The organism is Halobacterium hubeiense, assembly GCF_001488575.1.
Classification (GTDB): domain Archaea; phylum Halobacteriota; class Halobacteria; order Halobacteriales; family Halobacteriaceae; genus Halobacterium; species Halobacterium hubeiense.
In genome coordinates, this window is record NZ_LN831302.1 from 552,444 (window position 1) to 604,454 (window position 52,011).

Sequence of the window (52,011 nt, forward strand, 5' to 3'; positions counted from 1 at the left end):
GCCATGCCACGACCTCCGCTCGGGCCGGCGATAGCGCTTCTGGTCGCGGAACCGGGACGCAGCGCGGGCGAACCCGCCGCCCGTTTTATGCTCATCGGCGCTACACGTCCGCCCGTGACCGAACCGACCGGTGAGTCCGAACACCCTGACACGACGTACGCCTTCGTCGTCGGCCTCTACGCCGGCGTGGTCGGCGGCCCGGCCGCCGTGCTCGCGGTCTCTCCGTGGCTGCGCGGCGCCGGCGCGCTCTACGTCGCGCTGCTCGTCGCCGTGACGGGGCTCGCGACCGCGGTCGGCTGGGCGGCCGCTCGGGCGCCCGGGCTCGGCGTGCGACTCGGCGGCCGGACGGCGGTCTGGCTGTTCGCCGTCGCGCCGTTCGCGTGGGTCGCGGGCGTCGCCGGCGCGGAGGCGGTCGGCGTCGAAGTGCCGTCCGTCGCGGCGGTGTTCGCGATGCTCGCGACGGCCGGCGGCGGCCTGCTCGGACTTGCGGTCGTCGCGATGAGCCACACCCGGTACGCGGACTGGACCACTCGGGACGCCGTCGAACTCGCGGCGTGGGAGGCGCGCTGGCCGAAGCGGTGGCGGCAGGCCGCGATTGCGGTCGTCCTCGTCTCCTTCGTCGCCGGCGCGGGCGGCGTCGGCGCGGAAGCCCTGTTCGGCGTCGAGGACGCCGGCACCGCCTACCTCCTCGCGCTGTTCGCCGTGCCGCTGGCCTCCCTGACGACCGCGCCGCGGACGCTCCGCGCGACCGACGCCGGCCTCGTCGTCGAACGCCCCCACCAGCGGCGGTTCCGACCGTGGTCGGCGTTCTCGGGGTACGACGCGACCGCGGACGCGCTCGTCCTGCGGTCGGCGGCGTGGTGGCGCGTCGACGTCCGCTGCGACCGCGGGGACGTCGGCGACGTCGAAGCGGCGACGGCCGCCCTCGACGACGCGCTCGGGAGCGCGCGCCAGTAGGGAACAGAACCGTTTTTACCGGCGTACCGCGTCCCGGCGAGTATGCGCGTGGCGTTCGTCTCGGAGACGACCGCCCACCACGTCGATGCGGACGACGTCGACCGCCTGCGCCTGCTCGCGGACCTGCTCGCGGCGCGCGGCCACGACGTCCACGTCTGCTGTGCGCAGTGGTGGGAGGGACACCCGGACACGTTCGAGCACGAGGACCTGACGTACCACGCCGTCACTGCCGAGCGCGGCCGGCGCTGGTTCTCGCCGAAGGCGGCCGCCACCCTCCGCGACCTCGACCCGGACGTCGTCCACGCCACGAGTCGGACGCCCGGCCACGTCTACGGCGCGCGCTGGGGCGCGCTGCTGGCGGGCGCGCCGCTACTCGTGGACTGGTACGACCCCCACGACGCCACCGACGGCCTGCGCGGCCGCGCGTACCGCTACGCCGCGCGGAAACCGAGCACGGTCGTCACGCCGTCCCGGACGGTGAAGACGAGCGCCCGCGAGTGCGGCGCGAGCGGCGACGACGTCGAAGTCGTCCCCACCGGCATCGACATGCACGGGATTCGGAGCGTCGAGCCCGCCGACGCCGGCGACATCGTGTTCAGCCGCCGCCTCGACGAGGACGCCAACCTCGAATCGCTGTTCCTCGCGCTGGCGGAGTTCCGCGAGTACGGCTGGAACTGCACCGTCGTCGGCGACGGCCCGGCTCGCGCGGGCTACGAGCGGCAGGCACGGGACCTCCGCATCGACGACCGCGTGGAGTTCGTCGGCGAGAAGAGCGTCGAGGAGCGCGTGCGGCTGTTCAAGGACGCCCACGTCTACGTCCACACGGCCGAACGCACCTCCTTCGGCCTCGATTTGCTTCGCGCGCTCGCCTGCGGCTGCGTCGGCATCGTCGAGTACCACGCCGAGTCCAGCGCCCACGAGCTCGTCGAGACCTACGACCGGGGGTTCCGCGCGACCAACGACGAGGAGATTACGGAGTGTCTGGTGCGCGCTGGCGACCTCGAACGCAAGGACGTCGACGAGACGTTCGCGAAGTACGACCACGACCACTTCCTCGACGCGTACCTCGACGCCTACCGGCGAGCGCAGGAACAGGCGGGCTTGCTCTGAGCGGCGAACCGGTCGGGCCGTCGATTCTACGCCTTCGAGCGCCGAAGCTCGGGAAACGACTATGTATACAGCGGCGTATACGGTGGCGTATGAGCAAGAGCATCCGCGTCGACGAGGAGACGCACGCGGCGCTCGCGGCACTGAAGGGCGACGACGAGTCCTTCGACGAGCTCCTCTCGCGGCTGCTCCGCGAGCGCCGAGAGACCATCGACGCCGGCGCTGGCCTGTGGTCGGGCACCGATGCCGCCGAGGGAGCGCGTGCGGCACGGGAGGAGATGAAAGAGGACGTCGGCACGCGATGACCCTGTACGACAGCAGCGTCCTCATCGACTACCTCGACGGACGGAAGGACGCCGTCGAGTACGTCCGCGACCACCACGGCGACCGCGCGCTCGCGCCGCCGCTCGTGCTCTACGAGGTCTACCAGGGCGAGGTGTTCAAAACCGGGCCGACGGACTTCGACGCCGTCGACGCCGCGCTCGAGTGGCTGGTGGTCGTCGACGAGACGCGCGAGTTCGCTCGCGCCGCCGCGGAACTACAGGACGCCGTCGCAGCCGACGGGTCGCCGCTCGCTGCCAGAGACGCGTTCGTCGCCGGCGCCGCGCGTGCGCTCGACGAGCGACTCGCCGTCGCCGACCGGGACTTCGACGTCGACGGCATCCGAGACGAACTCGACGTCGACTTCCTCTGAGCGCTACTCGTCGTCCGTGCCGCGGCGCGTCCGTTCGGCGACCTTCACGGCGGCGACGTTCTCCTCGACGTCGTGGACGCGCACGATGTCGGCGCCGCGTTCGGCCGCCAGCGCCGTGCCCGCGACCGTCGCGTAGCCGCCATCGTCGGGGTACGAGTCGGCGGCGCCGAACATCGACTTGTGGCTGTGCCCGATGAGCACGGGGCAGCCGAGCGCGTGGAACTCGTCGGTGCGGTCCAGCACCTCGAAGCTCTCCGCGGCGGACTTCCCGAAGCCCAGTCCCGGGTCAACGACGATTTTCTCCCGCGGGAGGCCCGCCTTCTCCGCGAGCAGCACGCGCTCGGTGAGCTCGTCGATGACGTCGTCCACGACGTCGTCGTAGTGGACGTCCTCGCCGGGTTCGACGGGCGCGTTGATGGAGTGCATCACCACGAGCGGCGCGCCGTACTCGGCGGCGACGAATCGCATCTCGGGATCCTCCAAGCCGGTCACGTCGTTGAGGATGTCCGCGCCCGCTTCGAGGGCCTGCCGGCCGACCTCGGCCTTGCGCGTGTCCACGGAAATCATGGCGTCGAGGTCGCTGATGCGCTCGACGACGGGGACGACGCGGTCCAGTTCCTCTTCGAGCGGGACGGGCTCGGCTCCGGGTCGCGTGGACTCGCCGCCCACGTCGATGATGTCCGCGCCCGCTTCGACCATCTCCTCGGCGCGCGCGACGGCGTCCTCGACTGCCTCGTACTCGCCGCCGTCGTGGAAGCTGTCCGGCGTGACGTTCAGGATGCCCATGACGGCGGTGCCGTCCTCCCACGGGTAGCCGTGCTCGACGGGCTCGGTCTGGATGCCCAGCGTCTCCCGGAGTTCATCGGCGTACACGGAGAGCCCGTAGGGCTGGCCGTCGAGCTTCTCGGCGAGGCGCTTGAACTGCGCGAGCGTCCCCATCAGCACGGCGTCGAGGTACCCCCGCGGCTGGGCGTTCAATCCGGACAGAGAGCACTCCCCACCGAGGCTCAACATTTCCTCTTTGAGGTACTGGGCCTGCCGTTTCTGGACGCGCGTCCGGACGACGCGGTGGACGCCCTTCGCGCGCATCCGCCAGACGCCCGGCGGCGTGACGTGCGCGCCCTCCAGCGCGTCCCGGGAGTCGTCCAGACTGTCCACGTCCGTCTGGACGTTCGTGCGCGTCCAGCGCTTGCGCGCTTCCGCGACCGCGAACAGCGACCCCGTGACGAGCACGAGGTCGTCCTCGCCGGCGGCGTCGAGCGCGTCGTCGAGGGCTGCTTCGACCGAGCGCGTGACCGTCGCGTCCGCGCCCGCCTCGTCGAACACCGTCGCGAGCACGTCCGCGTCCTCGGCGCGCTCGGAGTCGGGTTCGCACGCCCACACGCGGTCGGGCGTCGGCAGCGCGTCGGCCATCCCGCGGTGGTCCTTGTCGTGCATCGCGCCGAACACGCAGTGGAGGTTCTCGTAGTCGAACTCCGCCAGCGTCCCCGCCAGCGCCTCGCAGGCCGCCGGATTGTGCGCGCCGTCCAGCACCGTCACCGGGTCCGCGCTCATCACCTCGAAGCGCCCCGGCCAGTACGCCTTCCGCAGGCCGCGTTCGAGCGTGGCCTCGTCCACGTCCGCGACCTGTCGCGCGAGCGTCGCCGCGACGCCCGCGTTCTCCGCCTGGAACGAGCCGAGCAACGGAATCTGGGCGTCCACGGCCCAGTCCGAGCCGGCCAGCGAGACGGCGCTCTCGGTGTGGTTCGTGCGCCCCTCGTAGGTCGCGCGCACGTCTCCATCGCCGCCGACGGTCACCACGTCGCCCGCGTGGTCCCGCACCGCTTCGAGCGCGTCGCCCGTGGTCGCCGTCACCAGCGGGTTCGATTCGGGCGCGACGTGGGCCTTGTCGCGGGCGATTTCCTCGACGGTGTCCCCGAGGACGCTCGTGTGTTCGAGGCTCACCGACGTCACCGCGCTCGCGGCCGGGTCCACGACGCTCGTGGCGTCGTAGCGCCCGCCGATGCCGACTTCCAGCACCGCGACGTCGACGTCCTCGCGGCCGAACTGCCACAGCGCCATCGCCGTCACCACCTCGAAGAACGTCGGCGCGTCCCCGTCGGCGGCGCGCTCGTTGACGTGCGGCCGAACCGCCTCGACGAACTCCGTCAGCGCCGCCTCCGACAGCCGGCGGCCGTCCACGGTGACGCGCTCGCGCACGTCGTCGAGGTGCGGGGACGTGTACAGGCCGACGGTGAGTCCGGCCTCCCGGAGCACGGATTCGAGCAGGCGCGCGGTCGAACCCTTCCCGTTCGACCCCGCGACCTGCACGTACCGCGGGCCCTCGTGGGGGTCGCCGAGCGCGGCCAGCAGGTCCGCCGTCGAGTCCGTCCCGGGCTTGGGCCGGTAGCGGCGGAGGTCCAGCAGGAAGTTCGCCGCCTCGTCGTATCGCATACCAGTTCCGAGCGCTGCGCCCCGCTTTAGGCTGTCGGACGCGCACGCGCGCCGCCGCGACCCCTGTCAGTCGCACAGAATTTGGGGGACGGCACCGGGTTTCGTGAAACGCGGCTTTGTCCTAACGCAACCCACTTTCCCGTGCGGGGGAAAACGCGGACATGCAGCGACGACAGTTCATCGCAGGTATCGCGGCCGGCGCCCCGCTGGGACTCGCCGGCTGTCTCGGCGCGCCCAGTACGAGCGACGACGCCGCGGCGACAGACACGACGACCGACGCGGGGACGCTTTCGGTCGGCGACTCCGTCTCCCTCGCGGACGGCGGGTCGCTGTCGGTCGCCGACGTCGGCGCGGCCGCGTTCGTCGCGACGCGCGGCGAGGGCGACAACCAGGTCCACTCGGAGGCCGACGGCCGCTACGTCACCGTGAAGTTCGCGCCCGACGGCATCGACGACTACCGCTCGTTCGTCTCGGAGCACGTCACGCTCACGCTCAACGGCGACCACGAGTTCGGCGACCCGCTGTTCCCCATCGGCGGCGGCCCCTCGCGGTTCGACGCGGCGTTCGCCGTCCCGTCGGACGTCACGCCGTACGGCGCGACCGTCGAACTCGACGCGGAGGAGACGACGGCGACGTGGGAGCTGGACGCCCGCGACATCGAGGCCATCACGCAGAGCGTCGACTACGAGGTGACGGGGCTGACCGCGCCCGACTCGGTCGCGCCGGGCGCGAGCTTCACGGCCGAACTGGAGGTCGTCAACGACGGCGACGCGGTGACGTTCCGCGGCGTCGTCGAGGGCACCGCCGGCGCGCCGTCCCGGTTCGCGCGCGACGTCGCCGCCGGCGCGACCGAGACGCTGACCTTCGACGTCACCGCGCCGCCCGCCGACGGCGAGACGTTCGACGTGGCAATCGACTACGGCCACGCCGACGCCGCCGCGACCGTCGCCTACGAGTAGGGCGGTAACTCAAACGGCAGTTTGTGTTTCCCCAATCGACTTGATACGTCCCGCCGTCACGTCCTCGTGGAGCGCCACCGGTCCCCGACCCCACACCCCATCACTGCCCCCTCACCTGTGTCAGCCCGCTGGCGCTCCACTGCCCCTTCTCCCCCTCCGGCGAGCGCGTAAGACGCGCATAACGAAGCGCGGCGGGAGCGACGCGTCGGTATGGTTCAGCGAACCACGAGCGCCGAGACGCTCGACAGAGACGCCGTAGCCGCTCGGCTCGAAGGCATCGCGGCGTCGCTGCGCTCCGACGACGAGTTCACCGTCCGCGTCGAGAACAAGGACATCACGCTCCGGCCCACGGACAGTATCACGTTCGAGGTGGACGTCGTCGAGAAGCAGGCGGTGTTCCGCGGCGACCGCGAGACCATCAAACTCGAACTCGACTGGCGGCCCGAGTAACCCGGTCGCCGACCGCGAGCCGGGTCAGTCGTGGCGGAACGTGCGGTGGCCGGTGAACACCATCGCCATCCCGTGCTCGTCGGCTTTCTCGACGACGTCGTCGTCGTTCACCGAGCCGCCGGGCTGGATGACGGCTTCGACGCCCGCCTCCGCGGCGGCTTCGATGCCGTCCGGGAACGGGAAGAACGCGTCGGAGGCCATCACGGCGCCCTCGGCGTTCTTGCCGTCGGCGTCGCGTTCGGCCTTCTTCGCGGCGAGTTCGACGGCGTCCACGCGGGAGACCTGTCCGACGCCGAGGCCGACGGTCTCCGTGCCGTCCGCGAACAGGATGCCGTTGGACTTGACGTGCTTGAGCACGCGCCACGCGAACAGCATCGTCTCGATTTCGTCCTCCGTGGGCTCGCGCTCCGTGACGACTTCGAGGTCCTCGCGCTCGGGCGCCCAGAGGTCCCGCTCCTGCACGAGACGGCCGCCGACCAGCGGCTTCTCCGTGAGCGTCTCCGAGATCTCGCCGAGCGGGCCGGTTTCGAGCACGCGGAGGTTGTCCTTCGCGGTGAGCACGTCCAGCGCGGCGTCCGTGTAGCCGGGCGCGACGACGACCTCCTTGAACGAGTCCGCGACGAGTTCGGCGGTCTCCTCGTCGCACTCGCGGTTGAGCGCGACGATGCCGCCGAACGCGCTCTTGGCGTCCGTCGCGAGCGCGTCGGCGTAGGCCTCGGCGAGCGTGTCAGCGACCGCGGCGCCCGCGGGGTTGGTGTGCTTGATGACGGCGGCGGCGGGCTCGTCGAACTCCTTGATGAGGTTGAGCGCGGCGTCGGCGTCGTTGTAGTTGTTGTACGAGAGCGCCTTCGCGCCCTCGTTGAGCTGGTCGGCGTGGACGACGCTGGCCTCCTCGCAAGTGTCGTCGCGGTAGAGCGCGGCGTCCTGGTGAGGGTTCTCGCCGTACCGCAGGTCGCTGTCGCGGTCGTTGCTCACGAACCGCCGCACCGGGAAGTCGCCGCCCTCGTCGGCCTCGACGGTGACGCCGTCGTCGGTGACGTCGAGGTCGCCGTTCGCCGCCCAGCGGACGGCGCGCGGGTACGCCTCGAACTCCGCGTCGTAGAGCACGCGCTCCTTGAGGTCGCTCTCGTCGTCGCCCTCGTAGACGGGCACCGGCTCCTGCGTGACGACGGGGCCGGCGTCCACGGCCTCGGTGCGGACGCTGCCGTCCTCCGCGACGGCGTTCGTGACGACGTGGACCGTACAGCCCGTCACGGAGACGTCGGCGTCCAGCACTTGCTCGTGGGCGTCAGCGCCGGGGAACGACGGCAGGAGGCTCGGGTGGACGTTCAGCGTGAGCGGCGTCGCGTCGAGGAACACCTCCGAGAGCACGCGCATGTAGCCGTCGAGGCAGACGAGGTCCACGTCGTAGTCGGCGAGGGCGTCCACGACGCGCTGTTCGTGGTCGCGCCGGGACTCGTTCTCTCGGTGTTCGACGACTTCCGTGGGAATGCCCCGCGCCTCGGCCGCGTCGAGGATGGGCGCGTCCGGGTCGTCCGCGAGCACGACGGCGAGGTCGGCGCCGCCGGGCCGCAGGTCGTCGATGTGCAGGAGGTTTCGGCCGCGGTTGCTGGCCAGACCGGCTACGTTCGTCATGTCCCATCGACCGGCGCCCGCGGGCAAAGTGGTTGCGGTTCGCGCCCGGAAAGTATGCACGAACTGGCATAGAAATGTGTGACTACTGCCGGTATTGCCGCGAGTGTATGCACGCTCGTGGTTCGCTCGACCGGCAGGCTTTTGCCGCGAGCGCGGCCACTCCGAGGCATGACCGACACCCACGCCCTTCACGCCGTGACGCCGCTGGACGGCCGGTACGCGGGCCGCACCGAACCGCTCCGCGAGTACGCCAGCGAGGCGGCGCTAATGGGCGCTCGCGTCCGCGTCGAAGTCGAGTACCTGCTCGCGCTCGCGGATCTCGACGAAGTCGACCTCGATTTCACCGACGAGGAGCGCGAAACCCTACGCGCGGCCTACGAGGAGTTCGGCGACGAGGACGCGGCGCTCGTGAAGGCAATCGAGACGGAGGGCGCGCGGGGCTACGACGCCACCAACCACGACGTGAAGGCCGTCGAGTACTTCGTCCGCGAGCACGCCCCGGAGCGCGCGCACCCGTGGATTCACTTCGCGCTCACCAGCGAGGACGTCAACAACCTCGCGCACCGCCTGCTCGTCAAGCCAGCGGTCGAGGACGTACTCGTGCCGGAACTCCGCGAGGTCCGGGACGCGCTCGTGGAGTTCGCCTACGACTACGCCGACCTCCCGATGCTCGCGCGCACCCACGGCCAGCCCGCGACGCCGACGACGTTCGGCAAGGAGATGGCCGTCTACGCCGCCCGCCTCGGCCGCGCAATCGCGCGCGTCGAGGACGCCAGCGACGACCTCGCGGGGAAGCTCGCGGGCGCGTCCGGCACGTGGGCCGCCCACCACGCCGCGTTCCCCGAGATCGACTGGCGCGCGTTCTCCCGGGAGTTCGTGGAGGGACTGGGACTGGCGTACGTCGAACCCACCACGCAGGTGAACCCCAGCGACGACCTCGGCGCGCTGTTCGACGCGCTCACGGGCGTCAACGGCGCCCTCATCGACCTCTCGCGTGACGTCTGGCTGTACGTCTCCCAGCGCTACCTCGGGCAGGAGGCTGCCAAGTCCGAGACCGGCTCCTCGACGATGCCGCACAAGGTCAACCCCATCGACTTCGAGAACGCCGAGGGCAACCTCTCGAAGGCCAACAGCGACCTCGACTTCCTCTCGGAGTACCTCGCGACCAGCCGCCTCCAGCGCGACCTCTCCGATTCGACCGTGAAACGCAACGTCGGCGCGTCGCTGGCGTACTGTCTGCTCGCGTACTCGAAGCTCCAGAACGGGCTCGCGAAGGTCACGCCCAACGAGGTCGTCATGCGCGAGGACCTCGAAGCAAACCCCGAAGTCATCGGCGAGGCCGTCCAGACGATTCTGCGGCGCGAGGGCCACGGCGACGCCTACGAGCGCGTGAAGGACCTCACGCGCGGCGAGCGCGTCACCATCGAGGACTTCCACGACCTGTTCGCGGAGCTGGACGTCGAGGAGTCGGTCCGCGAGGAACTGCTCGCGCTCACGCCCGCGTCGTACACCGGCGTCGCCGGCGACGTCGCACGAGACGCCTGAGACGTTCCGGATTCCTGAAAGCTTATGCCGCGGCGCTCCCCAGCGCCACGCATGTCCCCGACTCCAGACGACCACGACGGCTGCCCGAAGTGCGGACACGACGAAGTCGACGTCGGCTCCATCTCGGCGACCGGCTCCGGGCTCTCCAAGCTGTTCGACATCCAGACGAACAACTTCCAGACGGTGACCTGCACGTCCTGCGGGTACACCGAACTGTACGCGGACGTCGCCTCCCGCGGCACCGACCTCGCGGACGTCTTCTTCGGTTAGACCAGCGCGTCCAGCGCGCCCGTGACGATTTCGGCGGCGCGCTCGACGTCCGAGCGCCGCACGTACTCGCGCTGGGCGTGCGCGACCGGTCCGTCGTCGTCGGCGAGCACGCCCGGCCCGAAGACGACCGTCGGCGCGTCGGCCGCGAAGTAAGAGGCTTCCGTAGCGGCGCCGAACGGCCGCGGACTGCCGGCGCCCACATCGACGAGCGCTTCGACGACGGCGCTGTCGTCGGGCGTGTCGAACGCTTCGAGGAACGGCGTCTCCCGCTCGGCCGGTTCGACCGCGACGCCGACGTGCTCGGGGACCGCGTCCCGGACGTGCGCCGCGAAGCCGTCGAAGAACTCCGTCTGCGTCTCCGGCGGGACGGTCCGGCGGTCGAACGTGATTGCGCACTCGTCGGGCACGCGGTTCGCGGCGTCCCCGCCTGCGATGCGCGTGGGCGTGAGCGTCGGCGGCCCGAGTTCGGGGTGCTCGGCGGCGCCCCGGGACGCGTCGTACGTCCGGACTGCTTCGAGCGCCTGCTCGGCCGCGGCGACCGCGTTCGCGCCCGTCTCGGGTTCGGCGGCGTGCGCGCCCTCGCCCGCGAGTTCGACCGTTCCCTGGAACCGACCGCGGGCGCTCGTGCACGCGTCGAGGTCCGTCGGCTCGCCGACGATGAAGCCGTCCGCGTCGAGGTCGAGCGCGGCCGCGCCCGTCGAGTCCGTCTCTTCGTCGGGTGTCACTGCCAGCGTCACCGTCCCGTCGTCGGCGTCCCCCGCGAAGAACGCCGCGAGCAGCGCCGCCAGCGGCCCCTTCGCGTCGCAGGCGCCCCGCCCCTCGACCGTGTCGCCGTCCCGCGAGAACTCGACGTGCGGCGGCACGGTGTCGATGTGCGTGTTTAGGACGTAGTGGGGTCGTCCAGTCCCCTTCGAGGCGAGGACGTTCCCGGCGTCGTCCACCTCGGGGTCTGCGCCGTGCTCGCGAAGCGTCTCGACGAGCAGCTCGCGCATCTCCGTGACGTCCTCGTGGGAGGGCGTGCGGACGGCGCGCTCGTGGAACTCCAGAACGGAGAACGAGTCAGGCATCGAGCTGGCGCGCGGAGACGGTCTCGGCTTCCCCGTCGAGCTCGTGCTCGGTCGGGCCGCGCAGCGTCGCGGTGGTGCCCGAGAGGTCGACGCGGAGTTCGCCGCCCGGCGGCCGGACCGCCACGCGGTCCCCGCAGCGACCCTCGCGGCGCGCGACGGCGGCGACCGCGACCGCGCCCGTTCCACAGGAGTCCGTCTCGCCCTCGACGCCGCGCTCGAACGTGCGCTGGCGGAACGCGTCCTCGCCGTCCGGGGACGCGAACGTGACGTTCGCGCCCTCGGGGAACGCCTCGTGGTGGCGAATCTCGGGCGCGTCCGCCTCGATGTCCACGTCGTCGACGTCGTCCACGAACGCGACCGCGTGGGGGACGCCCGTGTTCACGGCGGTGACCTCGTAGCCCGCCAGTTCCTCGCGCTCCATCGGCTCGTCGCGGAACGCCGGCACGTCGCGGGGCGCGAACGACGGCTCGCCCATCTCCACGGTCACTTCGGCGCCGTCGAGGTCCGCGCGCCGCGTCCCCGCCTGCGTGTCCAGCATCACGGCGTCCGCGCCGGTCTGCTCGGCGACCCAGCGGGCCGCACAGCGCGCGCCGTTCCCGCACATGTCGGCGGTGGAGCCGTCGGGCTGGCGCAGTGTCATCACCGCGCGCGGCGGCGTGTAGCGGTCCTCCAGCGCGAGGAAGAGGACGCCGTCGATGCCGAGGTCGGCGCAGAGCCGCTCGGCGAACGCCCCGCGGTCGGGGACGTAGTTCGACGCGTCGACGATTGCGAAGTCGTTGCCGGTGCCGTGGTATCGTTCGTAGGGAATCATCGGTGTAGAGGTACGGGAATCATCGTTCTGGGGTGGTGAGGTCGGCCAGCGAGTCGCGTTCGCGGGCGAGCCGGTGGTCGCCGCCCTCGACGGCGGCGACGGCGGGCCGCGGCCGGGAGTTGTACTGGGACGCCATCTCGACGCCGTAGGCGCCCGCGTTCCCGACCGCGAGCAGGTCGCCGCGCTCCGGTCGCGGGAGCTGTCGGCGCTCCGCGAGTACGTCTGTGCTCTCACAGATGGGCCCGACCACCGTAACTGTACGGTCCGGGCGGTCGTGGCCGTCGCGGGTGAGCGCGCGCACCTCGTGGTGGGCGTCGTAGAGCGCGGGCCGCAGTAGGGTCGTCATACCGGCGTCGACGCCGGTGAGCGTCGGGCCGTCGGTACGCTTGACCGTGTTCACTTCGGTGAGGAGGACGCCGGCGTCCGCGACGAGGAAGCGCCCGGGTTCGACGACCAGTTCGGCGTCCACGTCAGCGAGCGCGTCCCGGGTCGCGTCCGCCACCGCGTCGAGGTCCAGCGGCTCCTCCTCGGGGCGGTACGGGACGCCGAAGCCGCCGCCGACGTCCACGAACTCCAAATCGACGGGCGCCTCACGGGCGACCGCAGCGAGCCGTTCGACGACCTCGCGGTGGGCGTCCACGTCGCCCTCGGAGAGCATCCCGCTGCCGACGTGGGCGTGGATCCCGACCACGTCGAAGCCGCGAGCGTCAGCCTTTCGGAGCGCGTCCGCCGCGCGGTCGTGGGGTATGCCGAACTTGGCGTCGGCGCCGGTCGCCACCTCGTCGCTGTGGCCGGCGCCGACGCCGGGATGGACGCGGACCGCGAGCCGGCCGTCGAAGCCGCGCTCTTCGAGGCGGTCGATGGTGTCGCGGGCGCCCACGACGAACGTCGCGTCGGCCGCTTCGTCCAGCACGTAGTCGAGGTCGCGGGCGGGAGGATTGACGGCCGTGTAGTGAATTTCGCCGGGCTCGTAGCCGGCGTCGAGCGCGCGGTACACCTCGCCGGCGGACGCGCACTCCGCGCCCGCACCGGCCTCGCGGAGCGCGTCGAGGACCGCGCGGCCGGCGTTGGCCTTCACGGCGTAGTGGATATCGGCGTCCGGGAACGCGGCCGCGAGTTGGTCGTAGTTCTCGCGTACGCGGTCGAGGTCCTGCACGTACAGCGGCGTCCCGTACTCGGCGGCGAGGCCGCGGAGCTCACTCGCCGACCAGTCCGCGAGCCGCCGCACGGCGGGGGCCTCGACGCGCGTCACGACCGCAGGACCTCCTCGCGCTGGGTGGCGTCGAGCGTCTCCGCTTCGAGGTCCATCGCGACCACCGCGGGCTTGAACGCGCCGCCGTCGAAGAGGTCGTGGTCGCCGACGCTGGACTCCACGTAGCGCGTGAACGCGCGGCGCTCGGGCGGCAGCTCGCCGTACAGAATCTCCTCCTCGACGAGGTCGTAGACGGGGATGCGCGGCGTCAGCAGCGTGTTCTCGCCGACCACGGAGTCCTCGCCGACGACGAACCCGGAGGTGACCCGGCAGCCCGCGCCCAGCGAGACGCCGTCCTCGACGACGACGGGCGCGCTCTCGACGGGTTCGAGCACACCACCAATCAGGGTGTTCGCGCCGAGCTTCACGTCCTCGCCGATTTGCGCACAGGAGCCGACGGTGTCACAGGAGTCCACGAGTGTGCCGTCGCCGACGTGCGCGCCGATGTTCACGAACGCCGGGGACATCACGATGCAGTCCGAGCCGAGGTGCGCGCCGCGGCGGAGCACGGTGCCGTCGGGCGTGTTCCGCGTGCCGCGGTCGTAGAGGTCGTCGGTGTCCCGCAGCGGGAGCACGTCGTGGTAAGTGACGTCGCCGTACTCGCGGGGCTCGGTCTCGTGGAGTGCGAAGTTCAGGAGGACGCCGCGCTTGACCCACTCGACGGCCTCCCACTCGCCGCCGGACTTCTCGGCGGCGCGCACGTCCCCGGCTTCGAGCGCGTCGAGGAACGCTTCGAGCGTGTCCGCGTCGTCCGCGCTCGCGGTTTCGGCCGTCAGGTCGCCGTCTTCGTGTCGGTGCCACAGGTCTCGTACGTCAGATTCCAGACTCATAGTTCGGAAGCAACCTCCTCGAATCGGTAAAAGTCCGCAGGCTGGTCGGCGAGCCACGCGGCGGTGTCGAGCGCGCCCGCCGCGAACACCGACCGGTCGCCCGCGCGGTGGGTCAACTCCAGCACTTCGCCGTTCCCGGCGAGCAGCGCCTCGTGCTCGCCGGTGACGTCGCCGGCGCGGCGCGCGTGCACGCCGATTTCGCCCTCTTCGCGGGGCTGGTCGCCCACGCGGCCGTGGACGCGCTCGGAGTCGTCTCGCTCGTCCTCAATCCGGTCCAGCAGCACGTTCGCCGTGCCGCTGGGGGCGTCGCGCTTCCCGTTGTGGTGGGTCTCGGTGACCTCGACATCGTACTCGGGGAGCGACCCGACTGCCTGCTCGACCACGTCCAAGAGGGCCTGGATGCCCCGTGAGAAGTTCGCGCCGAGCAGGACGGGCGCGTCGCTGCCCGCGTCCCGGAGCGCGTCCAGTTGGTCGTCGTCGAAGCCCGTAGTGCCGACGACGATGGGGACGCCGGCGGCCGCGCAGGCGGTCACGTACTCCACGCTCGCCTCCGGCACGGTAAAGTCCACGACCGCGTCAGGATTCTCGGCCTCCACGAGCGACGCGAACTCGCCGGCGGGGTCGAGGTCGCTGCCGGGGTCGCGGGTCGTCGCGAACGCCACCTCGACGCCGCGCTCGGCGGCCTCCTCGCGGACCTCGCGCCCCATCCGCCCGGTCGCGCCGGTGACCCCGATTCTCATGCGGACACCTCCTGTTCGTCGAGGGCGTCCAGCGCCTCACGGAGCCGCTCGCGCGTCTCCTCGGTGGCGTCGGTCAGCGGCGAGCGGTAGTTCGCGGGACCGTGGCCCAGAATCTCCTGAGCGGCCTTCACGGGAATCGGGTTCGTCTCCGCGAACAGCGCGCGGTTCAGCGGCTCCAGCTCCTGGTGGCGCCGGCGCGCGGTCTCGTAGTCGCCGTCGCGGGCCGACCAGACGAGGTCGCTGACGCGCTCGGGCTCGACGTTCGCGGTGACGCTGATGGTCCCGGTGCCGCCCACGGAGAGCACGGGCAGCGTCAGGCCGTCGTCGCCGGAGAGCACGCCGAAGTCCTCCTCGCGGGTGCGCTCGACGACCTCGCTGACCCGCGAGAGGTCGCCGCTGGCGGCCTTGTAGCCGACGATATTCTCGTGGCTCGCGAGCGCCTCGGCGGTCTCCACGGCGATGTTGCGGCCGGTGCGCGAGGGCACGTTGTAGATGATTTGGGGCGCGTCCACGCGGTCCGCTATCTCCCGGTAGTGGGCTTCCATGCCCTCGGGCTCGGGCTTGTTGTAGTACGGTGAAATCAACAGGAGAGCGTCGGCGCCCGCGTCCACGGAGCGCTGGGAGAGCCCCAGCGCCTCGTGCGTAGAGTTCGAGCCCGCGCCCGCGATAATCGGCACCTCGTCGCCGGCCTCGGCGACGACTGCCTCCACGACCTTGACGTGCTCGTCGTGGGTGAGCGTCGCGCTCTCGCCGGTCGAACCAACGGGCACGAGGCCGTCGACGCCGCGGTCGACGAGGCGTCGCGCGTGTGCTCGGAGTCGGTCGAAGTCGATGCTGCCGTCGGCCGTGAACGGCGTCGTCATCGCCGGGAAGACGCCGTTCACGAATGTTGTGTGGTCCATCTGGGTCTGGGTGTCGCGTCGTCGGTGTGCGGGCCGTGCGTCCGTCGGCGGCCCGGCACGGGAGTGCTACGCCCGCAGCGAGCCGTGCGTGTCGGCTGTGCTGCGTTTGCGTTTACCCGAGAAGGAGCCGGCACTCTCGTCGGCGTCGAACCGCGTCCCGAGAGCGCCACTCATACGCACAAGTGTGGGTATCGGGGAACAAAGAGTTGTCGCCGCACGCAAGGACTGCCGAGCGACGCATCGAGAGCTTTTTGCCGCGTCTGACCGCAGGTCCGTGTAGATGCTAGTCCTCGGGGACGCACACGCGAGCACGCCCGACCGGCGGCAGTCGCTGTTCGCCGCGTACCGCGCGGCTGACGCCGACGTCGCGCTCCAGGCCGGGGACATCATGTACTACGACCTCCCGATTCCCACCTACTTCATCGGCGGCAACAACGAGGACTTCGACGTCGTCGAGGCGCTGCGTCACGGCCGCATCGAGAGCGACGACGTCTCGAACGCCTACCTCCTCCACAGCACCGCCGAGACCGTCGCCGGCCTGCGCGTCGCCGGCCTCTCCGGGAACTACGCGCCCACGCAGTTCGAGAAGTCCCGCGAGCAGCTCTACGACGACCGCCGCCGCCACTTCGTCCGCGAGGACGTCGAACGGGCCAAGCGGCTCGACGACGTGGACGTCTTCCTCGCCCACGAAGCCCCCCACGGCCTCCCGGTCACCGAGGACTACGAGGTCGGCTGCGAGCACATCGACGATATCCTCGACGCGCTCGAACCGGAGCTCTGTCTGGTCGGCCACCACCACGAGCACGCCGAGAGCGAGTTCGGTCCGACGCGCGTGGTCTCGCTCGCCCCCGCGTGGGAGTCGTACTACGAACTGGACCCCGACTCGCTGTCGCTGACGCGCCACGAGACGCCGCCCGCCTGACCGGCCGGTCGCGTACCTTCTTTACGGCGGCGGCGCGTACGGCGCGTATGGCTCCAATCCAACCGGGGCAGCGGGTCGCCGTGCTGGCCGACTCGCAGAACCTCTATCACTCCGCGCAGAGCGTCTACTCTCGGAACATCGACTACTCCTCGCTGCTCGAGAAGGCCGTGCAGGGACGGGAACTCACGCGCGCCATCGCGTACGTCATCCGCGCGCAGGCTGAAGACGAGGACAGCTTCTTCGACGCGCTCCGGGACATCGGCTTCGAGACGAAGATCAAGGACATCAAGACGTTCGGCGACGGCTCCAAGAAGGCCGACTGGGACGTCGGCATGAGCCTCGACGCGGTGACGCTCGCCGACCACGTCGACACCGTCGTGCTCTGCACGGGCGACGGCGACTTCTCGCGGCTCTGCAACCACCTCCGCCACGAGGGCGTGCGCGTGGAAGTGATGGCCTTCGGGGAGTCTACGGCCGAGGAACTCATCGAGGTCGCGGACGCGTTCGTCGACCTCAGCGAGCGAGAAGAGACGTTCCTGCTCTAGACCATCCGGCCGTCGGTGCCGGTCGAACCCATCAGCAGCGACCCGGCCGCCAGCAGCGTCGTCGCGACGCCCGCCACGGCGAGCAGCGTCGTCGTCCCCGACGGGTCGAGGCTCGCCCACACCAACATCGCGGTACCGACAGCGAGCAGCACCGCCGCAATCCCGATTTTCGCGGTCGTGTTCATGGCTCCGGGTTGCGTCCCACACCACATAAACGCATCCACTTCGCGGACGCGAACGAAGTGGCTTTACGCCCGCCAGCCGACCGTCGAGGTATGCAGGACGCGGACGTGCACTCGCTGCGGACCGTCGCCGACTACCAGTTCGGAGCCGGCGCGGGCGCGGCGCTGTTCCCGCCGGAGGAACGCTTCGAGGTGCAGCGCTCGACCACCGGCCGCCCCCAGCAGGTCGCCCGCGACGACGGCGCCCGGCTCGTCTCCGTCGGGATGGACGGCCGCTTCACGCTCGGCGCAGCCGGCGGCCGCCGGCTCGTCGACAACCTCGCACATCCCGCGGCCCGAGTGGTCGTCGGCGACGACAGCGAGCCGTTCGTCCGCGACGGGAAGAACGTCTTCGCGAAGTTCGTCCAGACCGTCGACCCGGACGTCCGCGCCGACGACGAAGTCGCGGTCGTCCACGAGCGCGGCGACCTGCTGGCGGTCGGCCGCGCGGAACTGGACGCCGGCTCGATGCTCGACTTCGACACCGGGATGGCAGTGATGGTGCGGGATAGCGTCCAGAAGTAGTCCCCGGACGAGCGAAGCGACCGAGTGCCACAAGGGGTCGTTCGTCACCCTTTTCACGCCGCGACGCGACGCTCCGGGCATGTTTGGCGGAGGCGGCATGAACCCCCAGAAGATGCAGCAGATGATGAAACAGATGGGCATCGACGTCGACGAGATCGATGCCACCGAGGTCGTCATCAAGCAGGCCGACGGCGACCAGCTCGTCTTCGACGATCCGGACGTCACGAAGATGGACGCCCGCGGCCAGGAGACCTACCAGATTATCGGCGAGCCCGAGACCGTCGAGAGCGCCGGCGAAATCGAGGCCGAGGCGGAGTCCGCGGAGTCCACGGAGTCCGACGAGGCGGGCATCCCGCAGGACGACGTCGAGCTGGTCGTCCAGCGCACCGGCGCCACCGAGGCCGACGCGCGAGCGGCGCTGGAGGCGACCGACGGCGACCTCGCCGCGGCCATCTCCCGGCTGGAGTGATTCTGCTCGTTCGGGAGGACCGGGAGTTCCTCGCTGCGCCGGGCGACGAAGTCCACACCGACCTCGGCGTCATCGACGTCCCGGAGAGCGTCGAAGCCGGCGACACGGTAGAGACGCACCTCGGCGAGCCGTTCACGGTCCGGGAGCTGCGCGGTCCGGACCTGTTCAACCACCTCGACCGGACGGGCGCGCCGATGATGCCCAAGGACATCGGGCTGGTCGTCGGCCACACGGGGGCGTCGCGGGGCGACCGCGTGCTCGACGCCGGCACCGGGACCGGCGTGCTCGCCGCCTACCTCGGCCGACTGGGCGCGGACGTCGTGACCTACGAGCGCGACTCCGAGTTCGCCGAGGTCGCGCGGGGGAATATGGAACTCGCCGAAGTCGCGGACGCGGTGGACGTCCGCACGGGCGACGTGACCGACCACCTCGACGACCTCGCGGAGTTCGACCTGCTGACGCTGGACACGGAGAACGCGCCGACGGTCGTCGAGCGCGCGGCCGACCTGCTGGTCTCGGGCGGCTACGCCGCCGTCTACTCGCCGTTCGTGGAGGACGCCCGCGAGGTCAACCTCGCCGCCGAGGACGCGGGCCTGGCGAACGTGGAGACTGTCGAGACGATTCAGCGGGAGATGGACCTCGACGAGCGTGGCTCGCGGCCGTCGACGGCGGGCGTCGGCCACACCGGCTACCTGACGTTCGCGCGGAACCCGTAGCTGTCCGGCGGCTCGGTTTCGGGGACGGCTCGCCGCCTCGCCGCATCCACCGTCCCGTACTCGATTACTGCATAGCCGGGGCTGGTCGCGTTCTCGTATTTGAATGTCCGCCCGCGTAGCGGCCGGTCAGGTGATGGCGTCCCCAAGCATCCGCGAGCGAAGCGAGCGGTTCACTGCGCGAACGAGCGTCGCAAGTGAGCGCAGGGAGTTTTTAGCGTAGCTTTTTGCGAGCCGAGCGGGACCGGAGGTCCCGCTGGCCGTGCGAACGGCGCAAAGCGCCGTGAGCAGACGGGGGTGCGCCTACGGCGCACCCCCCGCAGTAAAAAGGTCCTCTTAGTTGTCGTCTTCGCGCCAGCGGTGTTCGCACTCCGTGCAGATGAAAAAGCGCGTCTCGGATTCGTCGGCGGACCGAATCTGTTGCATGTACCAGTGGGCTCGGTCGTTCTCGCAGTTCGGGCAGACCACTTCCGTCGTCGGTAGCCCGCGGTCTTGGGCGTCGCTGACGTCGACGATTTCGGTCTCCTCCTGCCCTTCGGTGACGACGAACGAGGCGTCGGGGTCTTTCGGCTGTTTGTTCCCGCAGCTACCGCAGACCCAGAGGTCGTCCTCCGCTTTCATCATCGAGCCGCACTCGTCGCAGAACTCCATACCACGTGAACGCCGTCCTGTAAGTTAAGCCCCCTGTTTCAGCCGTCGCCCTCCGACTGGCCGGGCTCGCCGACGGCCTCGGTGGGGAGGTTGTTGTAGATGGCCGCTTCGAGGTCGTCGGGGTCGACGAACACGTCCTCGGTGACGCGCCCGACGACGTCCCGCAGCGACTCCTCGCCGTCGGCGTACCGGAGGACGACCTCGTCGTACTCCGCGAGGACGTCCTCGCGGGTGGCGGGGTAGGTGAGCGAGTCGAGTTCCGCGTGGAGTTCGTTGAGTTTGACTTCTCGTCCCATGGTGTGTGCTACCAGACCTACGGTCCTAACTGTTGCCCTCGGAACGGCCTACTCGAAGTCGGGCTCGCGGTCTTCGAGGAACGCCTGCATCCCCTCGCGCTGGTCGTGGCTGCCGAACAGGCTCGCCCACGTCCGGCGCTCGTACTCCAGTCCGGCGTCGAGCGGCGTCTCGTGGCTCTGATTGATGGCGTCCTTGGCGGCGCCGAGCGCGGTCTGTGACTTGCTCGCGAGGTCGGCGGCGAGGTCGGCGACGTGGTCGTCGAGTTCGTCGTGCGCGACGACCTCGCCGACGAGGCCCTCCTCGTAGGCGTCGGTGGCGTCGAGGCGGTCGCCGAAGTAAATCAGGCGGCGCGCGGTCTCGTCGCCCACCAGTTGGGGGAGCCGCTGGGTCGCTCCCCACCCCGGGACGATGCCGAGGTCGATTTCGGTCTGGCCCATGACGGCGGTCTCGCTGGCGACGCGGAGGTCGCAGGCCAGCGCCAGCTCCATCCCGCCGCCGAACGCGTAGCCGTTGATGGCCGCGATGACGGGCGCGGGGAACGACTCGATTGCGTCCGCGAGGTCGTGGCCGAGTTCGGCGTACTCGTGGGCCTCTTGGGTGTCCATCTCCGCCATGTGGGAGATGTCCGCGCCCGCGACGAACGCGTCGTCGCCGGCGCCCGTGAGCACGAGCACGCGGGTGCCCCGCCGTTCGGCCTCGTCGACGGCGTCGTGGAGCGCGTGCAGCGTCTCGACGTTGAGCGCGTTCAGGCTCTCGGGGCGGTCGATAGTGACGGTCGCGACGCCGTCGTCGAACTCGGAGCGGACTGTGTCTGCCATGTGCGCGTGGACGTGGACGGCGCAAATAATGCCCGGGGTCTTCGCAAGCCCGAAATACCGGCGCTGAGTACCGACTGGCATGACCCTCTCCGAGGAGGACCGCGAGCGGCTGGCGGACATCGTGGAACTCCAGCCGACGAAAAACGGCGTGCTCCAGGACCGCTGGGACATGGAAAGCGGCAGCGACGTCCACCAGTACCTCGAGTCGGAGCTGCGGGACTACTACTACCGCGACGAGAACAGCCTGATTCGCGCCACCGCGGAGGCGGCCGAACTCGTCGGGGAGGCGCCCGAGAGCGGCGAGGCGCCCGCCGTCCACATGTCCGAGAACGAGCGCCGCGTGTTCGCGGTCATCGCCGGCCCGGACGAGCGCGCGGAGAGCGTCGTCTCGGTGCTGCACGCGGTCCGCGACGAGTTCGACGTCCCCGACCTCGAATCCGCGGACGTCCGGCGCGCGCTCCAGACGCTCAAGCGCAAGGGCATCGTCACCGTCGAACACCGCACGGTCCCGACGTACAAGCTCGCGGTCGCACGCGAGGACGTGAACGTCGCGGAGCGCGACGGCGAGCAGTCCGCCTCGGAAGCGTAGCTATTCTCGCTGGCGCCGCCGGCGGTCGTCCATGACGCGCCGAATCGCGGCTCCCGGCCCGCCCTCGATTGGCCACTCGCCCTGCCGCCACGTCGGCGGCTCGGGCTCGTAGTCGGGACACGACCCCGAGCACTCCGCGGCCGTCTGTTCTCGCTCTTTCGCCGCGCAGTACGGCACGTAGCCGTGTTCGCCGCGCCGAACCGCGAAGTGCCGGCAGTCCGGCCGCATCGTGTCCAGATACGACCGCCAGCCGCGCTCGTACGCGCGCTCGGCGATTTCGAGGCGCTTCTGTGCCTTCCAGTCGGCGTCGACGTACTCGAAGCTCGCGGGCGAGTTGTCGAACTCGCTGTCCGACGGCCGCTCGGTGATTCTGGTGCCGACGGACGCGGGGGCCAGCGACCGCGGGTGCCACGCCACGGACGCCTCGCCGTCCGCGAACGTGAGGACGCCGGCTTCGACGGGCATCTCCGCGAACAGCGCGCGCTCGGCGCCGCGCTCGTCGCTGGACTCGGTCGCCAGCCACACCTCGTCGGCGAGCCCGAGCGCGACATCCCGCTGGAGTTGGTCGGCGAGCGCGTCCGCCGCCGACGCGTCGAGGTCCGGCTTGTTCTCGATGGCGACGATTCGCCGCACCCAGTCGGGGTACGGCCACTTCCGCTTGAGCTCTATCTTGTTCCCGTTCCGCCGCGTCTCCACGATGTCGCGATCGGCGGCCTCGTGAATCGCCTCGCGAACGTAGCGCCACGGGTAGCCCGGGTGCGGGAGCGCGTCCCGGTAGAACGCCCAGTCCGCGGGCGCGTTCCGGACGACGTGCAGGAGGTCCGAGTTCAGCCGCTCGGGGCCGAAGTTCGCGCGCGCTTCGAGCGCTTCGGGGTCCACTTCCACGACGACGGTGTCCCAGCGCCGCCGCTTCGTGCCCAGTTGGCGCGCGACGATGCAGGGGCGCTCGCCGTCGGGGTGCCAGTGTCGCTCCGCCCACGCGCAGACGCGCAGTTCGAACGCGAACTCGGAGTCGGCCACGCCGGACGTGGGGCCGCCGACCCACCTACGTCTTTCGCTGGCGCTCCGGAGAACCGGCGGAACCCGCGACGAGCAGCGCTCGGAAGTACCACACGAGAGTACGGACTAGTATGCGAGCTTACGAAGTCCAGGAGGGAGACCCGAACTACGAGGGCGTCGTGGAAGTCGAGCGCGAGCGCCCCGAACCCGCCGCCGACGAGGCGCTCGTCCGCGTGCGGGCGGCGTCGCTGAACTACCGCGACCTCGCCATCGCGAACAGCGAACTGACCTACCCCGGCGCGAGCCTCCCAGTCGTGCCGCTGTCGGACGGCGCTGGCGACGTCGTGGCGGTCGGCGAGGACGTCGAGCGGCTCTCGGAGGGCGACCGCGTGGCGACGCCGTTCGCGCCCGACTGGGTGGACGGCCCCGTCGAACCCGAGAAGGTCCAGCGCACCACGGGCGGGAACGTGGACGGCGCGCTCGCCGAGTACGCCACGTTCCCCGCGGACAGCCTCCCCGTCCTCCCCGACTACCTCTCCTACGAGCAGGGCGCGGCGCTGTCCTGCGCCGGCCTGACGGCGTGGCGCGAACTCGTCGAGAACGGCGACCTCGCCGCCGACGAGACGGTGCTGGCGCTCGGCACGGGCGGCGTCTCCACGTTCGCGACGCAGTTCGCGTCCGCCCGCGGCGCCGACGTCGTCGTCACTTCCTCCAGCGACAAGAAGCTCGACCGCGCGCGCGAACTCGGCGCGGACGTCACCATCAACTACGAGGAGACCCCTGAGTGGGGCGAAGTGGTCGCCGAGCAGACCGGCGGCGTCGAGCACGTCATCGAGGTCGGCGGCGCGGGCACGCTCGAACAGTCGCTTGAGGCCGCTGGCTTCGGCGGGCACGTCCACGTCATCGGCGTGCTCGCCGACCAGGAAGCGGTCGTCCACCCCGGCCCGATTCTCGGGAAGGCGTTGCGCGTCGAGGGGTCGATGGGCGTCGGCAGCCGCGCGATGTTCGACCGGATGCTCGCCGCGATGGCCGGCGACGAACTCCAGCCCGAAATCGACCGCGTGTTCGACTTCGACGAGGTACGGGAGGCCTACCGCTACGTCGAAGCCGGCGACCACCAGGGGAAGGTCGTCGTCTCCCTAGAGTAACGGCGTCGCTACACGGCGTAAAATAGCGACCGGTGGGAGGCCGGTCAGGCTTCTTCGAGCTGCTCGTCGATGAACTCGTGGGCGTCCCGGAGGATGTCCCGCGGGCCGTCCTGCGTGATCGTGTTGATGGCCTGCTCGTAGTCGCGCCACTGCAGGTCCGAGTGCTCGTTCGACAGTTCGGCGCTGGCCTCGAAGGACTTCGCGACGAACAGGTGGACCGTCTTGTGGATGCGAGTGCCGTTCGCTTCGAACACGTAGTCGTAGTCGTCTCGGAAGCCGTCCAAGAGCCGGAAGTCCTCGATGCCGGCTTCCTCCTGTACCTCTCTGATAGCCGTCTGCTGGAGCTCTTCGTCCCCCTCCACGCCGCCCTTCGGGAACTCCCAGTCCCCGGGCCGGCTCTTCAGGAGGAGGTATTCGCGCCGGTCCCGCGTGTCGCGGAACAAGATGGCTCCGGCGCTGGTCGCTTCGACCGTCATTAACACGGAGTAGTAGGCGACCAGTTAAGAGAATGTCGGAGTGGGTGGGTACCTGACACGCCCAGCCGCCCAAGCACACGCTTTTTCACGGTGGAGCGCGTGGAATCGCACAGCACCCCCAGCCATGACCTTCGTCACAAAACTCTCTCTGAAGAGCGGCGACCGAGCCGCCCTCGACGGCGTCGTCTCCGACATCAAGACGACGTGCCGTCGGAAGGGCGCGGAAATGAAAGGACCCCACTCCGATACGCCCGCCGAGCAGTCCGTCCCGCTGTACGACTCGCTGAACGGCCGCGACGACGGCAAACAGGGCGTGTGGACGTACACGGTCTACCGCCGCCGCATCGAACTGTACGGCCACGACGACCTCGCCCGCGACATCATGGAGCGGGACTTCCCGGACAGCGTCCACGTCGAAGCCGAACTGGAGCAAGTGAAGCCGCTGGGCTCCTCGTAGCTGGGTCTTCTCTCTCTGCGACTCTTCTGCGACCGACTCGAAACGCGACAGCGGCGCCGACGAGCTTAGAACGAGCTCTCGCCGACGGTTTCGAGGTACTCCGCCTGCCCGACGTGGGTGTCGTCGTTGAACCCCTCGACGCGCAGCCGGACGAGCGTGTCGACGGCGTCGTCGGGCGCGTTCGAGATGCGGAGCTTCGAGTCGCCGATGCGCGCGACGGCCGACCCGTCCTCGACGCCGGTGACGAACGCCGTAAGCTCCACGCCGGCCTCGAAGCTCGGCGTGTTCGTGCGGAAGCCGACGCCCGCGAGGAACGAGCCGAGCGTCATGCGCGACTCACCTCCTCGGACTCGCGGTCGCTAACGTACTCCAGCCCGTACCCCGTGACGGCGGCCGCCAGGAAGACGAAGAACAGCAGCCAGCCGTGGAAGACGAACGGCCAGACGTCGATGGGGTTGACGACGGGGATGGTGTCGCCGAGCGAGCGCATCGCCCCGTAGCCGGCGAGCACGCCGCCGCCCCACGGGAAGATGTATCCGAGCGCGCTGGTGTTGGCGTCGAGGATGTTCGCGCGCCGGTAGCCGTTGATGTTGAACCGCTCGCCGATGCGCGCGATGTACGGCGCGATGGCGATTTCGGCGGCGGTGTTGATGGTAATCATGGAGTTGACGAACGCGGTGCCGAGCACCATCGTGGTCTCGGCGCGGCGGACGTTCGTCGCGACGCGGTTCAGCAGGAACGACTGAATCGCCTCGAAGCCGCCGCCCTGAATCATGATGCGGGCGCCGGCGACGATGAGCAGCGTGAGCACGATGAGCGGGAAGAACCCGGACGCGCCGCTGTAGAGGCTGCCCGTGACGCCGGTGCCGTCCTCGACGACGAGGACGAACGGCAGCCACTCCAGCGACTGTGCCAGCCCGGAGCTGGCGGGCGCGCGGAACAGCAGCGCGGGCGCGCTCTGGAGCCCGCTCTCGATGACGCCCCGCGACGCGAGGACCGTCGAGCCGACGTTGAACACGAGCGCGAGGATGATGCCCCACGAAATCGCTTCGACGATGTGGCGGCCCGCGACCGCGAGGCCGATGACCAGTAGCATCGAGAGCACGTGGACGAGCCCGAGCGGCTGGCCGTCGAGAGAGGCGCTGGCGGTCGCGGCGACGTCCGACCCGGGCATCATCTGACCGGCGACGACGTAGCCGGCGAACGCCAGCACCGCGGCGAGGATGGCGTACTTGAACCGGGATGCGACGACGCCGCCGATGTCGGCGTCCTGGGTGACCGCGGAGACGATGGTGGTGTCGCTGACGGGCGCGAGGTTGTCCCCGAAGACGGCCCCGGAGAGGATGGCGCCGAACAGCAACACGGGGTTGGCGCCGAGCAGCACGCCCGCGGGGTAGAACAGAGAGGTGAACGCGATGGCCCCGCCGTAGCCGGTGCCGATACCGGTGGTGAACAGCGCGGCCAGCAGGAACGTGACCGCGGGGAACAGCGGGCCGGAGACGCTCGCCACGTCGGCGGCCCAGACGAGCCCCTGCACGAACCCGCCGTCCTGGAGCAGTTGCGCGAACATCCCCGCCCACAGCCACGCGACGATGGCGGTGGCGGCGACGCGCTGTGTCATTCCCTCGAAGATGGTGTTGGCGTACGTCGCCCACGACCCCTTCGTGAAGAACATGCCCACGACGAGCGCCGCGAGCATGCCGATGACCAGTCCAGTCGTGTCACTGACTTGCAGGACGCCGCTCTGGAAGATGGCCCACACGACGAAGAGCGCGAGCGGTATCGCGCTCGCGATGCGGCCACCGTAGAACTCGATGTCGTGGCCGCCGCCCTCGCCGGGCTCGTGTAGTTCGTCCGCCGCTTCGCTGTCGTCGGTTGCCATACGTGTTTCCCTCACTTCGCCGCACGTATTAAAAACCTACACCGTGAGCCCGCCGATACGTGACGGTTTATGTGACGGCCGCGCCTCCCCCGAGACATGAGCGCTGACGCGACCGAGCGGCTGGTGGCGCTGCGACGCGACCTCCACCGCCACCCGGAGCCGGCGTGGTGTGAGTTCTACACGACCGCGCGCATCGTCGAGGAGTGCCGGCGAATCGGGGTAGATGAACTCCACGTCGGCCGCGACGCAATCGACCCGGACGCGCGGATGGCGGTGCCCGACGGGGACGAGCTCGCGGAGTGGTTCGAGCGAGCGCGCGAGGACGGCGCCGACCCCGACATCCTCGAACAGCTGGAGGGCGGCCACACCGGCGCTATCGCGGTCCTCGAACGCGGCGAGGGGCCGACGGTCGCGCTGCGCGTGGACATCGACGCGCTCCACATCACCGAGTCCGAGGACGGCGACCACCACCCAGCCAGCGAGGGGTTCCGCTCCGAGCACGAGGGGCAGATGCACGCCTGCGGCCACGACGGCCACGCCGCCATCGGCGTCGGCGTCCTCGAAGCAGTCGCGAACAGCGACTTCGCGGGGACGTTCAAGGTCGTCTTCCAGCCCGCCGAGGAGCGCGTCGGCGGCGGGAAAGCACTCGCGGAGAGCGGCCACCTCGACGACGTGGACTACCTCTACGCGGTCCACCTCGGCCTCGACCACCCCACCGGGGAGGTCGTCGCGGGCATCGACGGCTTCCTCGCGGTGAGCCACCTGCTCGCGGAGTTCGAGGGCGAGCCCGCGCACGCCGGCGCCCACCCCGAGCAGGGCCGCAACGCCGTGCAGGCGATGGCCACCGCCATCCAGAACCTCTACGCGATTCCGCGCCACGACGGCGGCGCCACCCGCGTGAACGCCGGGCGCGCGGGCGGCGGCACCGCGACGAACATCATCCCCGAGGACGCGTTCGTCGAGGGCGAGGTGCGCGGCGAGACCACCGAGCTGATGCGCTACATGAAGGAGAAGGCCGACCGCGTGCTGCGCTCGGCCGCGGAGATGCACGACTGCGAGGTCGAACTCTCCACGGAGGGCGAAGCCCCCAGCGCCGAAAGCGACGACGAACTCCGGGAGGTGTTCGGCGCGGAAGCCGCCGACGTCGCGGGCGTGGAGACCGTCACCGAGCGCGACGACCTCGGCGGCAGCGAGGACGCCACGTTCCTCATGAACCGCGTGCAAGAACAGGGCGGGCTGGCGTGTTACGTCTGCGTCGGCACCGACCACCCCGGCGGCCACCACACGTCCACGTTCGACGTGGACGAGCGTTCCATCGGCATCGGCGTCGAGAGCCTCACGAACGCGATTCTGCGGGTCGGCGAAGAACAGCCGTAGTCAGTACTTCGGCTCGGCGCCGGTGACCTCGTAGACGTCGTCCATGATGTCGTCCCGCCGGGCCTGCCAGTCCGCGAGCGCGTCCGGGCTGGAGGGGTAGTCCTCATAGTGCTCCAGGAGGCGGTCGGCCTGCTGTTTGGTCTTGTAGAACTCCCAGATGTTCGACCAGTAGCCGAACGACTTCAGCGCGGTGACGACCTTCAGCCGGAGGCTGAACTCCGTGCTGCCGCCGTACAGCGCTTCCGCGAGCTTCTCGCCGGGGAGCGACGCGAGCAGTCCCATCAGGTCGTCGACGTCCACCGCCGTCGAGAGGATGTTGTAGACGTCGAGGGCGGCGTAGCGCGCGCCGTAGTGGTCCATCACGCGCTCGTTGTACGACCACAGCATCTCCTCGGAGACGTCGCCGGCCTCGATGGCGTCGATGGCGGCCTCGGCGGCGTACTTGCCGGCGTACGCCGCGCCCGCGATGCCGCCGCCCGTGGTCGGGTTGACGTGCGCGGCGGCGTCGCCGACCGCCATGTAGCCGGGCGCGGTCGCGGAGTCGTAGGGCCGCCGCGTCGGCAGCGCCGCGCCGAGCTTGTCCTCGACCTCGCCGCCCTCGAACTCCTCGCGCTGGCGGAGGTCCCGCTTGAGGTCGTCGACCAGCTCCATCGGCTCCTCGGTCATCTGGAAGCCCAGCCCCGCGTTGATTTCGGTGCTCGTCCGCGGGAAGTACCAGAGGTAGCCGGCGGCGCGCTCGGTGGGCTTGAACACGAGCGCGTCGTCCCACTCGACCTCCTCGGGCACCTCGATGATTTCGCGGTACGCCGAGCAGAACTGCGAGTACGAGACGTTCGTGTCGAAGGTCGCGTTCGAGAAGTCCGTCTTGTCCTGCAGGATGGAGAGCGCGCCCGCCGCGTCGATGACGACGTCCGCGTCGAACTCGTGGCTGGTGCCCTTCCGCGTGCCCTTCACGCCGGTGACGGTGCCGTCGTCTTCCTGCAGCACGTCTTGGACGACGACGTCGTAGTAGAAGTCCGCGCCCGCGTCCTCGGTCGCCGCGATGATCTGCCGGCCGTACTCCCAGCGGTCGATGACCGCCAGCTCGCCGGGGACGGGGATTTCGAGGACGGTGTCCTCCTGGGGAATCTCGAAGCGGCCGTGGTCGACGCCCGTGTTCGTGAACGCCGGCTCCAGTCGCTCCTTCGGGATGGCCTCGGGGAACGCGTCCGCGCCCTTCAGGGCGTCGCCGCAGGCGATGTGTCCGGCTTCCTCCTCGGACTTTCGCTCGACGACGGCGACGTCGTAGCCGGCGTTGGCGACGGTCGCGGCCGTGTAACAGCCCGCGGTGCCGGCGCCGACGACGGCGACGTCGTACTCGTGGGTGGTCATACTGTTCGGGTTCGCGCCCGCGAGGAAAACTCTTTACGTACAATCTGTCCTCGCCGCGCGGACACGGACGAATAAAGAGTTTTACCCGCTCTCGTGGTAGCGCCAGCCATGACCGAGTACACCGTCGAGTTCGTCGGGACCGGCGAGGAGATTCAGGTCTCCGACAAGGAGACGATTCTGTCGGCGTGCCTCGAAGAAGGCATCGCCCAGGAGTACTCCTGCCGCGTCGGGATGTGTCTGGCCTGCTCCGCGAAAATCGAAGCCGGCGACGTCACCCAGCCCGCCGCCCGCGGGCTCACCGAGGAGGAAGCCGAGAACTACGCGCTGACGTGCATGGCGCGCCCGCAGTCCGACCTCAAGCTCGACCGCGGGAAGTACCCGCCGAGCATCGAGGACGACGCCGCCGCGGCCGCGCCCGCGGCCGACGACGACTGACTCACGTCGAGGACACCGCGCAGTTGTTCGGCCCGCGCTCCAGTTCTAGCGTCCCCTCGTCTATCTCCCGCCGCCCGAGGTTCGTCGCGACGATTGCCTCGTAGTTCGCCGGCCGCGGCGGCAGGTCCGTCGTGAGCGCGTCCACGAACGCCTCGCGCGACAGGTCCGCGACGGCGAGCGACTCCCGAACTGCGCCGAGGTTGCGAGCGAACCCGTCGTCCGCGAGCGGCGTCGTCGCCTCGACGTGCCCGGGGAGCACGCGCTCGTCGTCCGGGTACGCGAAAATCGAGTCGTGGAGCGTGTCGTACTGCCGGCCCGCGAGTTCCCGGGCGCGGTCGGCGTCTTCGAGGTCCGGGCGGCCCACGCCGTCGAGGAACAGGCAGTCGGCGGTGAGCACCGCGTCGCCCCACTCGAAGACGACGAGTTCGGTGGTGTGGCCGGGCGCGTGCCGCGCCACGAGGTCACGCCCCCCAATCGAGAGCGCGTCGCCGTCCGCGAGCAGGGTCGCGTCGTAGTCGAGGCCGCGCTCGGTCGCGCCCGCCGGCAGCACGGGCTCGGCGTCCGTCTCCGCGGCGAGCGCACGGACGCCGGAGAAGTGGTCGGCGTGGACGTGCGTGTCCACGGCCCAGCGGACGTCGAGGCCGCGGTCGGCGGCGTCTTCGGCGTACCGCTCGCTCGCGGCCGCCAGCGGGTCCACGACCGCCGCCTCGTCGCCGTCCGCGAGCAGGTAGGAGAGACAGCCCGACGACGGGCGCTCGTACTGGACGACGCCGCCGAGGTCGTGCGCGACCACGAGGTCGCCCCACGCGTCCATCCCGCCGGCGAGGTTCACGGCGTCCACGCCCGCCTCGCGGAGCATCGCCGCGACCTCGTCGCTGGCCTCGCCGACCCCGCAGACAGCGACGATGGGTTCGTCCAGTTCGTCGGGGACGAGGGCGGCGGGGTCGCCGGCGACCTGCGCGGAGACGAACTGCATGTAGGGGACGTGAGCGGCGGTCACGCCCGGCCCGTCGACGTGCCACGCGTCGAACTCGTCGCGGTCGCGGACGTCCAGCACGGAGACGTCCCCGCTCCGGATGCGGTCGTAGAGGTCGCGCGGCGTGATGGCTGGCGAAGTCACGAGCGGACGTACGCTCTCGCGTGCCAAAAGCTCACGTGGACGGCGCGCGAACTCGGCGGCATGACCGACGACTTCCGCGACGGCGTCGCGGCCGCGGCGGAGACGGAGTTGGACCGCCTCGGCTCCTCGAAGCGCCTCGTCGCGCTCACGGACGCGACCCTCGACGACGAGACGGTGTTGCGCGCGGCCGCCGCCAGCGAGGCCGCCGCGGCCGACGTGTTCGCCGAGTGGGCGGCGGACGCGTCCGGCGACGCCGCCGAGACGTTCGCCGCGTTTGCGGAGCGCGAGCGCGACCACTACGAGCGCGTCGCCGGGGAACTCGGCGAGGACGTGGCCGCCGACCCGGGCGCCGTCCACGACTTCCTCCGCGGGCTGGACGACCCAATCGAGCAGGCCGGCGCGGTCGTCGGCCGCGGCCTCGTCGCCGAGCGCACGCTCGCGCAGTTCGTGAGCTACTTCGTGAATCAGGCCGACGAGGGCCGCGCGGACCTGTTCCGGGACCTGCGGCGCGACACGGAGGCCGACACCGAGACCGCAATCGCCCTGCTCGCGGACGTAGCGGAAGACGAGGCGGCCGTCGAGCGCGCGAGCGACGCGGCTATCGAGGTCGTGAGCGTCGCCTACGAGGAGTACGTCGCGGCGCTGGAGTCGATGGGCGTCAACGCCAAGTCCGTCTGCTAGGGGTTACTCGCCGTTGGAAATCGTGGTGTGCGCGCCGATGAGCGCGCCCGCGAAGTCGATGTCTTCGAGGTGGGTCTGCTCGTCGATGATGGAGTCGCGGACGTCGCAGTCGTGCAGGGTGGCGTTCGGGAAGATGACGGAGTTGTCCACGCTGGAGTTGCGGAGTTCGGCGTCGCCCATCACGTGGACGTTCTCGCCGATGGTGGTGTTCTCGACGACGGCGTCGTCGCTGACGAGGTTCTCGCCGTCGAGCTTCCAGCGCACGGCGTCGAGGTACGACTCCGGCGTGCCGATGTCGAACCACGCGCCCTCGAAGGTGAACGCGTGGACGGACTGGCGGTTCTGGAGCCACTGCATGAACCAGCCGGGCTCGTCGGGGTTCTCGCCCTCGTCGAGGTACCGGTCGAGGTCGGGCAGCGTCTCCCGCGGGAACGCGTAGCACGCGATGGAGACGAGCGTGCTCTTGGGGTGTTCGGGCTTCTCCTGGAAGTCCACGACCTCGTCGCCGTCGAGGTCCACGAGCCCGTAGGACTTCGCTCGTTCGAGGCTGCCGACGTCGTAGGCGGCCAGCGCGGGCGTCGCCTTCGCCTCGAAGAAGTCAACGAACTCCGCGATGTCGAAGCTGATGAGGTTGTCGCCGGCGACCACCACGAGGTCGTCGTCGACGTTCTCGCGGTCGACCAGCTGGGCGAGCGCGCCGACGACGCCGAACTTTTCGTCCTCCTCGGAGGTGTCTTCGACGGTCAGCGTCGGCTTCTGGAACTCGCTGTCGGCGAGGTACTCGCGGAAGTCCTCCGCGAAGCGCTCGTTCGTGGAGACGAACACATCCTCGATGCGGTCGTCGGCTTCGAGGTCGGCGAAGATTTCGTCGATGACTGTCGAGTCCCCGACGGGGAGGAACATCTTCGGTCGGTGTTTCGTGATGGGCCACAACCGGGTCGCGTACCCGCCGGCGAGGACGACGGCTTTCATACCCCGACGGTGCCGTGCGTCCGATAAGTCCTTTTTCATCCAGGTGTCCACTTGCGGGCATGGACGACCAGACCACCCGCGAACGCATCCTCGACACGCTCCGCGAGCGTCCGGACACGCCCAGCGCCCTCGCAGAGGAGTTCGGCGTCTCCCGCGGCACGGTGCTGACGCACGTCCGCCACCTCTCGAAGTCGCTGGAGGAGACCGACGAGGAACTGCTCGTGAAGCCCCCGGAGTGCCGCGAGTGCGGGTTCGACGGCTTCGACGACCCCGTGAACGTGCCGTCGCGGTGCCCCGAGTGCAAGAGCGAGAGCATCGAGGAGCCCGCGTTCGTCGTCGAAGCGGTCTAGAAGCCGAGGCGCGCGCCGGGGTCCGTCGAGAGGTCCGCGGGGTCGCCGTCCTCGACGCCCGTCCGCACGAACTCGTAGTCGTCGTCTGCGAGGTAGACGTCGCCGTCACGGGTCTCGACCGAGACGGGGTCCAGTTGCGCGCCCTCGCAGGGGCCGTGCGTGCAGACCCCCGTGTCCTTCTCGAAGGTCGCGGCGTGCTTCCGGCAGACCACGTCGCCGTTCCGCACGGGCGCGCCGTCGCCCGTGTCGAGTTTCACGTCCGTCCAGTGCATGCAGTAGTTCAGGAACGACGTGACCGAGCCGTCCGAGAGCTTCAACAGGATGGCCTCGCGCTCGTCGCCGCCGTCGGCGACCGTGTACAGTAGCGTCCCGTCGGCCGGCACCTCCTCGACCGCAGCGATGCGCTCGTCTCCCATCGGCCCCGGCTACCGGTTCGGCGGCTTTGAGCGTACCGGAATCTGCGCCTGTTCACTCACGAGCATCCGCGAGCGCCATACGGCGCTCGCGGTTCACCGAGCGCGAACGACGCGAGGCGCGAAGCGCCTCGGAACGTGCGAGCGGCGAGCGAAGCGAGCCGTGAGCAGTGAGCGCTCGGGCCGACGACTGAGCGGAGTGAAACGAAGCGAAGGAGGAGTGCTTTTTCCGCAAGTTTTTGCCGAGCGGGGTGCGCCGGAGGCGCACCCCCGCAGCGCAAAACGTGCGTTAGTAGTGCCGCGCTTCGACTTCTTCGGCGAGCGCGCGAGCGAGCCGCGCGCCGACCTTGCACGTGGTGTAGGTGGTGTCGTCGTAGGCGGCGACGGGTCGGACCTCCCACGTGGTGTTCGTGAGGAACACCTCGTCGGCGCTCCGCAGGTCTCGGGGCCGGTAGTGGCCTTCCTCCACCGGGACGCCGAGGTCGTCGGCGAGTTCGAGGACCGCCCAGCGCGTGATGCCGGGGTTGACCGGGAGGTCGAGGCTGGGCGTGTGGAGGGTGTCGTCGTCGACGAAGAAGACGTTGCTCGCGGCGCCACCGGTGACGCGGCCGTCGGCGTCGAGGAGGACGGCTTCGTCGGCGTCGCCGGCGTCGATGCGCGCGAGAACCCCGTTGAGGTAGTTGTGGGTCTTCGCGACCGAGGGGAGCGCGTCGTCGGCGACGCGCTCGACCGCGGCGGTCACGGCGGTCGCGGGCTCGCTCCAGACGCGTTCGCCGTCCACGCCGCCACGCGGCAGGGGGTCAGTGACGACGACGACCGTCGGGTCCGCGTCGCCGTCGGGCGTCAGCGACCCGGAGTGGGTGCCGCGGGAGACAGTGAGGCGGACGCGCGCGTCCGTGAGGTCGTTGGCGGCGAGCGTGGCGTGGACGCGGCCGCGGAGGTCGCGCTCGGAGAGCCCGTGGTCGATGCCGAGCGCGTTGCAGGTCGCCTGCAGGCGCTTGGCGTGGGCGGCCCACGCGAACACCTGGCCGCCGTACGCGCGCAGCGTCTCGACGGCGGCGTCGCCGTACTGGAACCCGCGGTCGCGGACGCTCACGGTGGCGTCCTCGGCGGCCACGAGCTCGCCGTCTACGTGCGAGTACACGTGTCGGCGCCGGCCGGGGCGGCTGCGGCCATCAGTCGTGGTCCTGGGCGGCGTCCACCCAGCGGCCGACGCGCTTCGCGGAGAGGTCCACGCGCTCGGCGAGGTCCTCCGGGTCGGCCGCCGCGAGGTCCGCGACGGTCTCGATGCCCGCGTCTTCGAGGCGGTCGGCGTACGCCGGGCCGATGCCCTTCAGGACGGTGACCGGCTCGCCCTCGACCGTCTCGGGCGCTTCCTCGTCGCCCGCGCTGGCGGCTTCCGCGGGTTCGGCGGCCCGCGTCGGGTCGTCGGTGTGCTCCTCGTCCACCAGCGACTCCGTGGAGGCGGCGGCATCCGTCTCCGTCGCAACCGGCTCGTCGACGCCGTCCGCGTCGGCGTCGGCTTCGGCCTCGGCCTCCGGTTCGGCCTCAGTGTCGGTTTCGCGCGCTGCGTCGGATTCCTTGACCGCCCGCTCGGACTCCGCCTCCGGCTCGTGTTCGACGGTGACGTCGACGCCGCTCCCGGCGGAGCGGCTCTCCTCCTCCATCCCGAGCAGCGATTTGAGTGTCGAGAGCAGTCCCATTGGCTGGCTATATCTCCCGACTGCACTTAAAGCCGTGCCCGTCAGTCAGAGTTGCGCGCGCAGTGCGTCGTTCATCGCGGCTATCGGCGCGTCTCGACCCGTCCACAGTTCGAACGCCGCGACGCCCTGGAAGAGGAGCATCCACGCGCCGTCTATCGTGGTCGCGCCCGCGGCGTCGGCGTCCCGGAGCAGCCGCGTCTCCAGCGGCGCGTACACCGCGTCCAGCACTGCGAGGTCGGCGTGGAGCGCGTCCGCCGGAACGGGCGACTCGTCCTCCTCCATCCCGACGCTCGTCGCGTTCACGAGCACGTCGGCGTCCGCGAGCAGTTCGGGGAGCGCGTCGAGGCCGTGTGCGGACGCCGCATCTCCGACGTCGTCGGCCAGCAGTTCCGCCGTTTCGACGGTTCGGTTGGCGATGCTGACCGCCGCTCCCGCGTCGGCGAGCGCGAACGCCGCCGCGCGGCCCGCGCCGCCCGCCCCAACGACGACCGCGTCGCGGCCGTCCAGTTCGACGCCGTGGTGGGCGAACGACCGCCGCACGCCCTCCGCGTCCGTGTTGTGGCCGGTGACTGTGTCCCCGGAGAAGTCGATAGTGTTGACCGCGCCGATGCGGGCTGCGAGGTCGTCCGGCTCGACGGCGTCGAGGACTGCCTGCTTGAACGGGATGGTGACGTTCAGGCCAGCGACGCCGAGCGCGTCCGCGCCCTCGACGGCGGCCGCGATGTCCTCGCGCGCCGGCTCGAAGGTGACGTACCGGGCGTCGATGCCGAGTTCGTCGTAGGCGGCCTCGTGCATCGGCGGCGACAGCGAGTGCTCGACCGGGTTCCCGACGAGTCCGAATACTTGCACGCCTCGACGCACTCACGCGCCGTTTATAACTGATGCTCACTCCGAACCGTTTTTGCCCGCGAGCCAGTTTCCCGGCGTATGGCCGGCACACTCCTCGTCGACGGCGCGATACTGCTCGTCGGCATCCTGCTGCTCTACGTCGGCGCCGAGTTCCTCGTCGCCGCGGCGTCCGCGCTCGCGCTCTCCCACGGCGTGAAGGCGGCGACGGTCGGCGTCACCATCGTCGCGTTCGCCACCACGGCGCCCGAGCTGTTCGTCTCCGCGACGGGCGCGCTGACCGCCTCCGACAGCATCGCGCTCGGCAACATCGTCGGGTCGAACATCGCCAACATCGGCCTCGTCCTCGGCGCGTCCGCGCTCGTCCGCCCGATGGAAGTCGACGACAAGACGCTCTACCAGCACGGCCCGTTCATGTTCACGGCCGCCGTCGCGCTCGTCGTCCTCGGGCTTGACGGCAGCATCGCCGCGTTCGACGGCGTCGTCCTCCTCGCGCTGCTGGCGGGCTTCACCGGCTACCTCTACTACAAGTCCCAGCAGGCCGACGACGTCGCGCTGCCCGAGGAGGTCGAGATGGACGAGGAGACCACGACCGCGGGCGTCCGCGAGTACGTCACGCTCGCCGGCGCCATCGTCCTGCTGCTGGCCGGCTCCCGCGCGCTCATCGTCGGCGGCAAGGGCGTCCTCGAGGCGTGGGGCTTCGGCGACCTCTTCATCGGCCTCACCATCATCGCGTTCGGCACCTCCGTCCCCGAGCTGGCGACGTCGCTCGTGAGCGCGATTCGCGGCGAAGCCGAGTTCTCCATCGGGAACGTCGTCGGGTCGAACATCTACAACGTGCTCGCGGTCATCGGCGTCGTCGCCGTCCTCGTCCCCATCACGGTGTCCGGGTCCACCATCGGCTACGAGTTCCCCGTGATGTTGGCGTTCACCGTCGTCGCGCTCGCCGTCATGGCGTTCGGCGACCGCATCACGCGCGTCGAGGGCGCGGGCCTGCTGGCCGGCTACGTCGGCTTCGTCTACTTCCTGCTGCCGTAGCCCAACCACAAGCGTTAGGGAGCGCTTCGCGGACAGTACTGATATGCTACGAGAGCGCCTGCAACACCCACTGACCGCGCTGGCGCTCGCGACGCTGCTGACCGCGCCGTGGGTCGGCGTCTTCCTCACCGGCGGCCCCGACGCGTACGGGTTCGGCGAACCGACGACCGTCGCGGTCAGCGGTGTCGCCGTCCTCGGGGCGGCGTTCCTGCTGGCGTGGGGCGCCGAGACCGCCGAGAAGGACGTCCCGCCCGCGTTCGCCATCGCGGTGCTGGCGGTGCTGGCGGTCGCCCCCGAGTACGCCGTCGACGCGCTGTACGCGTGGACCGCCGGCGCGAACGCCGGGACCGCCCGCGGCATCGAAGCCGCGAACCTCGCGGTTGCGAACATGACCGGCGCGAACCGCATCCTCATCGGGCTCGGGTGGTCGGGCGTCGCGCTGTTCACCGTCTACAAGGCCCGCTCCTCGAAGGACGCCGCGGTCGAGCAGCGCGGCGGCCTCCGCAGCGTCGTCAACCTCGACCCCGCCATCGCAACCGAAATCACGTTCCTGCTCGCCGCGACCGCCTACGCCTTCCTCGTGCCGCTCCGCGGCGGCATCGACATCGTGGACACGGTCGTGCTCGTGGGCCTGTTCGCGACGTACATCGCCATCATCATCCGCGGCGACGTCTCCCACGACACCGAACACGTCGGCGTCCCCGCGTACCTCCAGCAGTTCCGGCGGCCCGCCCGCGTCGCCACCGTCCTCGCGCTGTTCGCGTTCTCCGGCGCGGTCATCTACACCGCCGTCCACCCGTTCGCGCACGGCCTCGAAGTGCTCGGGGAGAACGCCGGCATCCCGCCGTTCTTCATGATTCAGTGGGTCGCGCCGCTGGCCTCCGAGGCGCCCGAGCTCATCGTCGTCGTCTACCTCGTGAACAAGGCGCGCTCGACGGCCGGGTTCAACGCGCTCATCTCCTCGAAGCTCAACCAGTGGACGCTGCTCATCGGGACGCTCGCGGTCGTCTACAGCATCGCGTACGGCGGCGTCGCCACGCTCCCCTTCGACGAGAAGCAGGCCGCCGAAATCTGGATTACCGCCGCCCAGAGCCTCTTCGCCATCGCCATCCTCGCGAACCTCAACATCGCCGTCTGGGAGGGCGTCACGCTGCTGGTGTTGTTCCTCACGCAGGTGTTCGTGGAGTTCGGCATCATCCGGCTGGTCGCCGAGCCCCGGGCGACCGAGCTCAGCATCCTCGTCCTCTACGCGTACACCGCCGTCTACCTCGCGCTCGCCGCCGTCCTGCTCGTGAAGCGCCGCGAGTCCGTCGCGCGGCTCCTGCGGGTCACCGCGGACGGCGCTCGCTCGGCGTTCTCGTAGCGGCCGCCGGCCAGTTCCTCGGGGAACGGCAGTCGTTTTACGGGCCGCCTCCTACGGCGTGCCGTGATTGGAATCGTCGTGAGCCGGGCCGACAGCGCGTCCGAACACATCGGCGAGCAGCTGCTGGAGGCCGGCGACTTCGAGCAGACCGGCGCGGGCGTCTACCGCGCGGACGGCTTCGAACTGCGGGAGTTCGACGACCTCCACATCGACCTCGACGACCCGGCGACGGCGTTCGACGACCCCGACTACGTGGTGGTCGTCTCGCGACACGCCGGCGACACCGGCGCGCTGCTGACCGCCCACCACACCGGGAACTTCGGCGACGCGGAGTACGGCGGCGAGGACCGCGCGCTCGCGGCCGCCTGCCCGAACGCCCACCGCGAGGTCGTGGACGCGCTCCGCGAGCACGCGCCGGACGGCTACGAGGTCGGGATGGAGTGCACGCACCACGGTCCCACCGAGACCAGCGTGCCGTCGATGTTCGTGGAGCTCGGCAGCGACGAGTCGCAGTGGGACGACCCCGAGGGCGCGAGAGCAGTCGCGGAAGCCGTCCTCGACCTCCGCGGCGTCGACGCGCGCTCCGAGCGCGCGCTCGTCGCGTTCGGCGGCGGGCACTACGCGCCCCGCCCCACGCGCATCGTCAGGGAGACCGACTGGGGCGTCGGCCACGTCGCCGCCGACTGGTGTCTGAATGACCTCGGCGACCCCGAGGCCCACCGCGACGTCGTCGAGCGGATGTTCGAGGCGAGCGGCGCGGAGCACGCCGTCGTGGACGGCGACAAACCCGCCGTCGAGCGCGTCGTCTCCGAGTTGGGCTACCGCGTCGTCAGCGAGACGTGGGTCCGGGAGACCGACGGGGTCCCCCTCGACCTCGTGGACAGCGCCGAAGACCACGTCGCGACGGTCGACGACGGCCTCCGCTTCGGCGAGCCAGCGACGGGCTACGAGGGTAGCTACGCGGTCGTGGACCTGCCCGCCGAACTGCTCGACGCCGTCCACGCGACCGACCCCGAGGCGGCCGTCGAGGCAGCAAGTGAGACCGCGCTCGCGTACGCCACCGACGAGAACGGCAACCGGCTCGCCGGCCCCGCCGCGTTCGCCGACGACGACGCCTACGACGCGTTCCTCGCTCGGGTCGCAGACATTCTGGAGCGCGACTACGACGTGACCCGCGAGGACGCCACGCTGACCGCGACGCGGGAGTCGTTCGACCCCGCCGCCGCCAGCGAACTCGGCGTTCCCGAAGGCCCGAAGTTCGGGAAGCTCGCCGGGGGTGAACCGGTGGACATCGACGGCGCGGAAATCCGGCCGGCCGACGTCACCACCACGGAGACCACCTCCGTTTCGGTCGGCTTCCGCGAGCGGACGCGTGAGCGCGTGCGACGCCCGTCCGACGCCGAGGGGAAAGGTAATTAAGCCTCACACGCTACCCGTTACGCAACAATGGACTCGATTGTGCAGGACGCCATCGACGAAGCCGAGGAGGACTCGGCTTCGGAGGGCGGCGGCACCCCAGCCGAGGGCGCGTCCGCCAGCGTTCCAACCGGGGAGATGACCGACGACGAACTCGAAGACGTCCTCCAGGAACTCCAGACGAGCATCACCGTCGTGGGCTGTGGCGGCGCCGGCTCGAACACCATCGACCGCATGTTCGAGGAGGGCATCCACGGCGCGTCGCTGGTCGCCGCGAACACCGACGTCCAGCACCTCGTCGAAATCGAGGCCGACACCAAGATTCTCATGGGCCAACAGAAGACCCAGGGCCGGGGCGCCGGCTCGCTCCCGCAGGTCGGCGAGGAAGCCGCCCTCGAATCACAGGACGAAATCCGGGACTCCATCGAGGGCTCGGACATGGTGTTCGTCACCGCCGGCCTCGGCGGCGGCACCGGCACCGGCTCCGCGCCCGTCGTCGCGAAGGCCGCCCGCGAGGCCGGCGCGCTCACCATCGCCATCGTCACCACGCCGTTCACCGCCGAAGGCGAGGTCCGCCGCACGAACGCCGAAGCCGGCCTCGAACGCCTCCGCGACGTCGCCGACACCGTCATCGTCGTCCCCAACGACCGCCTCCTCGACTCGGTCGGCAAGCTCCCCGTCCGAGAGGCGTTCAAGGTCTCGGACGAAGTCCTCATGCGCTCCGTGAAGGGCATCACAGAACTCATCACCAAGCCCGGCCTCGTCAACCTCGACTTCGCCGACGTTCGGACTGTCATGGAGAAGGGCGGCGTCGCCATGATCGGCCTCGGCGAAGCCGACTCCGACGCCAAGGCCGCCGACTCCGTCAAGTCCGCGCTGCGCTCCCCGCTGCTCGACGTCGACATCTCCTCCGCGAACTCCGCGCTCGTCAACGTGACCGGCGGCCCCGACATGAGCATCGAGGAGGCCGAGGGCGTCGTCGAACAGCTCTACGACCGCATCGACCCCGACGCCCGCATCATCTGGGGGACCAGCGTCGACGAGGACATCGAAGGCGAGATGCGCACCATGGTCGTCGTCACCGGTGTCGACTCCCCGCAGATTTACGGCCGCAACGACGCCCCCGAACCCGAACCGGAGCCGGACGGCGGCGACAGCGAAATCGACGACATCGACTACGTCGAATAGTACCTTTTTCCGCCTCGGGTGTCCTCGCTCCCGCTGGTCGCTGCGGGCACCACTTGGCGCAAAAAGCTACGCTAAAAAGACCCGCCGTCGCGGGGCTCCGCCCCGCTCCGGCGGTGAACAGCGCGCTACGCGCGCTGATGCCGACGTCCTGCCGCGACTGCTCTCTACTCGATTTCGAGTTCGCCGCTCTCGCTGGCTGTGTCGCCGTCCTCGGGCCACTCGAGTTCGAACTCGACGCTCAGTTCCTTCGGGCCGTCGGTCGCCCCCTCGCGTTCGGCTTTGACCTCGAACGTCGGACGGCTCGGCGGGTCGAGCGTGACCTCGTCGCCGCCCGCTTTCAGCGTGATTCCCTTGCCGGATTCGAGGTTGTCGGCGATAGTGCGGAGGTAGGTGGCGATTTCCTCGCGGCTGCGATCGCTCTCGGACTCGAACAGGACTTCTTCGGGCATACGAGCCGACAGTACGCCGGCCGAACGGATAAACGAGCGGGCCGCCGGTCTCGCTCGGCATCAATAGATAAAAGAGCGCTCGCCGACTCAACACGTGTATGGACGTTCCCCTAGAGCTTTCCGCGTATACGCGCGTGCTCCGGCTGGCGAGCACGCCGTCGTGGGAGGAGTTCTCCCAGATTTCGAAAATCGCTGGCGCCGGCATCCTGCTGGTCGGACTGCTGGGCTTCGTCATCTTCCTGGTGATGGAAGGCGTCACGTCGGTGATATAAGATGGGCGTGTACGCCGTCAAGACCACTGCGAGCCAGGAGCAGACCGTCGCCAGCATGATTGCCAACCGCGAGGCCGACGAGATTCACGCGGTGCTGGCGCCGGACGCGCTCACCAGCTACGTGATGGTCGAAGCAGACGACCACAACATCATCGAGCGCGTGATGGAGGAGATTCCCCACGCGCGCAGCCTCGTCCCCGGTGAGTCCGGCATCAGCGAGGTCGAGCACTTCCTCTCCCCGAAGCCCGACGTCGAGGGCATCGCGGAGGGCGACATCGTCGAACTCATCGCCGGCCCGTTCAAGGGCGAGAAGGCCCAGGTCCAGCGCATCGACGAGAGCAAAGACCAGGTCACCGTCGAACTGTACGAGGCGACCGTCCCGATTCCCGTGACGGTGCGGGGCGACCAGATTCGCGTGCTCGACTCCGAAGAACGCTAGCGCGTTCCGACTCAGTTCTCGCCGGCCGGTTCGACAATCGTGTTCTCGAGCGTGCCGACGCCCTCGTAGGTGATTTCGACGGTGTCGCCGGGTTCGACGAGCCCGGGGTTCGCGGGGCTGCCGAACGCGACGACGTCACCGGGCTGGAACGTGAACCGCTCGGAGAGGAACGAGACGACCTCGTAGGGGTCGAACAGCATCAGTTCGGTGTTGGCTTCCTGCCGGCGCTCGCCCGCGACGTCGGTGTGCATGTCGATGCTCGTGGGGTCGAGGTCGGTTTCTATCCACGGGCCGAGCGGCCCGGACCCGTCGAAGGCCTTCCGGGCGGTGCGGCCCGGCTGGTCGAGCGCGTCGAGGTCGTTCATGATAGTGAACCCGCGGAGCACGTCCGGCACGTCGGCCTCGTCCACGCGGTGACAGCGCTCGCCGACGACCGCCGCGAGTTCGCCCGCGTACGTCAGTTCGTCGGTGAACGTCGGGTACGGCACGTCGTCGCCGTGGCCGACCACGGAGACCGGCGGTTTGATGAAGAAGTCGGGCTGCTCGGGCCGCTCGTAGTCCATCTGGTCGAGCGTCTCCGCGTAGTTGCGGCCGACGCAGTACAGCGCCGACGGGTCGCAGGGCGGCGCGAGCGTGCCGTCCTCGCCGACGACGTACTCGGCGTCCTCGGTGGCGACGACGCCGTCGCGGTACTCGCCCTCGACGAGGCCGTCGTCGGTCCGGAGTCGTGCGAGTCGCATGGCTGGACGTCACGGAGGCGCGGCAAATCGCTTACGAACGCGGCGAGAAGCTAGCTCGTGGTGGCGTGCGCGGCGTCGGTGGCCTCGGCGACGTCGATGGGTTCGTCGCTCAGGAGGTCTTCGAGCACCGCCGGGTCGAGCGCGTCGGCGACGTCGTCGAGCACGCGCTCGCGCTCGCGGATGGCTTCGGCGTCGCCGTCGTAGAACCGGACGTACTCGGCGCGCGTGTGCTCGCGGAGCCCGTGCTTGATGGCGAAGAAGCCCTCGGGGACCGTCTCCCCGCAGATTTCGCACTCGTGGGCGTCGTGGTCCGCGACCTGATGGGCCAACAGCGCCTCGACGCTCCCGAACGTCGACCCACATCCGACAATCGCGCACTCCCACGCAGACATACGCCTCTGTAACCTGAGCGCGCAAATAAACCTTGTGTCGCCTTTTCGACCACTGAACCCGACGAGTCAGCCGTTCGTCACTGCTCTGTCAGACAAATTCTCGGACGCGAGACGCGGTTCAGGCAGTTGATACCACTTGACAACCGAAGCCTGATACGGGCGTTTCGAGCGCTATCGCGGCCGTTCGGTGTTCAGGAGAGGAAGTCTCCCGGCGAGTGACTTACTGCTGTTCGCCGCTCTGCCGGTAAATCAGATTCCGCTGAATCTCGTTGGCGCCCTCGTAGATGACCGGGATGCGGGCGTCCCGGTAGACGCGGGCGATGCGGCGGTCGGTGAGAATCGAGCGGCCGCCGTGGAACTGCATCCCCTGCTCGGCGTTGTCGACGGCGACCTCCGTGGACTTCGTCTTCGCCATCGCCGCCCACAGGCCGGGGTTGTCGTACTCCTCGACCTTGCGGGCGGCGCGGTAGTTCAGCGCGCGCGCGGCCTCGAACTCCAGTCGCATGTCCGCGAGGCCGTGCTGGACGGCCTGGAAGTCCGCGACGTGGCGGCCGAACTCCTCGCGCTCGTGCACGAAGTCCCACGCCTCTTCGAGCGCCGCAGCGGCGAGGCCGAGGCCGTGCCCGCCGACGACGACGCGGCCGTGGTTGAAGAAGTCTGCGAGCATCATGAACCCGGCTCCCTCGCTCCCGATGAGGTTCTCCTCGGGAATCCGGCAGTCGTCGAAGACGATGTGGGCCTGCTTGGACGCGCGCATCCCCATCTTCTCGGGGATGTGCTCGGCGACGTAGCCGTCGGCGTCCGTCGGCACGATGAAAAGCGAGTAGTCCATGTAGCGGTCGCCGGTGTCGCCGGTCTTGGCGTACACCGTCACCCAGTCGGCTTCGACGCCGTTGCCGATCCAGTACTTCTCGCCGTTGAGCACGTACTCGTCGCCGTCCTTGTCGGCGGTCGTGTGCATCCCGGCGAGGTCCGACCCGACGTCGGGCTCGGAGACAGCCAGCCCCGTAATCTGGTCGTTGGCCGCGACCGGGCGGAGGTACCGTTCCTTCTGGTCGTCGTTGCCGTACTCCTCGAGCATCTCCGCGCCGAAGCTCGCGAGCTGGAGCGTCAGCGCGATGCCGGCGTCCGCGCGGTAGAACTCCTCGGCGATGGCCAGCATCTGTTCGAGGTCGAGGCCGCGGCCGCCGTACTCCTCGCCGATGTCCTGGGCGACGAGCCCGGCGTCCATCCCGGCCTCCAGAATCTCCCACGGGTACTCGCCGGTCCGGTAGAACTCCTCGGCGTTCGGCGCGATGTGCTCCTCGGCGAACTCGCGGGCCTCGTGTTTGACGTCGACCGCGTGCTCGGGAACCACGTCCTCGGAGAGCAGGTTCAGACTCATACCGGCCGTTGGAGCGCCACGGGCATAAACGGCCGCGAACGTTCGACAGTCCGCGCGGAGTTTATCCGCCGGAACCGTAAGCCGCTAAACCTCGGCTCGCGAACTCGGGGACGTGCCGACGACACGGGTCGACCTCCACGCGAAGGTACTCGACGACGACGTGGTGCGCCGGGCGAAGGCGGCTGGCGTCGACGTGCTGGTGTACGCCCCGCACTTCACGCGACTGCCTGACGCGCGCGAGCGCGCTGCGGCGTTCTCCGACGACGACCTGCTGGTGGTGCCCGGCCGCGAGGTGTTCACGGGGTCGTGGCGCGACCGCAAGCACGTGCTCGCGGTCGGCCTCGACGACCCGGTGCCGGACTTCGTGACGCTGGACGGCGCGTTCGCGGCGTTCCGCGAGCAGGGCGCCGCCGTCCTCGCGCCGCACCCGGAGTTCCTCACGGTGAGCCTGACGGCCGCCGACGTCGAGCGGTTCCGCGAGGACGTGGACGCCGTGGAGACGTACAATCCCAAGCACTTCCCGTGGGACGACGACCGCGCGAGCGCGCTCGCCGACGCTTACGACATCCCCGGGTTCGCGTCCTCGTACGCGCACCGCCCCGAGACCGTCGGCGGCGTGTGGACGGAGTTCGACGCCGACATCCAGTCGGAGGCGGACCTCGTGGACGCCCTCAAGTCCGGCGTCCCGCGCCGCACCTACCACCAGCGCAACCCCCGGTTCCGGGCGCGCGAACTCGCGGAGAAGGCCCATCTCGCGTACGAGAACACGTGGGAGAAAGTCGACCGCCTCCTCCTCTCGGGTATGGAGCCCACGCACCCGCGCCACATCGCGTACGGCGGCGAGTTCGACGACGTCGCCGTCTACTAGAACAGGCTGCTGACGGCGTCCGTTGGGACGTACTGCGGGGCGACGTGGACGACGACCGCGATGGCCGCGAGCTCGATGAGCGTGATGAGGACGGTGACGGTGGTGGCGTACTTCGAGACCGTGGTCACGCCGACCGGCAGCCCGTACTCTTGGTCCGACAGCGGGTAGAACAGCGCGATGCCGCGCTTGCTCCCGACGACGTCGAGGACGTAGTGGGTGGCGACGCCGATCCAGACGTACTGGAGGTTCCCGAAGTACATCGGGAAGACGTACAGCAGCGCCAGCACGGGGATGTTGTGGAGGGTCTTGCGGTGCTTCCCGAAGTCGGTGTCGACGTCCGGGAACAGCGCACCCAGCACCACGGGGATGAGGACGGCGGCGATGGTGCGTATCGTCTCGACGCCGCCCGAGGGGTAGAGCACGTAGCCCAGCCCGATGGCGAGCAGGATGCCGTTGAGGATGTGGTCGCCCTTGTTCATTACTCGGGGCGAGAGCACGCGGGCACGTCACCGTTTCGGCACGCGGCCGCTACTCCTGCACCGCTCGGACTTCCTCGCGGAGCTTGCGGAGCGCGCGCCGCGCAATCTGCTCTTTGATTTCGGTGCGGGAGCCGTCGAACTCCCGGCGCTCGACGGTCGCGTAGCTGGACTGCGTGCCCCACTCGCCAGCGTACGCGACGCCGATGTAGACGGTGCCGACGGGCTTGGCCTCGCTGCCGCCGGTCGGGCCGGCGATGCCGGTCGTGGAGACGCCCCACGTCGTGTCGGCCGCGTCCCGAGTGGCCTGCGCCATCTGCCGGGCGACGGGCTCGCTGACCGCGCCGTGTTCGTCCAGCGCCTCCCGGGAGACGCCAGTGTCGAGTTTGGCGTCGTACGTGTACGTCACCAGCGACCGGTCGAAGTAGTCGCTGGAGCCGGAGACGTCCGTCAACAGCGACCCGATGAGACCCCCCGTGCAGGATTCGGCGGTCGCGACGGTGTGGCCGGCCTCGGGGAGCACGTCGTTGAGTTCCTCCTCTATCGGCGGGTCGGCGGCGTACTCGCGCATACCTCCGGGTACCGAACGACCGAGCAAGAAGGTGGTGGCGTCAGACGGTGTCGCGGTCGGTGTACGTGTACCGCTCGGCGATGCGGCCGTCCTCGAAGACGTGAACGTCCGCGAACCCGAACTCGACGTCTTCTCCGTCTTGGACGCCCGAGAACGTCCCGCGGACGGCCGCGCGCGACCCGTCTACGAGTACGTCGTGGACGGTGTGGCTACCGTCTTCGAGCGGGCGGCCCTCGCGGTAGAACGCTTCGAGCTCGGCCTTGCCCTCGATTGGCGGCTGGCCGGGTCGGTCGTAGACGACGTCGTCGGCGAACAGGTCGAGCAGGTCGTCGATGCGGTCGGCGTCCACGGCGTCGTAGTACTCGTGGACGCGCTCGGCGTAGTCGGTCACGGGCGAACTGTCTCGTGGCTGTCGAATCAACCGCACAGTACCGGCAAACGACGCCGCGTTTCCGCGGGCGAAAGAGCCACGTAGCGCCACGGAGACGCTGGCGTATGGAGTACGAAGAGCCGCTGTTCTTCCGCGTGATGGAGTACGCGGCGAACTCCGACGCGGACGTCATCGACATGGTCTCGGGGAACCCCGACTGGGGGTCGCCGCCCGCGCTCGCGGCGGGCCTCCACGAGTACGCCGACACGGGCGGCCGGCAGTTCCAGTACCCGCCCAGCGAGGGCCTCCGGGAACTGCGGGAGGAAATCGCGGCGCGCCGGCAGGTCCCCGTCGAGCAGGTCGTCGTCACGAACGGCGCGGGCGAGGCGAACTACCTCGCGATGGGGCGCGCGCTCGAACGCGGCGCGGGCGACGAGGTCGTGATGACCGACCCGGTGTACCCCTACTACCCGGGGAAGACGGACATGCTCGGCGGCGAGCAGGTGTTCGTGGAGACGGCCGAAGACGGCAGCCTCGACCCCGCGGACGTGCGCGCCGCGGCGAGCGAGGACACGGCGTGCATCGTGGCGACGACGCCGAACAACCCCACTGGCGCGGTGTACGGCGAGGAGACGATGCGCGAACTCGTCGCGGTCGCCGAGGACCACGACGCGATTCTGGTCAGCGACGAGGTGTACGACCACTTCGACTACTCCGGGCGGTTCACGTCCGCGCTGGAGTTCGACTCCGAGCACCGCGTCGTCGTGAACGCGTTCTCGAAGTCGCTTGCAATCACGGGGTTCCGCGTGGGCTACTGCATCGCGCCCGAGTCCCACGTCGAGCCGATGAAGTCCCGGCACATGCTGACGAACGTCGCCACGTCGCGGCCCGCGCAGGCCGCGGTCCTGCACGCGCTCCGCGAGACCGACCCCGACTACTACGAGCAGACCCGAGAGACGCTCCGGGAGCGCGTGGACACGTTCACGTCGGCGCTGGACGACGCGGGCGCGGAGTACACCGAGCCCGACGGCGCGTTCTACGTGCTCGCGCGCTTCCCCGACTTCCCGGGGACGCTGGAGAACACGTTCGAACTCATCGACGAGGCGGGCGTCGCGGGGATGCCCGGTTCGGGGTTCGGGAGCGCGCGCGAGGAGTGGCTGCGGTTCGCGCTCGTCACGCCGCGCGTCGAGGAGGCGGCCGACCGGCTCGCGGCCTACTTCGCGGACCGCTAGTACCCGCCCGCGTCCGAGAAACACCGCCCGCAGCGGCAGGCGTCGAAGTCGTCAACGGCGCGCTCGACGGCGACCGTCCGGATGTCGTCGTGGCCCACGTCGTTGGTCGCGCCACACTTCGTCCGGCTGTAGGGGTTCTCCACCCCCTTCTTGTGCACGGTCGCCGTGCGCTCGTTCAGCACGCCCTCCATGCGTGGTATTGACACGCTCAGCGCGGAAAACTGCTCCGGCCAAGACGTTCGGTGCGCCGCCCGCGAGGACCGCGACCGACGGATTGACCCCGCTGGGTCGCCGACTGTGCGTATGGACGAAATCGAGGTCGAGGCGGTCGACTCCCTCGACCCCGGGGTGGTCAGCGACACCGCCGAGTACGTGCTGTACGGCGGGAAGGGCGGCGTCGGGAAGACGACGATGGCGGCGGCGACCGCGCTCGCGAGTGCCAACGACGGCACCGCGACGCTCGTGGTCTCGACGGACCCCGCGCACTCGCTGTCGGACACGCTGGAGTTCGACGTGCCGAGCCGGCCCGCGAAGATGCGCGAGGACAGCCCGCTGTGGGCGGTCGAAATCGACCCCGACGACGCGCTCCAGCAGGCCGGGATGTTCGGGCAGGACGGCGGATTCGCGGGCGGCCTCGACCAACTACTCGGCGGCGCGGGCGGCGCCGGCGGCGACGGCGCGATGATGCCGGGCGCCGACGAGGCCGCCGCGGTCCAGCTCCTCCTCGAATACATGGACGACGAGCGCTTCGACCGCGTCGTCGTCGACACCGCGCCGACGGGCCACACGCTCCGACTGCTGGAACTCCCCGAGGTGCTGGACTCGATGGTCGGCCGCATGATGCAGCTGCGCGACCGCTTCGGCGGGATGATGGACGGCCTCACCGGGATGTTCGGCGGCGACGACGAGGACGAGCAGGCGGGCCTCGGCAACCTCGACGCCGTCGAGGAGCGCGTCGAGCGGCTCCGGGACGTGCTCACGGACCCGGCGCGCACGGAGTTCCGCGTCGTGCTCGTGCCCGAGGAGATGAGCGTGCTGGAAGCCCAGCGCCTCACCGACCGCCTCGACGAGTTCGGCGTTCCGGTGGGGACGGTCGTCGTCAACCGCGTGATGGAGCCGCTGGCAGACGCCGCCGACGTCCCCGGGGACGCGTTCGTCGCGCCGAACCACGAGGACTGCGAGTTCTGCGCGCGCCGCTGGGACGTCCAGCAGGCCGCGCTCGCGGACGCCCAAGAGCTGTTCAGAAACTACGACGTGGCGCGCGTCCCACTGCTCGCCGACGAAGTCCGGGGCGAGCGCCCGCTCCGGGTCGTCGCCGCCTGCCTCGACGAGTAGCTACGAGAACCGCTGGAGCAGCCGGTAGCCGGCGTCCAGCCAGCGGTCCGGGAGGAAGCGCGCGAGCACGCCGACCCGGCCCGGCGTCCCGACGGGGTACCGGGACTTGGGGTCGGGGCTGACCGCGGCCTCCGTGATGACTTCCGCGACCTTCTCCGGGGGGACGGCGCCGACGCCGTTGACCGCGCTGGCGTCCTCGAAGAACGAGTAGAGCTTCTCGTAGGCGCCGCTTCGGTCCAGCCCCTCGATTTCTCTCTCCGCTCGGTCCGTGAACTTCGTCTCGACCGGGCCGGGTTCGACGACGGCGACGTCCACGTCGTAGGGCGCGACCTCCGCGCGGAGCGCGTCGCTCATCGCTTCGAGCGCGAACTTCGAGCCGTTGTACGCGCCCATCCCCGGGGTCGCGACGCGCCCGGAGACGCTGGAGACGTTGACGATGGTGCCGGCCTCGCGCTCGCGCATGTGCGGGAGCGCGGCGCGAATCAGGCGGTGGGGGCCGTAGACGTTCACGTCGAACTGCCGGTGGAGTTCCCGCGTGGGCACGTCCTCCAGCGGCCCGAGCTGGGCGTAGCCGGCGTTGTTCACGAGACAGTCCAGCCGGCCGTGCTCCTCGACGACCTCCTCGACGACGTTCCGGCACTGCGCGGGCTTCGTGACGTCGAGTTCGGCGGTCTCGCAGCCCGCCTCGGCGAGCGCCGCGAGGTCGTCGGTGTCCCGCGCGGTCGCGACGACCGTCCACTCCTCGGCGAGCAGCGAGCGGGCGGTCGCCGCGCCGATGCCCGACGAACACCCGGTGATGAGAGCGACCTTCTCCATGCCCGATGCGTCGTGGCCCCCGCAGTTAAAGGGTCGAGTCGTCGGCGTCAGTCCTTCAGGTCGTCGGCGTACTGGTCGGCGAGCCGGGTCGGCGCGGGGAGCTTGTACCCCGTACAGGTCGCTTCCACGACGTCCACGGTGGTCTCGGCGCTGACGCGGTGGCCGGGGCTCACGATGAGGGGGTTGACGTGGCGCTGCTCGGGATTGGGGTACTGCCGGGACTGGTAGGCGTACCCGACGACGGTGCCGTCGGGTACGTCCATCGAGTCGTCGGCCTCGATGGCGACGCGCGCGCCTTCCGGCAGCGGGTCGTCCAGCGGCTCACGGGGCGTCCCGCAGAGCAGGTTCTTCGCCACACCAACGGCAGGCACGTCGAAGAGCACGCCCACGTGCGTCGCGAGGCCGGCCTGACGGAAGTGGATGCGGCCGCTCCCGTCGAGCACGAGCACGTCCGGCTCGACGGACAGCGATTCGAGCGCGTCCACGATGGCGTCGCCCTCGCGGAACGCCAACAGCCCGGGAATGTAGGGGAGTTCCAGTTCCGCGCGGCCGGCGGCGCGCTCGACGACGCGGCCGTCCCGAATCGCGACCGCGGCGCTCACGGAGTAGTCGTCCCCGACGAACGCCTGGTCGACGCCGACGACCACGGGCGCGTCGCCGTCGGTGAGCGTCACCTGTTCGCCGACGCTCTCGGCGGCGGTCGGCGCGTCCGTCGGCGACTCCCCGAGTTCGACGTCCGCGACGTCGAAGCCGAAGTCGTCCTCGAAGGACGCTGTCGCGGCTATCTCGCGCTGGAGGTCCTCCATCTCCTCGCGGGAGCGGTCCGGGTCCGGGAGGAACTCGGGTCGGACGACCTCCATGTCAGGGACGCCGCCGACCGGGGCCGCCCGGCCCGCCGGGACCGCCGCCGCCGAACTGGAGCTGGTTCGGCGCGCGCTCGCCCTCGCGCTTGAGCTTCACGCCGTACAGCACGCCGATGCCGAGGCCGGCGAGGTGCGCGAACTGCGCGACGCCGCCCGCGCCGATGCCGCCGCCGGCCGTCGAGACGAAGATTGAGTAGCCGGCGAACAGCAGCGTCGCGATCCACAGCGGCATCGGGATGATGAAGTAGAGGTAGATGCGGAGGTTCGGGTTCAGCACCGTGAGTACGCCCATCAGCGCCGCGATGGCGCCGCTCGCGCCGAGCACCGCCGAGCCGGTGAACTGGCTGAGCTGCTGGCCGTACCACGCGGGGTTCATCACGAGCGCCGCGCCGACCTGCGCGAGGCCCGCGAGCGCGCCCGCGACCACGAACAGCCCCACGAGCTTCGCGGAGCCGATGCGCTTCTCGACCACGGGGCCGAAGAAGTACAGCACGATGCTGTTCAACACGATGTGGCCGAAGCCGCCGTGCGCGAACACCGACGTCACCCACGTCCAGACGGCAAGCGGCTGGGTCGTGTTGATGGTGAAGAGGTCGAGCCACTGCTGGGAGTTCGGCGGGACGCCGAGCGCGGGCGCGACGGCGTACTGCACGACGAACATCAGCCACATCACCGTCAGCAGCGCGAACGAGACGTTCCCGCGGAAGTAGCCGAGCACGCCGCCCGGCCCCGTGTCCACGGGGAGTTTCGCCGCGAGCCCGCCGCTGTCCCGGGACTGGTTCACGCTGTCGTCGAACCCGCTGTCGAAGACGCCGCCGGGGTCGTTCCACTCGTCGAGGCCCGGACAGTCGTGGTTCTCCGGGAGCCTGTGCTTCGAGCAGAACGTGCCGCCGCAGAGCCGACACTGGTACGGCATCGACTCCTGCTCGCCACACCGGTCACACGTCGCCATTACCGGCGGTTGGGTTGGCGCGTGGTTATCGTTTTGGGTCTCGGGGCCGCCCGCATCGACAGCTACTTGCTCGCGGAATCGGGAGAAGACGCCTGTATGGACGCCGACGACGAACAGGTGTGGCGCTGCAAGGCCTGCGGGACGCGCCAGCCCGACCCCGAGCCGCCCTGCGAGCGCTGCTGGAACACGACGTTCGTCGCGGGCGACGGCGCCGA

General features: G+C 70.1%; 65 protein-coding genes (2 of these 65 running past the window's edge). 30 read left to right on the forward strand and 35 right to left on the reverse strand.

Annotated features, from left to right (window positions below; genetic code table 11):
- A protein-coding gene (locus HHUB_RS02720; RefSeq protein ID WP_059056004.1) for a S9 family peptidase crosses the window boundary here: on the reverse strand, positions 1–5 show its 5' portion. Its footprint begins 1,789 nt before the window's first position; the window shows 5 of its 1,794 coding nt (coding positions 1–5); the start codon lies at positions 3–5; its stop codon lies off the left edge, out of view.
- Positions 6–114: 109 nt separating this feature from the next.
- Between HHUB_RS02720 and HHUB_RS02725 the strand changes: the two genes are divergently transcribed.
- The 4 genes from HHUB_RS02725 to HHUB_RS02740 all read left to right on the forward strand — a co-directional run bounded on the left by HHUB_RS02725 (position 115) and on the right by HHUB_RS02740 (position 2,758).
- Positions 115–957: a hypothetical protein gene (locus tag HHUB_RS02725; protein ID WP_059056006.1), complete on the forward strand. Its 843-nt coding sequence runs from the start codon at positions 115–117 to the stop codon at positions 955–957.
- A gap of 42 nt (positions 958–999) precedes the next feature.
- Positions 1,000–2,067 carry a glycosyltransferase family 4 protein gene (locus HHUB_RS02730; RefSeq protein WP_059056008.1) on the forward strand — a complete coding sequence of 356 codons (1,068 nt, stop codon included), beginning with the start codon at positions 1,000–1,002 and terminating at the stop codon, positions 2,065–2,067.
- Between the two features lie 89 nt (positions 2,068–2,156).
- Positions 2,157–2,369 (forward strand): DUF7557 family protein, encoded by a 213-nt coding sequence (locus tag HHUB_RS02735; RefSeq protein WP_059056009.1) that lies wholly within the window; start codon positions 2,157–2,159, stop codon positions 2,367–2,369.
- The gene (locus HHUB_RS02740) at positions 2,366–2,758 is read left to right on the forward strand and encodes a PIN domain-containing protein (RefSeq protein ID WP_059056011.1); all 393 of its coding nucleotides are present in this window, start codon (positions 2,366–2,368) and stop codon (positions 2,756–2,758) included. Before HHUB_RS02735 ends, HHUB_RS02740 begins: the two co-directional genes overlap by 4 nt.
- Before the next feature lie 3 nt (positions 2,759–2,761).
- Here HHUB_RS02740 and folP read toward each other — a convergent pair whose 3' ends face one another.
- A complete protein-coding gene (gene folP, locus HHUB_RS02745) occupies positions 2,762–5,191 on the reverse strand; it encodes a dihydropteroate synthase (protein ID WP_059056012.1) in 2,430 nt (809 codons plus the stop codon).
- A 161-nt stretch (positions 5,192–5,352) separates the two neighbouring features.
- Between folP and HHUB_RS02750 the strand changes: the two genes are divergently transcribed.
- Positions 5,353–6,150, forward strand: a complete 798-nt coding sequence (locus HHUB_RS02750; RefSeq protein WP_059056014.1) for a hypothetical protein — start codon at positions 5,353–5,355, stop codon at positions 6,148–6,150.
- 210 nt (positions 6,151–6,360) lie between these two features.
- Positions 6,361–6,600 carry an amphi-Trp domain-containing protein gene (locus HHUB_RS02755; protein ID WP_059056016.1) on the forward strand — a complete coding sequence of 80 codons (240 nt, stop codon included), beginning with the start codon at positions 6,361–6,363 and terminating at the stop codon, positions 6,598–6,600.
- 24 nt (positions 6,601–6,624) lie between these two features.
- On the opposite strand, the gene purH is transcribed toward HHUB_RS02755, so the two are convergent.
- Positions 6,625–8,235, reverse strand: a complete 1,611-nt coding sequence (purH, locus tag HHUB_RS02760) for a bifunctional phosphoribosylaminoimidazolecarboxamide formyltransferase/IMP cyclohydrolase (protein ID WP_059056018.1) — start codon at positions 8,233–8,235, stop codon at positions 6,625–6,627.
- A 168-nt stretch (positions 8,236–8,403) separates the two neighbouring features.
- On the opposite strand from purH, the gene purB reads away from it, so the two are divergent.
- Entirely contained in the window at positions 8,404–9,780 is a 1,377-nt protein-coding gene (purB, locus tag HHUB_RS02765; protein WP_059056020.1) for an adenylosuccinate lyase, read from the forward strand.
- A gap of 51 nt (positions 9,781–9,831) precedes the next feature.
- Entirely contained in the window at positions 9,832–10,050 is a 219-nt protein-coding gene (locus HHUB_RS02770) for a zinc ribbon domain-containing protein (RefSeq protein WP_059056022.1), read from the forward strand.
- On the opposite strand, the gene HHUB_RS02775 is transcribed toward HHUB_RS02770, so the two are convergent.
- Genes HHUB_RS02775 through dapA form a run of 6 tightly spaced genes read right to left on the reverse strand, consistent with a single transcriptional unit; the run spans position 10,047 to position 15,652 of the window.
- Complete coding sequence (locus HHUB_RS02775; RefSeq protein ID WP_059056024.1) at positions 10,047–11,117, reverse strand: M20/M25/M40 family metallo-hydrolase; 1,071 nt, start codon at positions 11,115–11,117, stop codon at positions 10,047–10,049. The two genes, HHUB_RS02770 and HHUB_RS02775, sit on opposite strands and share 4 nt — an antisense overlap.
- Positions 11,110–11,928: a diaminopimelate epimerase gene (gene dapF / locus HHUB_RS02780; protein WP_059056026.1), complete on the reverse strand. Its 819-nt coding sequence runs from the start codon at positions 11,926–11,928 to the stop codon at positions 11,110–11,112. The genes HHUB_RS02775 and dapF overlap by 8 nt, the downstream gene beginning before the upstream one ends.
- 19 nt (positions 11,929–11,947) lie before the next feature.
- A complete protein-coding gene (gene lysA, locus HHUB_RS02785) occupies positions 11,948–13,180 on the reverse strand; it encodes a diaminopimelate decarboxylase (RefSeq protein ID WP_059056028.1) in 1,233 nt (410 codons plus the stop codon).
- Positions 13,177–14,010 carry a 2,3,4,5-tetrahydropyridine-2,6-dicarboxylate N-succinyltransferase gene (locus HHUB_RS02790; protein WP_059056030.1) on the reverse strand — a complete coding sequence of 278 codons (834 nt, stop codon included), beginning with the start codon at positions 14,008–14,010 and terminating at the stop codon, positions 13,177–13,179. Before HHUB_RS02790 ends, lysA begins: the two co-directional genes overlap by 4 nt.
- Complete coding sequence (gene dapB / locus HHUB_RS02795) at positions 14,007–14,750, reverse strand: 4-hydroxy-tetrahydrodipicolinate reductase (RefSeq protein ID WP_059056032.1); 744 nt, start codon at positions 14,748–14,750, stop codon at positions 14,007–14,009. The genes HHUB_RS02790 and dapB overlap by 4 nt, the downstream gene beginning before the upstream one ends.
- On the reverse strand, positions 14,747–15,652 hold the full coding sequence (gene dapA / locus HHUB_RS02800; protein ID WP_059056034.1) for a 4-hydroxy-tetrahydrodipicolinate synthase: 906 nt from the start codon (positions 15,650–15,652) through the stop codon (positions 14,747–14,749). The genes dapB and dapA overlap by 4 nt, the downstream gene beginning before the upstream one ends.
- Before the next feature lie 280 nt (positions 15,653–15,932).
- Between dapA and HHUB_RS02805 the strand changes: the two genes are divergently transcribed.
- Complete coding sequence (locus HHUB_RS02805; RefSeq protein WP_059056035.1) at positions 15,933–16,574, forward strand: metallophosphoesterase family protein; 642 nt, start codon at positions 15,933–15,935, stop codon at positions 16,572–16,574.
- Positions 16,575–16,621: 47 nt separating this feature from the next.
- Positions 16,622–17,119, forward strand: a complete 498-nt coding sequence (locus HHUB_RS02810; RefSeq protein ID WP_059056037.1) for a LabA-like NYN domain-containing protein — start codon at positions 16,622–16,624, stop codon at positions 17,117–17,119.
- Here HHUB_RS02810 and HHUB_RS02815 read toward each other — a convergent pair.
- Entirely contained in the window at positions 17,116–17,304 is a 189-nt protein-coding gene (locus HHUB_RS02815; protein WP_059056039.1) for a hypothetical protein, read from the reverse strand. The two genes, HHUB_RS02810 and HHUB_RS02815, sit on opposite strands and share 4 nt — an antisense overlap.
- Before the next feature lie 90 nt (positions 17,305–17,394).
- Here HHUB_RS02815 and HHUB_RS02820 point away from each other — a divergent pair, with 90 nt between their 5' ends.
- The 3 genes from HHUB_RS02820 (at position 17,395) to HHUB_RS02830 (ending at position 19,050) form a co-directional block, all read left to right on the forward strand.
- Positions 17,395–17,865, forward strand: coding sequence for a PUA domain-containing protein (locus HHUB_RS02820; RefSeq protein WP_059056041.1), 471 nt, complete (start codon positions 17,395–17,397; stop codon positions 17,863–17,865).
- A 79-nt stretch (positions 17,866–17,944) separates the two neighbouring features.
- Positions 17,945–18,334: a nascent polypeptide-associated complex protein gene (locus tag HHUB_RS02825; protein WP_059056043.1), complete on the forward strand. Its 390-nt coding sequence runs from the start codon at positions 17,945–17,947 to the stop codon at positions 18,332–18,334.
- The gene (locus HHUB_RS02830) at positions 18,331–19,050 is read left to right on the forward strand and encodes a tRNA (adenine-N1)-methyltransferase (protein WP_059056045.1); all 720 of its coding nucleotides are present in this window, start codon (positions 18,331–18,333) and stop codon (positions 19,048–19,050) included. Before HHUB_RS02825 ends, HHUB_RS02830 begins: the two co-directional genes overlap by 4 nt.
- A 333-nt stretch (positions 19,051–19,383) precedes the next feature.
- Here the strand turns inward: HHUB_RS02830 and HHUB_RS02835 are convergent, their stop codons facing one another.
- Genes HHUB_RS02835 through HHUB_RS02845 form a run of 3 tightly spaced genes read right to left on the reverse strand, consistent with a single transcriptional unit; the run spans position 19,384 to position 20,813 of the window.
- Complete coding sequence (locus HHUB_RS02835) at positions 19,384–19,698, reverse strand: transcription factor S (protein ID WP_059056047.1); 315 nt, start codon at positions 19,696–19,698, stop codon at positions 19,384–19,386.
- Positions 19,699–19,736: 38 nt separating this feature from the next.
- Complete coding sequence (locus tag HHUB_RS02840) at positions 19,737–19,994, reverse strand: DUF5789 family protein (protein WP_059056049.1); 258 nt, start codon at positions 19,992–19,994, stop codon at positions 19,737–19,739.
- Between the two features lie 48 nt (positions 19,995–20,042).
- Entirely contained in the window at positions 20,043–20,813 is a 771-nt protein-coding gene (locus HHUB_RS02845) for an enoyl-CoA hydratase/isomerase family protein (protein ID WP_059056051.1), read from the reverse strand.
- A gap of 79 nt (positions 20,814–20,892) precedes the next feature.
- Between HHUB_RS02845 and HHUB_RS02850 the strand changes: the two genes are divergently transcribed.
- On the forward strand, positions 20,893–21,402 hold the full coding sequence (locus tag HHUB_RS02850; protein WP_059056053.1) for a DUF5797 family protein: 510 nt from the start codon (positions 20,893–20,895) through the stop codon (positions 21,400–21,402).
- On the opposite strand, the gene HHUB_RS02855 is transcribed toward HHUB_RS02850, so the two are convergent.
- On the reverse strand, positions 21,403–22,422 hold the full coding sequence (locus tag HHUB_RS02855) for a DUF5787 family protein (protein WP_059056055.1): 1,020 nt from the start codon (positions 22,420–22,422) through the stop codon (positions 21,403–21,405).
- A 110-nt stretch (positions 22,423–22,532) separates the two neighbouring features.
- On the opposite strand from HHUB_RS02855, the gene HHUB_RS02860 reads away from it, so the two are divergent.
- Positions 22,533–23,549, forward strand: a complete 1,017-nt coding sequence (locus HHUB_RS02860) for a zinc-dependent alcohol dehydrogenase family protein (protein WP_059056057.1) — start codon at positions 22,533–22,535, stop codon at positions 23,547–23,549.
- Positions 23,550–23,593: 44 nt separating this feature from the next.
- Here HHUB_RS02860 and HHUB_RS02865 read toward each other — a convergent pair whose 3' ends face one another.
- Positions 23,594–24,025, reverse strand: a complete 432-nt coding sequence (locus HHUB_RS02865) for a bis(5'-nucleosyl)-tetraphosphatase (RefSeq protein ID WP_059056059.1) — start codon at positions 24,023–24,025, stop codon at positions 23,594–23,596.
- A gap of 124 nt (positions 24,026–24,149) precedes the next feature.
- Here HHUB_RS02865 and HHUB_RS02870 point away from each other — a divergent pair, with 124 nt between their 5' ends.
- Positions 24,150–24,482 carry an uS10/mL48 family ribosomal protein gene (locus HHUB_RS02870; RefSeq protein ID WP_059056062.1) on the forward strand — a complete coding sequence of 111 codons (333 nt, stop codon included), beginning with the start codon at positions 24,150–24,152 and terminating at the stop codon, positions 24,480–24,482.
- A 65-nt stretch (positions 24,483–24,547) separates the two neighbouring features.
- Here HHUB_RS02870 and HHUB_RS02875 read toward each other — a convergent pair whose 3' ends face one another.
- Positions 24,548–24,811 carry a DUF7513 family protein gene (locus HHUB_RS02875; RefSeq protein WP_059056064.1) on the reverse strand — a complete coding sequence of 88 codons (264 nt, stop codon included), beginning with the start codon at positions 24,809–24,811 and terminating at the stop codon, positions 24,548–24,550.
- On the reverse strand, positions 24,808–26,364 hold the full coding sequence (locus HHUB_RS02880) for a Na+/H+ antiporter NhaC family protein (RefSeq protein ID WP_059056066.1): 1,557 nt from the start codon (positions 26,362–26,364) through the stop codon (positions 24,808–24,810). The genes HHUB_RS02875 and HHUB_RS02880 overlap by 4 nt, the downstream gene beginning before the upstream one ends.
- A gap of 96 nt (positions 26,365–26,460) precedes the next feature.
- Between HHUB_RS02880 and HHUB_RS02885 the strand changes: the two genes are divergently transcribed.
- Positions 26,461–27,741 (forward strand): amidohydrolase, encoded by a 1,281-nt coding sequence (locus HHUB_RS02885; protein ID WP_059056069.1) that lies wholly within the window; start codon positions 26,461–26,463, stop codon positions 27,739–27,741.
- Here HHUB_RS02885 and HHUB_RS02890 read toward each other — a convergent pair whose 3' ends face one another.
- Entirely contained in the window at positions 27,742–29,112 is a 1,371-nt protein-coding gene (locus HHUB_RS02890) for a geranylgeranyl reductase family protein (protein ID WP_059056071.1), read from the reverse strand.
- 108 nt (positions 29,113–29,220) lie between these two features.
- Here HHUB_RS02890 and HHUB_RS02895 point away from each other — a divergent pair, with 108 nt between their 5' ends.
- Entirely contained in the window at positions 29,221–29,547 is a 327-nt protein-coding gene (locus tag HHUB_RS02895) for a 2Fe-2S iron-sulfur cluster-binding protein (protein ID WP_059056073.1), read from the forward strand.
- A 1-nt stretch (position 29,548) separates the two neighbouring features.
- Here HHUB_RS02895 and HHUB_RS02900 read toward each other — a convergent pair whose 3' ends face one another.
- Positions 29,549–30,667 (reverse strand): MBL fold metallo-hydrolase, encoded by a 1,119-nt coding sequence (locus HHUB_RS02900; protein WP_059056075.1) that lies wholly within the window; start codon positions 30,665–30,667, stop codon positions 29,549–29,551.
- A gap of 60 nt (positions 30,668–30,727) precedes the next feature.
- Here HHUB_RS02900 and HHUB_RS02905 point away from each other — a divergent pair, with 60 nt between their 5' ends.
- Positions 30,728–31,348, forward strand: a complete 621-nt coding sequence (locus HHUB_RS02905; protein WP_059056077.1) for a hypothetical protein — start codon at positions 30,728–30,730, stop codon at positions 31,346–31,348.
- Positions 31,349–31,351: 3 nt separating this feature from the next.
- Here HHUB_RS02905 and HHUB_RS02910 read toward each other — a convergent pair whose 3' ends face one another.
- Positions 31,352–32,320, reverse strand: coding sequence for a sugar phosphate nucleotidyltransferase (locus HHUB_RS02910; RefSeq protein ID WP_059056079.1), 969 nt, complete (start codon positions 32,318–32,320; stop codon positions 31,352–31,354).
- 59 nt (positions 32,321–32,379) lie between these two features.
- Between HHUB_RS02910 and HHUB_RS02915 the strand changes: the two genes are divergently transcribed.
- Positions 32,380–32,670, forward strand: coding sequence for a transcriptional regulator (locus HHUB_RS02915; RefSeq protein WP_059056082.1), 291 nt, complete (start codon positions 32,380–32,382; stop codon positions 32,668–32,670).
- On the opposite strand, the gene HHUB_RS02920 is transcribed toward HHUB_RS02915, so the two are convergent.
- The 4 genes from HHUB_RS02920 to HHUB_RS02935 form a co-directional block, all read right to left on the reverse strand.
- The gene (locus tag HHUB_RS02920; protein ID WP_059056084.1) at positions 32,667–33,086 is read right to left on the reverse strand and encodes a Rieske (2Fe-2S) protein; all 420 of its coding nucleotides are present in this window, start codon (positions 33,084–33,086) and stop codon (positions 32,667–32,669) included. The two genes, HHUB_RS02915 and HHUB_RS02920, sit on opposite strands and share 4 nt — an antisense overlap.
- A 286-nt stretch (positions 33,087–33,372) precedes the next feature.
- A complete protein-coding gene (locus HHUB_RS02925; RefSeq protein WP_059056086.1) occupies positions 33,373–34,227 on the reverse strand; it encodes an aminotransferase class IV in 855 nt (284 codons plus the stop codon).
- A gap of 31 nt (positions 34,228–34,258) precedes the next feature.
- Complete coding sequence (locus HHUB_RS02930; RefSeq protein ID WP_059056088.1) at positions 34,259–34,786, reverse strand: helix-hairpin-helix domain-containing protein; 528 nt, start codon at positions 34,784–34,786, stop codon at positions 34,259–34,261.
- 45 nt (positions 34,787–34,831) lie between these two features.
- The gene (locus HHUB_RS02935) at positions 34,832–35,635 is read right to left on the reverse strand and encodes a shikimate dehydrogenase (RefSeq protein ID WP_059056090.1); all 804 of its coding nucleotides are present in this window, start codon (positions 35,633–35,635) and stop codon (positions 34,832–34,834) included.
- Between the two features lie 78 nt (positions 35,636–35,713).
- Between HHUB_RS02935 and HHUB_RS02940 the strand changes: the two genes are divergently transcribed.
- The 4 genes from HHUB_RS02940 to ftsZ all read left to right on the forward strand — a co-directional run bounded on the left by HHUB_RS02940 (position 35,714) and on the right by ftsZ (position 40,637).
- Entirely contained in the window at positions 35,714–36,670 is a 957-nt protein-coding gene (locus tag HHUB_RS02940) for a calcium/sodium antiporter (protein ID WP_059056092.1), read from the forward strand.
- Between the two features lie 43 nt (positions 36,671–36,713).
- The gene (locus tag HHUB_RS02945) at positions 36,714–38,033 is read left to right on the forward strand and encodes a sodium:calcium antiporter (RefSeq protein ID WP_059056094.1); all 1,320 of its coding nucleotides are present in this window, start codon (positions 36,714–36,716) and stop codon (positions 38,031–38,033) included.
- Positions 38,034–38,096: 63 nt separating this feature from the next.
- The gene (locus tag HHUB_RS02950; RefSeq protein WP_059056096.1) at positions 38,097–39,452 is read left to right on the forward strand and encodes a D-aminoacyl-tRNA deacylase; all 1,356 of its coding nucleotides are present in this window, start codon (positions 38,097–38,099) and stop codon (positions 39,450–39,452) included.
- Between the two features lie 27 nt (positions 39,453–39,479).
- Complete coding sequence (gene ftsZ / locus HHUB_RS02955) at positions 39,480–40,637, forward strand: cell division protein FtsZ (RefSeq protein WP_059056098.1); 1,158 nt, start codon at positions 39,480–39,482, stop codon at positions 40,635–40,637.
- 164 nt (positions 40,638–40,801) lie between these two features.
- On the opposite strand, the gene HHUB_RS02960 is transcribed toward ftsZ, so the two are convergent.
- Positions 40,802–41,086 carry an amphi-Trp domain-containing protein gene (locus tag HHUB_RS02960; RefSeq protein ID WP_059056100.1) on the reverse strand — a complete coding sequence of 95 codons (285 nt, stop codon included), beginning with the start codon at positions 41,084–41,086 and terminating at the stop codon, positions 40,802–40,804.
- 98 nt (positions 41,087–41,184) lie between these two features.
- Between HHUB_RS02960 and HHUB_RS02965 the strand changes: the two genes are divergently transcribed.
- Both HHUB_RS02965 and HHUB_RS02970 read left to right on the forward strand, forming a co-directional pair.
- On the forward strand, positions 41,185–41,358 hold the full coding sequence (locus HHUB_RS02965; protein ID WP_059056101.1) for a protein translocase SEC61 complex subunit gamma: 174 nt from the start codon (positions 41,185–41,187) through the stop codon (positions 41,356–41,358).
- 1 nt (position 41,359) lies between these two features.
- Complete coding sequence (locus HHUB_RS02970; protein ID WP_058981570.1) at positions 41,360–41,797, forward strand: transcription elongation factor Spt5; 438 nt, start codon at positions 41,360–41,362, stop codon at positions 41,795–41,797.
- An 11-nt stretch (positions 41,798–41,808) separates the two neighbouring features.
- Here HHUB_RS02970 and HHUB_RS02975 read toward each other — a convergent pair whose 3' ends face one another.
- The 3 genes from HHUB_RS02975 to HHUB_RS02985 form a co-directional block, all read right to left on the reverse strand.
- Positions 41,809–42,537, reverse strand: a complete 729-nt coding sequence (locus HHUB_RS02975) for a fumarylacetoacetate hydrolase family protein (RefSeq protein ID WP_059056103.1) — start codon at positions 42,535–42,537, stop codon at positions 41,809–41,811.
- 50 nt (positions 42,538–42,587) lie between these two features.
- Positions 42,588–42,929 carry a DUF7565 family protein gene (locus HHUB_RS02980; protein ID WP_059056105.1) on the reverse strand — a complete coding sequence of 114 codons (342 nt, stop codon included), beginning with the start codon at positions 42,927–42,929 and terminating at the stop codon, positions 42,588–42,590.
- 220 nt (positions 42,930–43,149) lie between these two features.
- Positions 43,150–44,313, reverse strand: a complete 1,164-nt coding sequence (locus HHUB_RS02985) for an acyl-CoA dehydrogenase family protein (protein ID WP_370683877.1) — start codon at positions 44,311–44,313, stop codon at positions 43,150–43,152.
- 112 nt (positions 44,314–44,425) lie between these two features.
- Between HHUB_RS02985 and HHUB_RS02990 the strand changes: the two genes are divergently transcribed.
- Positions 44,426–45,181 carry a PHP domain-containing protein gene (locus HHUB_RS02990; RefSeq protein WP_059056107.1) on the forward strand — a complete coding sequence of 252 codons (756 nt, stop codon included), beginning with the start codon at positions 44,426–44,428 and terminating at the stop codon, positions 45,179–45,181.
- Here the strand turns inward: HHUB_RS02990 and HHUB_RS02995 are convergent.
- The 3 genes from HHUB_RS02995 to HHUB_RS03005 are packed head-to-tail and all read right to left on the reverse strand — an operon-like array spanning position 45,178 to position 46,619.
- Positions 45,178–45,660: a metal-dependent hydrolase gene (locus tag HHUB_RS02995; RefSeq protein ID WP_059056108.1), complete on the reverse strand. Its 483-nt coding sequence runs from the start codon at positions 45,658–45,660 to the stop codon at positions 45,178–45,180. The genes HHUB_RS02990 and HHUB_RS02995 overlap by 4 nt on opposite strands.
- Before the next feature lie 49 nt (positions 45,661–45,709).
- A complete protein-coding gene (locus HHUB_RS03000; protein ID WP_059056110.1) occupies positions 45,710–46,228 on the reverse strand; it encodes a CinA family protein in 519 nt (172 codons plus the stop codon).
- A 40-nt stretch (positions 46,229–46,268) separates the two neighbouring features.
- Positions 46,269–46,619: a nuclear transport factor 2 family protein gene (locus HHUB_RS03005; RefSeq protein WP_059056112.1), complete on the reverse strand. Its 351-nt coding sequence runs from the start codon at positions 46,617–46,619 to the stop codon at positions 46,269–46,271.
- Positions 46,620–46,723: 104 nt separating this feature from the next.
- Here HHUB_RS03005 and HHUB_RS03010 point away from each other — a divergent pair, with 104 nt between their 5' ends.
- Positions 46,724–47,830, forward strand: coding sequence for a pyridoxal phosphate-dependent aminotransferase (locus HHUB_RS03010; protein WP_059056114.1), 1,107 nt, complete (start codon positions 46,724–46,726; stop codon positions 47,828–47,830).
- On the opposite strand, the gene HHUB_RS03015 is transcribed toward HHUB_RS03010, so the two are convergent.
- Positions 47,827–48,036, reverse strand: coding sequence for a hypothetical protein (locus HHUB_RS03015; protein ID WP_238323996.1), 210 nt, complete (start codon positions 48,034–48,036; stop codon positions 47,827–47,829). The genes HHUB_RS03010 and HHUB_RS03015 overlap by 4 nt on opposite strands.
- Before the next feature lie 97 nt (positions 48,037–48,133).
- On the opposite strand from HHUB_RS03015, the gene HHUB_RS03020 reads away from it, so the two are divergent.
- Entirely contained in the window at positions 48,134–49,165 is a 1,032-nt protein-coding gene (locus HHUB_RS03020; RefSeq protein WP_059056118.1) for an ArsA family ATPase, read from the forward strand.
- On the opposite strand, the gene HHUB_RS03025 is transcribed toward HHUB_RS03020, so the two are convergent.
- The 3 genes from HHUB_RS03025 to HHUB_RS03035 are packed head-to-tail and all read right to left on the reverse strand — an operon-like array spanning position 49,166 to position 51,796.
- Positions 49,166–49,981 carry an SDR family oxidoreductase gene (locus HHUB_RS03025; RefSeq protein ID WP_059056120.1) on the reverse strand — a complete coding sequence of 272 codons (816 nt, stop codon included), beginning with the start codon at positions 49,979–49,981 and terminating at the stop codon, positions 49,166–49,168. It lies immediately after the preceding gene.
- A 47-nt stretch (positions 49,982–50,028) separates the two neighbouring features.
- Positions 50,029–50,841: an endonuclease V gene (locus tag HHUB_RS03030; RefSeq protein ID WP_059056122.1), complete on the reverse strand. Its 813-nt coding sequence runs from the start codon at positions 50,839–50,841 to the stop codon at positions 50,029–50,031.
- A 1-nt stretch (position 50,842) separates the two neighbouring features.
- A complete protein-coding gene (locus HHUB_RS03035; RefSeq protein ID WP_059056123.1) occupies positions 50,843–51,796 on the reverse strand; it encodes a rhomboid family intramembrane serine protease in 954 nt (317 codons plus the stop codon).
- 96 nt (positions 51,797–51,892) lie between these two features.
- Here HHUB_RS03035 and HHUB_RS03040 point away from each other — a divergent pair, with 96 nt between their 5' ends.
- Positions 51,893–52,011 carry the 5' portion of a hypothetical protein gene (locus HHUB_RS03040; RefSeq protein WP_059056125.1) on the forward strand. 253 nt of this gene lie beyond the right edge of the window, so the window shows 119 of its 372 coding nt (coding positions 1–119); its start codon is at positions 51,893–51,895; the stop codon falls past the right edge of the window.

Excerpts from the sequence above, each read along its gene's own strand:
- HHUB_RS02730 (WP_059056008.1), top strand. The coding sequence starts at position 1,000 with ATGCGCGTGGCGTTCGTCTCGGAGACGACCGCCCACCACGTCGATGCG.
- HHUB_RS02735 (WP_059056009.1), top strand. The coding sequence starts at position 2,157 with ATGAGCAAGAGCATCCGCGTCGACGAGGAGACGCACGCGGCGCTCGCG.
- HHUB_RS02740 (WP_059056011.1), top strand. The coding sequence starts at position 2,366 with ATGACCCTGTACGACAGCAGCGTCCTCATCGACTACCTCGACGGACGG.
- folP (WP_059056012.1), bottom strand. The coding sequence starts at position 5,191 with ATGCGATACGACGAGGCGGCGAACTTCCTGCTGGACCTCCGCCGCTAC.
- HHUB_RS02750 (WP_059056014.1), top strand. The coding sequence starts at position 5,353 with ATGCAGCGACGACAGTTCATCGCAGGTATCGCGGCCGGCGCCCCGCTG.
- HHUB_RS02755 (WP_059056016.1), top strand. The coding sequence starts at position 6,361 with ATGGTTCAGCGAACCACGAGCGCCGAGACGCTCGACAGAGACGCCGTA.
- purH (WP_059056018.1), bottom strand. The coding sequence starts at position 8,235 with ATGACGAACGTAGCCGGTCTGGCCAGCAACCGCGGCCGAAACCTCCTG.
- purB (WP_059056020.1), top strand. The coding sequence starts at position 8,404 with ATGACCGACACCCACGCCCTTCACGCCGTGACGCCGCTGGACGGCCGG.
- HHUB_RS02770 (WP_059056022.1), top strand. The coding sequence starts at position 9,832 with ATGTCCCCGACTCCAGACGACCACGACGGCTGCCCGAAGTGCGGACAC.
- HHUB_RS02775 (WP_059056024.1), bottom strand. The coding sequence starts at position 11,117 with ATGCCTGACTCGTTCTCCGTTCTGGAGTTCCACGAGCGCGCCGTCCGC.
- dapF (WP_059056026.1), bottom strand. The coding sequence starts at position 11,928 with ATGATTCCCTACGAACGATACCACGGCACCGGCAACGACTTCGCAATC.
- HHUB_RS02790 (WP_059056030.1), bottom strand. The coding sequence starts at position 14,010 with ATGAGTCTGGAATCTGACGTACGAGACCTGTGGCACCGACACGAAGAC.
- dapB (WP_059056032.1), bottom strand. The coding sequence starts at position 14,750 with ATGAGAATCGGGGTCACCGGCGCGACCGGGCGGATGGGGCGCGAGGTC.
- dapA (WP_059056034.1), bottom strand. The coding sequence starts at position 15,652 with ATGGACCACACAACATTCGTGAACGGCGTCTTCCCGGCGATGACGACG.
- HHUB_RS02805 (WP_059056035.1), top strand. The coding sequence starts at position 15,933 with ATGCTAGTCCTCGGGGACGCACACGCGAGCACGCCCGACCGGCGGCAG.
- HHUB_RS02810 (WP_059056037.1), top strand. The coding sequence starts at position 16,622 with ATGGCTCCAATCCAACCGGGGCAGCGGGTCGCCGTGCTGGCCGACTCG.
- HHUB_RS02815 (WP_059056039.1), bottom strand. The coding sequence starts at position 17,304 with ATGAACACGACCGCGAAAATCGGGATTGCGGCGGTGCTGCTCGCTGTC.
- HHUB_RS02820 (WP_059056041.1), top strand. The coding sequence starts at position 17,395 with ATGCAGGACGCGGACGTGCACTCGCTGCGGACCGTCGCCGACTACCAG.
- HHUB_RS02825 (WP_059056043.1), top strand. The coding sequence starts at position 17,945 with ATGTTTGGCGGAGGCGGCATGAACCCCCAGAAGATGCAGCAGATGATG.
- HHUB_RS02835 (WP_059056047.1), bottom strand. The coding sequence starts at position 19,698 with ATGGAGTTCTGCGACGAGTGCGGCTCGATGATGAAAGCGGAGGACGAC.
- HHUB_RS02840 (WP_059056049.1), bottom strand. The coding sequence starts at position 19,994 with ATGGGACGAGAAGTCAAACTCAACGAACTCCACGCGGAACTCGACTCG.
- HHUB_RS02845 (WP_059056051.1), bottom strand. The coding sequence starts at position 20,813 with ATGGCAGACACAGTCCGCTCCGAGTTCGACGACGGCGTCGCGACCGTC.
- HHUB_RS02850 (WP_059056053.1), top strand. The coding sequence starts at position 20,893 with ATGACCCTCTCCGAGGAGGACCGCGAGCGGCTGGCGGACATCGTGGAA.
- HHUB_RS02860 (WP_059056057.1), top strand. The coding sequence starts at position 22,533 with ATGCGAGCTTACGAAGTCCAGGAGGGAGACCCGAACTACGAGGGCGTC.
- HHUB_RS02865 (WP_059056059.1), bottom strand. The coding sequence starts at position 24,025 with ATGACGGTCGAAGCGACCAGCGCCGGAGCCATCTTGTTCCGCGACACG.
- HHUB_RS02870 (WP_059056062.1), top strand. The coding sequence starts at position 24,150 with ATGACCTTCGTCACAAAACTCTCTCTGAAGAGCGGCGACCGAGCCGCC.
- HHUB_RS02875 (WP_059056064.1), bottom strand. The coding sequence starts at position 24,811 with ATGACGCTCGGCTCGTTCCTCGCGGGCGTCGGCTTCCGCACGAACACG.
- HHUB_RS02880 (WP_059056066.1), bottom strand. The coding sequence starts at position 26,364 with ATGGCAACCGACGACAGCGAAGCGGCGGACGAACTACACGAGCCCGGC.
- HHUB_RS02885 (WP_059056069.1), top strand. The coding sequence starts at position 26,461 with ATGAGCGCTGACGCGACCGAGCGGCTGGTGGCGCTGCGACGCGACCTC.
- HHUB_RS02890 (WP_059056071.1), bottom strand. The coding sequence starts at position 29,112 with ATGACCACCCACGAGTACGACGTCGCCGTCGTCGGCGCCGGCACCGCG.
- HHUB_RS02895 (WP_059056073.1), top strand. The coding sequence starts at position 29,221 with ATGACCGAGTACACCGTCGAGTTCGTCGGGACCGGCGAGGAGATTCAG.
- HHUB_RS02905 (WP_059056077.1), top strand. The coding sequence starts at position 30,728 with ATGACCGACGACTTCCGCGACGGCGTCGCGGCCGCGGCGGAGACGGAG.
- HHUB_RS02910 (WP_059056079.1), bottom strand. The coding sequence starts at position 32,320 with ATGAAAGCCGTCGTCCTCGCCGGCGGGTACGCGACCCGGTTGTGGCCC.
- HHUB_RS02915 (WP_059056082.1), top strand. The coding sequence starts at position 32,380 with ATGGACGACCAGACCACCCGCGAACGCATCCTCGACACGCTCCGCGAG.
- HHUB_RS02920 (WP_059056084.1), bottom strand. The coding sequence starts at position 33,086 with ATGGGAGACGAGCGCATCGCTGCGGTCGAGGAGGTGCCGGCCGACGGG.
- HHUB_RS02930 (WP_059056088.1), bottom strand. The coding sequence starts at position 34,786 with ATGGGACTGCTCTCGACACTCAAATCGCTGCTCGGGATGGAGGAGGAG.
- HHUB_RS02940 (WP_059056092.1), top strand. The coding sequence starts at position 35,714 with ATGGCCGGCACACTCCTCGTCGACGGCGCGATACTGCTCGTCGGCATC.
- HHUB_RS02945 (WP_059056094.1), top strand. The coding sequence starts at position 36,714 with ATGCTACGAGAGCGCCTGCAACACCCACTGACCGCGCTGGCGCTCGCG.
- ftsZ (WP_059056098.1), top strand. The coding sequence starts at position 39,480 with ATGGACTCGATTGTGCAGGACGCCATCGACGAAGCCGAGGAGGACTCG.
- HHUB_RS02960 (WP_059056100.1), bottom strand. The coding sequence starts at position 41,086 with ATGCCCGAAGAAGTCCTGTTCGAGTCCGAGAGCGATCGCAGCCGCGAG.
- HHUB_RS02965 (WP_059056101.1), top strand. The coding sequence starts at position 41,185 with ATGGACGTTCCCCTAGAGCTTTCCGCGTATACGCGCGTGCTCCGGCTG.
- HHUB_RS02970 (WP_058981570.1), top strand. The coding sequence starts at position 41,360 with ATGGGCGTGTACGCCGTCAAGACCACTGCGAGCCAGGAGCAGACCGTC.
- HHUB_RS02975 (WP_059056103.1), bottom strand. The coding sequence starts at position 42,537 with ATGCGACTCGCACGACTCCGGACCGACGACGGCCTCGTCGAGGGCGAG.
- HHUB_RS02980 (WP_059056105.1), bottom strand. The coding sequence starts at position 42,929 with ATGTCTGCGTGGGAGTGCGCGATTGTCGGATGTGGGTCGACGTTCGGG.
- HHUB_RS02985 (WP_370683877.1), bottom strand. The coding sequence starts at position 44,313 with ATGAGTCTGAACCTGCTCTCCGAGGACGTGGTTCCCGAGCACGCGGTC.
- HHUB_RS02995 (WP_059056108.1), bottom strand. The coding sequence starts at position 45,660 with ATGAACAAGGGCGACCACATCCTCAACGGCATCCTGCTCGCCATCGGG.
- HHUB_RS03000 (WP_059056110.1), bottom strand. The coding sequence starts at position 46,228 with ATGCGCGAGTACGCCGCCGACCCGCCGATAGAGGAGGAACTCAACGAC.
- HHUB_RS03010 (WP_059056114.1), top strand. The coding sequence starts at position 46,724 with ATGGAGTACGAAGAGCCGCTGTTCTTCCGCGTGATGGAGTACGCGGCG.
- HHUB_RS03020 (WP_059056118.1), top strand. The coding sequence starts at position 48,134 with ATGGACGAAATCGAGGTCGAGGCGGTCGACTCCCTCGACCCCGGGGTG.
- HHUB_RS03025 (WP_059056120.1), bottom strand. The coding sequence starts at position 49,981 with ATGGAGAAGGTCGCTCTCATCACCGGGTGTTCGTCGGGCATCGGCGCG.
- HHUB_RS03030 (WP_059056122.1), bottom strand. The coding sequence starts at position 50,841 with ATGGAGGTCGTCCGACCCGAGTTCCTCCCGGACCCGGACCGCTCCCGC.
- HHUB_RS03035 (WP_059056123.1), bottom strand. The coding sequence starts at position 51,796 with ATGGCGACGTGTGACCGGTGTGGCGAGCAGGAGTCGATGCCGTACCAG.